Origin of the sequence: Streptococcus sp. HMSC034E03 (assembly GCF_001811505.1) — a bacterium.
Taxonomy (GTDB): Bacteria; Bacillota; Bacilli; order Lactobacillales; family Streptococcaceae; genus Streptococcus.
The window spans coordinates 32,075-89,745 of sequence record NZ_KV804996.1 but is presented as its reverse complement, the minus strand read 5'-3'; the positions used below and the strand labels follow the sequence as shown (position 1 = coordinate 89,745).

The window sequence follows — 57,671 nt, the reverse complement described above, 5'->3', positions numbered from 1 at the left end:
AGAAGAGCTTTAAGAACGTTAACGCGAGCACCGAAGTACTGGATGTTGTGACGTTGTTCTTCATTTTCTGGGTCAAGTGGAGATACACAACATGAGATACAGCTCATTTCACCATATCCATCTTTAGCCATTGTTGTAACACCTTCATATTGGATTGAAGAGTGTTTGTGGCTCATGTGCATACAGTAGCGACGGAAGTTGTATGGCAATTTGTCAGTCCAAAGAACTGTCAAGTTTGGTTCTGGAGAGTTACCGATGTTATCAAGAGTGTTCAAGAAACGGTAGTCCATCTTAGTAACACGGTGACGACCGTCGTTACCCATACCAGCCATAGAAGTTGTGATGAAGGTTGGGTCACCTGAGTACAATTGGTCATAAGCTTTTGTACGAGCAAATTTAACTGTACGAAGTTTCATAACGAAATCATCAACAAATTCTTGGATTTCTGATTCAGTAAATGTACCACGAGCAAGGTCACGTTCTGCAAAGATATCCAATACGATTGGCACACGTCCAAGAGATGTAGCCGCACCGTTGATAACACGGCAGACAGCCATAAAGGCGATGTTAACCCATTGGATTGCTTCTTTAACGTTCATCGCTGGTTTGCGAACGTCAACTCCATAAAGGTCACCCAAGCGAACAACTTGTTGCAATGCTTGGTATTGAAGGTTGATTTCTTCACGAAGACGGATTGTTTCTTCATCGATTTCTTCGATTGAGTTCCAGTCGTTTACTTTTTCTTGCATCAAGTAATCTGCACCGTAAAGAGCAAGACGTGCGTAAACACCGATGATACGTCCACGGGAGTATGCATCTGGAAGACCAGTTACAGTGTGTGCGTGACGAGCGCGACGGATATTTGAAGTGTAAGCACGGAAGATACCGTCATTAACAGTTGTTACGTATTTAGTGAAGATTTCGTGAACAGCTGGATCTGGTTCGTATCCATTTTCTTTCAAAGTAGTTTCAGCCATACGGATACCACCTTTTGGCATGAAGTTCAATTTGAAGAGTTCATCGTTTTGGATACCATAAATCAATTCGTTTTCTTTGTCGATAAATCCAGCAGGAATATCAGCAATAGAAGTTGGACGAGTGTCCATTGGGAAACGAGTTTCTTCGTAGTGTGCTTTAGTTTCTTCTACGATTTTTTTGATGTGGAGTGAACGTTCTGTTGGTCCTGCAAGGAAGCTTTCATCTCCATCATAAGGAGTGTAGTTTGCTTGTACAAAGCGTGATACACTTGCTTTTTCTTTCCAGTCAACACCTTTAAAGCCTTCCCAGGCTTTGTCAAAAATGTCCTGTGCTTCAACAACTGTCTTAACAACCATGTTAATTCCTCTTTTTTCTTTCTAGTAACAGCCATCTGTTACATTCATGTATTCAGTATAACACACAGTAAACGATTTCAACAACTAAAAACTCACTTTTTTAATACTTTCTTTTCTAATACAGTTCAAAATATATCACAAACTGTATTATATTTTTGAAAGAGATTATTTGATTTTCATTTTTTCAGAAAAAGAGTATAATAAAATTAAACAAACTAGCACTGAGAGGTTTCTCCATGTTGATTTTTCCACTAATGAATGATTTATCTCGTAAAATCATCCATATTGACATGGATGCCTTTTTTGCTGCTGTTGAAATTCGAGACAATCCCAAACTTAAAGGGAAGCCAGTTGTGATTGGCAGTGACCCTAGAAAAACTGGTGGTCGCGGTGTTGTTTCTACCTGTAGCTATGAAGCACGAGCATTTGGCATCCACTCAGCCATGAGTTCTAAAGAAGCCTATGAACGTTGCCCTCAAGCAGTTTTCATTTCTGGAAACTACGACAAATATCTGGCAGTTGGTCAGCAAATTCGTGCTATTTTCAGACGCTATACAGACATCATTGAACCCATGAGTATTGATGAAGCCTATCTTGATGTTACTGAAAACAAACTGGATATCAAGTCAGCAGTCAAAATAGCTCGCTTGATTCAAAATGATATCTGGCAAGAACTTCATTTGACCGCTTCTGCTGGTGTGTCTTATAATAAATTCTTAGCTAAAATAGCCAGCGATTACCAAAAACCTCGAGGCCTGACAGTTATTCTCCCTGATGAAGCTGAAGATTTTCTCAAACAAATGGATATCGCTAAATTCCACGGTGTAGGTAAGAAAACAGTTGAGAAATTGCATCAAATGGGGGTATTTACAGGTGCTGATCTTTTAAAAATTTCTGAAATTAGTCTCATTGATCGTTTTGGTCGACTCGGTTTTGACTTGTATCGCAAGGCTCGTGGAATTGATAATTCTCCCGTCAAATCCAATCGCATTCGTAAATCTATTGGAAAAGAAAAAACTTATAGTAAAATTCTCAATCTAGAAGAGGATATCAAAAAAGAGCTAACTCTCCTTTCGGAAAGAGTTGCCCTGAGTCTTCAAAAACATGAAAAATCTGGAAAGATTATTATTTTAAAAATCCGCTATGCTGACTTCTCTACAATGACTAAGCGGAAAAGCTTATCTCAAAAGATCCAAGATGCTGAAACTATTTCACAAATGGCTATCCAACTTTACGAATCTCTGACAGATAAAGATAAAGACGTTCGCTTATTGGGTGTCACTGTAACTGGATTTTAAAACCTTGAAGGAAGCTTCCCTCAAGGCTTTTTCTTATACAAATAATCGAACAAAGCTATAAAGTAGCAACACACTACCTAGGACAATACGGTATTTTCCAAACATTGTAAAGTCGTGTTTTTTTACATAGCTGGTCAAGAAACGAATGGCAACCATGCTGACTGCAAAAGCCACTACCATTGCTACCAAGAGCAAGAAGAATTGACCAAAACTCAGCACTTCTCCCGCTTTGATAAATTTAAAAATCTTCAAAGCACTAGCTCCAAACATAACTGGAATTCCTAGATAGAAGGTAAACTCAGTTACCACCGAACGACTAGTCCCATTCAACAAACCACCTACGATAGTTGCTCCGGAACGGCTAGTCCCTGGTAGAAGGGCCAAGACTTGGAAAAGTCCGATATAGAGGGCCGTTTTATAAGGCAACTTGTCTAGCTCTGTGACTGTTGGCTCAATTGCTTGCGCTTTGTTGCGTTTTTCAAGATAAATAAAGGCAACCCCATAAACAATCAACATAATGGCTACTGAAACCATATTATGGAAGTGAGTATCAAACCAATCATCAAACTTAAAGACTAAAAGAAGAGGAAGAGTCGCTACAAAAACTTTGGACCATAACTGCCAAGTTTTACGGACTTGCACCTTATCCTTACCAGGTTTGAAGGGATTAAGCTTGTTAAAGTAGATAACCATAACCGCTAAAATAGCTCCCAGTTGAATAACTACGTTAAACATAGACATGAAGGCTTCACTCTGGTCTTTATACTGGACAAACTCTTCTGCTAGGATCAAGTGACCTGTACTTGAAATCGGCAACCATTCCGTAATTCCTTCAACAATACCAAAAAAGATAGATTTTAAAATTTCAATAAGATACATAGATAACTCCTTTTTCTATCCTCCATTATATCATACTTTTATAAGCTGTGTTTAGTTTTCTTTAAAAGGCACCGATGCTGCCGCCACCACCGCCTCCAGAGAATCCACCACCAGAACTTCCACTACTAGAAGATACTGAGTAAGTACTTGCCGTATTTGCGACACTGGCATAATGGCTCATTTGCGCTGTTGAATGATAAAACATACTGTGCCAGCCATAGGCTACATAGAGATTGAGATCTGGGTTTTCAACTTGGATCTGATGAACCTTCATCAAATGGCTAACCTTGTCAGCATATCCAAACAAGGTTGCATACACCAATAGGCGATTCCAGACAACAATACTTTCTAATTCTACTTGATCCAGTTGTGCAATCTCACGTAACATATTTTCAAAACTGGTCCAGAGATAATAGACTTCCGCTCCTGCTTCATTTAGAACACCATCACGATTATCTAGTCGAATCTTCCAATAGTAGAAAGCAGCCAAAACTAAACCTATTAAGCCAAGTATTGGCAAGGGGAAATAAAGATAGCCATGAACGTCCAAGCTGTACAAGAACAAACCAAATCCGATGATTAGTGGGAAAATAGTAGAAACACCCATACTCACTTGCAAGACCTTTTCCCCGCTAGTCAAGGGACGATAATAAGCTGGCAGCCCCAAGAAAGCGACTCGGTCCTTCACTCCTTCTTGCATCTGTTTCAATGCTCTTTCAAAAGAATATTTGAGCTTACGGCCTTTTGTTTGAATCCGTTTTTCTTCAGTAGCTTTCGCTCCACGGTAAAGGCTCTCAGATACCTTATAATCTGCAAACAAATCGGAAACAGCAACTTCTTTTTTACCTGAAAAGGCCAGATTTAGACAGGTCCTCTCAAAGCTTGCCAAGCCATCTTCTTTTACCAGCTTCAAGCCAACTGCATCTCCTTCTGAAATAATAGAGATATTCCCACGGTCTATCACATCTAGCAAGGTAGCTTGAATAAGTTGGTCAAAGGTGAATTTACCTGCTCCTTTGGTTAGAGGACTCACTTCCTCCAAGGAAGTAGAGTAAACAGCTTCAGATAAAACCATAGGCTCTAATTCCATCGGCGGTTCATAGAGACGATGATTTTTGGCATATTTGACTGAAGGAGTGGTTTTTCTTCTATAAATAAAATAGAAGCAGATACTCAATAACAAGGAGATGGAAAGTATTGAAGGAAACACCCAAGTAACGAGTTGTTTACTCTGCTCTTTTTCTCTAACAATCGACTCTTCTATCTTATTAAACTCTTCTAAACGATTCCCTTTTAAGCCCTGATCTGTAGCGCTAGCAAAATCAGTTCGAGGCCAGTAGGCATGCAACTCAACTCCGCGCTTAGACGGAAGATTGTCGAAACGAATCGCATAGTCATGACCACTCTGTTCAATCCTTCCCTCTCTATAGAGTTGCCCTGTGTGGAAAAAGAGTTCTTCGGCCCCATTATCTCCCGTCACATGAAACTCAAATTTTTCAATAGATTCTGAACTATCTGTCAGAGGTTGCCAATTTAATTCAGCAATATCATCATATAAGAAAAGAAGATTTTTCAATTTCCAGGTAAGTTCCACTTCGACCCTGTCCCCTTCCTGACCTGGATTATAGACTTTAACAGTATAACCATTCGTTTCTTCTGTCACTTCGCTAGTAACATCTGTCAGTTCAGCACCATTTTTCGAGGCCTCAACCTTTGGATGAGGATCAATTTCAAACCCGCTAGGCATCTTGCCTGCACGACCAAGTCCCACGATTTGGCCATTAAAATCATCCTCAAACTGGTAAACTATCTTCTGCCTAAATTCCGCTGTATTGTCTGCATGAATATACAGTTCTCCTTTATAGGATGGAATGCTATAATCCACGGCAAAAACCAATTTTGGAACAATTATCAGACAAGTAAATATAAATACTATTAACCATTTTTTTTTCATAATATAGCCTCTTTTGACCTTTTTCTCATTATATCATTTTTTTACAAGTAAGGGTTTACTAAGATTGAAAAAGTTCCGCTTTTTCGATACAATAGAGAGAAGCAATTTTAGACTAGAGATAGGAGAAATCATGAAAAAATTATGCTTAACTATCCTTGCTAGCCTGGCCCTTACTTTAGGACTAGTTAGCCAGGTCCAAGCCGATGAATATTTACGCATCGGTATGGAGGCAGCCTACGCACCTTTTAACTGGACTCAAGATGACGACAGTAACGGCGCTGTCAAAATCGATGGAACCAACCAATATGCTAATGGTTACGACGTCCAAATAGCTAAAAAGATTGCTAAGGACCTAGGTAAAGAGCCCTTGGTTGTTAAAACCAAGTGGGAAGGACTTGTTCCAGCCCTTACTTCTGGTAAGATTGATATGATCATCGCAGGTATGAGCCCAACTGCTGAACGCAAACAAGAAATTGCATTTTCAAGCAGCTACTATACTAGCGAACCAGTGCTTTTGGTCAAAAAGGATTCTGCCTATGCTAACGCCAAATCATTAGATGACTTTAGCGGAGCAAAAATCACTTCTCAACAAGGTGTTTACCTTTATGATTTGATTTCACAAATCTCAGGCGCTCAGAAGGAAACTGCCATGGGAGATTTTGCTCAAATGCGTCAAGCTCTTGAAGCTGGTGTCATTGATGCCTATGTTTCTGAACGACCAGAAGCCCTAACTGCCGAATCAGCAAACGCTAAGTTCAAAATGATTCAGCCTGAACCTGGTTTTAAAACTGGAGAAGAGGATACCTCTATCGCTATCGGTCTTCGTAAAGACGACGAACGTATCAGCCAAATCAATGCCAGTATTGAAACCATTTCTAAAGATGAACAAGTTGCTCTCATGGATCGTATGATCAAAGAGCAACCAGCAGAATCTACAACTACAGAAGAAAGCAACAGTAATTTCTTTGGCCAAGTCGCTAAAATTCTAACTGAAAACTGGCAACAACTCTTGCGTGGTGCTGGTATTACCCTTCTCATTTCAATTATCGGTACCATCGTTGGTCTCGCTATCGGTCTTGCTATCGGTGTTTTCCGTACTGCACCTCTATCTGAAAACCAGTTTATCTTTGGAATCCAAAAACTAATCGGTTGGATTCTCAATATCTATATTGAAATTTTCCGTGGAACACCTATGATTGTACAATCTATGGTTATCTACTATGGAACTGCCCAAGCTTTCGGGATCAACCTAGACCGTACGCTAGCTGCTATCTTTATCGTTTCAATCAACACTGGTGCCTACATGACTGAAATTGTTCGTGGTGGTATTTTGTCTGTTGATAAGGGACAATTTGAAGCGGCAACTGCACTTGGTATGACTCATAACCAGACCATGCGTAAGATTGTTTTGCCTCAAGTTGTTCGAAATATTCTACCAGCAACTGGTAATGAGTTCGTCATCAACATCAAAGATACTTCTGTATTGAACGTTATCTCTGTAGTAGAACTTTACTTCTCAGGAAATACAGTAGCAACACAAACCTACCAGTACTTCCAAACCTTTACCATCATAGCAGTTATCTACTTTGTCCTCACCTTCACAGTAACGCGTATCCTACGCTTCATCGAAAAACGTATGGACATGGATACCTACACGACAGGTGCTAACCAAATGCAAACGGAGGATTTGAAATAATGAGTCAACCAATCCTTGAAATCAAACACCTCAAAAAATCCTACGGGCAAAACGAGGTCCTAAAAGACATCTCTCTCACTATTCATAAAGGAGAAGTGATTTCTATCATCGGTAGTTCCGGTAGTGGTAAGTCAACCTTCCTACGTTCTATCAACCTTCTCGAAACACCAACTGAAGGTGAGATCCTTTATCACGGTGAAAACGTACTTGAAAAAGGCTATAATCTCACTCACTATCGTGAAAAACTAGGTATGGTCTTCCAGTCCTTTAACCTCTTTGAAAATCTCAATGTTCTTGAAAATACGATTGTTGCACAGACAACCGTTCTCAAACGTGAACGATCAGAAGCAGAGAAAATTGCTAAAGAAAACCTTGAAAAAGTTGGAATGGGAGAGCGCTACTGGCAAGCTAAACCTAAGCAACTTTCAGGTGGTCAAAAGCAACGTGTCGCCATTGCTCGCGCACTTTCTATGAACCCTGATGCCATTCTCTTTGATGAGCCAACTTCAGCCCTTGACCCTGAAATGGTCGGTGAAGTTCTAAAAATCATGCAAGAACTAGCTCAAGAAGGCTTGACAATGATCGTTGTAACCCACGAAATGGAATTTGCTCGTGACGTATCACACCGTGTCATCTTTATGGACAAAGGTGTTATTGCAGAAGAAGGCAAACCTGAAGATTTATTTACAAATCCTAAAGAGGAACGTACAAGAGAATTTTTACAACGCTATTTAGGATAAGACAAAAGCGGTTGAAAACACCTCTTAAACTAAGAGTTGTTTTCCTATTCAATCCCCAATCACCATTGAGTCAAAGGCTCATGAACATAAGAATATAAAAAGCAAGGTCGGAATTTTTTATCCCGACCTCTTTTTATATACTTTAAAAATCACTTTTATCCCTTCTTCTGTTTCCTGAGAAAGTATTGCTTGTAGCTATATTCCTAATCTTTTATTTGATTTTCATGAGTGAGACCACTCAGCTCCCTGTCAATCTAGTTCATTCTAACAAATAGATTTGTTGAGCAGGTCATAGCATGGCTATTTCGCCGTTCCATAAATAAAAGCAGACCCTAATTAGAGTCTGCTAATATCCAAAGATTAATCTTCAAATTTTTCATGATTTTTTTCATAGAAATCAATTAATCCAAGGGCTGTTTCAAAGGAAATATTTTTAACTTTTGCACGTCCTTGAGCTAGAGCAATGATAGACATTTCACGTGCATTCGTTTCTTTAGAAATACGATAACCAGTGATTTTCTTATCACGAACCCAGCTAACAACTGATTCTACTTTTTCAAAGTTAGTCTTAGCCATGTTTTTCTCCTATTTTATTCTTTACGATATTTAATTGTATACGTTTTTAAAGCATTTGTCAATAAAAAAACATATATCCAATCAAATAAGACGTTAAGATTTGGTTTACTTGGCTTTTAAAGCCGATAATATATGGGTTCGTATATCTTCAACTCCGTTAGGATTTGCTGGTAAGAAAATTGTATTATTACCTTGTTTTTCTGCAAAATTATTCAATGTATCTAAATACTGGTTAGTTAACAAGATTGACATGATTTGCTCTTCAGTTAATTCAACATTGGCTCCTTTTAACTCTTTAATAGAATCAGCAAGTCCATCAACAATTGCTTTTCGTTGCTCTGCGATCCCCACACCATGTAGGCGATCCTTTTCTGCCTCTGCTTCGGCCGCTGTTACGATCTTAATTTTATCTGCTTCGGCCAATTCTTGTGCTGCTACTCTCTTACGTTGAGCAGCATTGATTTCATTCATCGATTGCTTGACTTCCGCATCCGGCTCTACTTTGGTAATGAGCGTTTTGACGATAATGTACCCATACGTTGACATTTCTTCCGCTACTTGTTTTTGAACTTCTAATGCAATTTCATCCTTTTTCTCAAACAATTCATCCAAAGTTAACTTAGGAACTGATGAGCGCAATGCATCTTCAATGTAAGATTTGATTTGAGCCTCAGGTCTCATTAGTTTATAGTAAGCATCTGTAACATTTTGTTCATTTACTCGGTACTGTGTTGCAACATTCATCGTCACAAATACGTTATCTTGAGTCTTGGTTTCCACAACGATTTCACTTTGCAAGAGACGCAGTTGTACACGAGCTGCAATTTTATCAATCCCAAATGGTGCTCTTAGGTGAATACCACTATTACTCAATTTTTGATACTTACCAAATCGTTCAATGATAGCCACTGATTGTTGTCGAACAACATAGATTGAGCTCATTAATATAGCTCCTACAATAAGCATTAGAATAATTAGAACAAGTATAAGTTTTAAAACCATGGGAATCTCCCCCTTTCTTCACTTACATTATAGCACTAGTAAATAGGTTAGGCAAATAATATGATAAAAATTTCATAGCATATTAAACAAGCATATTATATAGGGTCTCATTCCCATTCAAATTAATATAAGATGGGTCAAATTTTTCCATCCTATGAATCAAGCCCGCATAATCATGTTTATCAGCAAGTGCGATCCCTATTAGTACTGGACCAGTTCCCTTGCTAGCTCGTTTGATATATTCAAAACGAGTAATATCATCATGAGGTCCTAAGATATCATTTACAAACTCTCGAAGTGCTCCCGGACGTTGTGGGAAATTCACTACAAAGTAATGCTTGATACCATCATAAATCAAGGCACGTTCTTCCATCTCTGGCATACGGTTGATGTCATTATTCCCTCCAGAAATGATACAACAAATGGTCTTGCCCTTAATATAATCTGATAATACTTCCAAGGCTGCAACACTAGCAGCACCCGCAGGTTCAGCTACAATTCCTTGTTTAGAATAAAGATCAATTAAGGTCTCAGAAATCAAGCCTTCATCTACACCGATAAGAGTTTCAACATTTTTTCGTGTTGCTTCATAGGTCAACTGCCCTACTTTTTGCACTGCAATCCCATCCGCAAATTTATCAATTTCTTTAAGTTTAACTGGTCCCCCAGCTTCAAAGGCAGCCTTCATAGAACGAGCACCTTCAGCCTCGACTCCAATGACCTCAATTTGAGGATTTGTTTCTTTAATATAAGTAGAAACACCTGAAATGAGGCCTCCGCCTCCAACAGGTACCAAGACGGTATCAAAATCAATAGATTCTTTACGAGCTTCTTCTAAAATTTCATAGGCTACCGTACCCTGACCAGCTTGAACATAGGGATCATCAAAGGGATCAATAAAAGTACGATTTTCAGCCACGGTAAAGTCTTGAGCAGCCTTGGCTGAAGCATCAAAAGTATCCCCTACTAATTTGATCGTCACAAAATCTCCTCCAAAGAAACGGACCTGACCAATTTTCTGTTGAGGTGTCGTAATTGGCATAAAGATTGTTGCAGGGATCTTCATCTCATTACATGTGTAGGCAACTCCTTGAGCGTGATTTCCCGCTGAAGCACACACTACACCACGTTCACGTTCCTCTTTTGTCAATTGGGAAATAGCGTAATAAGCCCCACGAATTTTAAAAGAACGGACACGTTGAGCGTTTTCCTTCTTAAGATAAATTTTCGCTCCGTATTTTTCGGATAAATAATGATCGTAGTCAAGTGGTGTATTGGCTACTACACCACTCAAAACCTTGTGGGCTTTCACCACATCTTTTGCACTTAGCATAATCTCCTCCTAGCTGAGTTTTCAAGATAAAAAGCGAGTTAGGTTCCCCCCAACTCGCCTTCTGTTTATATTCTTAAAAATTAGTTGTAGATCTTGAATGCATCGTCGTCGTTTTTACCAACGAAAGGCATTGCTTTACGCAATTCTGCACCAACTTTTTCAATTTCAAGGTTAGCTGCTTGTTCACGGTAGGCAGTCAATTTTGGACGTCCAGCTTTGTAGTCATTGACAAAGTCATTTGCAAATTTACCATTTTGGATGTCTGCCAAGACAGCTTTCATGTTTTCTTTAACTTGCTCAGTAATCACACGTGGTCCTGAAACATAGTCACCATATTCAGCAGTGTTTGAAATTGATTGACGCATTTTCTTGAATCCACCTTCGTAAATCAAGTCAACGATCAATTTCATTTCGTGAAGAACTTCAAAGTAAGCCAATTCTGGAGCATATCCTGCTTCTGTCAAGACTTCGAAACCTGCTTCAATAAGGGCAGTCAAACCACCACAAAGTACAGCTTGTTCACCAAACAAATCTTCTTCAGTTTCTTCCTTGTATGTTGTTTCAAGAAGACCTACACGCGCTGCACCAACACCTTTACACCAGTCCATAGCGATGTTTTTGGCATTTCCTGTTGCATCTTGGTAGACAGCGTAAAGTGCTGGAACACCAAATCCTTCTTCGTAAGTACGACGTACCAAGTGTCCTGGTCCTTTAGGAGCACACATAAAGACATCAACATCTGCAGGAACTTTGATGAATTCGAAGTGAATGTTGAAACCATGTGCAAATCCAACAGCATTTCCAGCTTCCAAGTTTGGAGCAATTTCTGCTTCGTACAATTCTTGTTGGATTTCATCTGGTGCCAAGATCATGATAACATCAGCCAATTTAGTTGCTTCTGCTACTGTGTAAGTGTCAAAACCATCTTCTTTTGCTTTATCAAAAGATTTACCTGGACGTACACCAATGATCACATCGCGACCTGAATCACGCAAGTTTTGAGCGTGCGCATGTCCTTGTGAACCATAACCAATAACGGCGATTTTTTTACCGTCAAGTGCTGCTACTTTTACATCTTTTTCGTATTCCATTTGAACTGCCATAGTTTTTTCTCTCTTTTCTATTTTTATTGCCTGTTAGGCTAGTTTAACAAATTTAAGTTGGATTTTTAGTCGCGGGTAAATCCAGTTGCACCCGTACGAGCGATATTTTTAATACCGTAAGGTCGAATGACTCGAATCAAGGCTTCACTCTTCTCTGCATTCCCAGTCATCTGAATGGTAATGGATCCTGGAGCTACATCGACTACCGTTGCACGGAAAGGTTGGATAATAGCCAAAATTTCTGCACGCTTTTCAGCAGGCGCTGAAACCTTTATAAGAATTACTTCTCGTTCTAAGTGGGGCTGATCCGTGATATCACGAATGCGAATCACATCAATCTGACGATTCAGTTGTTTGATGATTTGCTCAACTTCATCATGTGATGCAACATCGATGATAATGGTAATTCGTGATACATTAGGATTTTCCGTTGCCCCCACAGAAATGCTTTCAATATTGACTTGACGTCTCGATAAGACTCCTGTGAAGCGATTGAGAACACCTGAACGGTTTTGAAGTTTGGCTGTTAACATTCTACGCATTAAACTTCACCCCCAACATCTCATGATTACTCTTACCAGCTGGTACCATCGGTAAAACATGTTCTTTCCGAGAAATGTCTACTTCAATAAACATTGGTTCATCTTCCATGATGACTTCCAAATCCTTCTCAAGAGTTTCAGGATTATCAAACTTATAATTCTTAATTCCATAGGCTTGAGCCATCAATTGGAAATCTGGAAGGCTATCAAAGACTGACTCTGATGTTCGACCATCGTAAAAGGCTTCTTGCCATTGACGAACCATCCCAAGTGAATGGTTATTAAGCATGATGACCTTGATTGGAATCTTGTAAATATTTAAGATTGCCAATTCCTGATTGGTCATCTGGAAACCTCCATCTCCGACAAAGAGAACAACTTCTTTATCTGGATTAGCAATCTTAGCACCAATAGCTGCTGGGACTCCGAATCCCATGGTTCCTAGACCACCTGATGTTACCAATTGACGCTCGTTTTGGTAAGGATAGTATTGAGCCGTCCACATCTGGTGTTGTCCAACGTCTGTTACGACAATGGCATCGCCATTGGTCAACTCACCGACGCGTTCAATAACTGCTTGAGGTTGAACCACACGTTCTTTCTTATCATAAGAACGAACACGATTCTTATCTTTGGTAACTTTTTCAATCCACTTTTCAGTATTGTTACGAACGATTGGCTCAGTTAGTAACTGCTGCAAAGCCTTTTTCGCATCACCGACAACTGGAATATCAACTGCGATAATCTTACCAATCTCTGCTGGATCGATATCGATATGCGCTACTTTTGCATTCTTAGCAAAGGTTTTAGGATTTCCAGTCAAACGGTCATCAAAGCGGCAACCAATAGAAATCATAAAATCAGCCTCAGTCATGGCAATATTTGCTGCAAAGGAACCATGCATTCCGCCCATTCCCAAAAACAGTGGATGGCTAGTTGCAATTGTTCCCTGTCCCAAAAGACTTGTCACAACTGGAATTTGATAACGCTCTGCAAATTCATTTAACTCTGCTGCAGCCTCAGCGTAACTAATCCCACCCCCAGCTAGCAAGACTGGTTTTTTAGCCTTAGACAATTGCTTCAAGATTTTCTTGATTTGCATATCATTTGGCTCAAGTGTTGGCTGATAACTTGGTAAATCTATCTCTGGAGAGTAAATGAAGTCTGTCTCAAGCGCAGAAACATCTTTTGGTAGGTCAATGACGACTGGCCCTGGACGACCTGTAGTCGCAATATGCACAGCTTCTGTAATAATTCGTGGAATATCCGCAGTTTCTCGAACCTGATAATTGTACTTAGTGATTGGCATGGTGATACCAACGATATCAGCTTCTTGAAAAGCATCCTTACCGATTCCTGCTCTTGCAACTTGTCCTGTGAAGACCAAAAGGGGAACACTATCGCTCATAGCATCTGCGATCCCTGTAATGGCATTTGTAGCTCCTGGTCCGCTTGTGACGACTGCAACACCCAGTTTTCCTGTTGACTTAGCATAACCTTCAGCTTCGTGAAGACAACCCTGCTCATGGCGACCTAAAATATGGCGGATTCCCTTAAAATTATAAATAGCATCATATAAAGGAAGTACTGCTCCACCAGGATAACCAAAAATCGTGTTGATTCCTAAGTCGCGAAGTGTTTCCAAAACAAGATCCGATCCCGTCTTAGGTGAGTCTAAAATGATTTTCTCCATCGTTCCCCTTTCTCTTCTCTTAAAAATAGCTTGTTACTATGATACCATTTTTTCAAAAATTTTCAAGAGAAAAGAGCAAATTTTCTGAATTTTCTATCTAGATACTTTACAATATCAAATAGATTAGAAAGTTTATACGTATTTATATTTTTTGAATAGAAAAAAGGTTGAGACAAAATGTCCCAACCTTTTGATTCTTTACTAATTAAAGTGAGTTAACGTCAACCTTGATACCAACACCTTGAGTAGTTGTGATTGTCAAGCTTGTTACGTAAGTTCCTTTAGCAGTAGCTGGTTTAGCTTTTTGGATTGTTTCGTTGAATGCTTTGAAGTTTTCAACCAACTTGTCAGCTTCAAATGAAACTTTACCGATGATTGCTTGTACGATACCTGCACGGTCTGCACGGTAAGTGATTTTACCACCTTTAGACTCTTCAACTGCTTTAGCAACATCCATTGTTACAGTACCAGTTTTAGGGTTTGGCATCAAGTTACGAGGTCCAAGGACACGTCCAAGACGTCCAACAAGAGCCATCATGTCAGGTGTAGCGATAACTACGTCGAAGTCCAACCAACCGTCGTTGATTTTAGCAACAAGGTCATCTTCACCAACGAAGTCTGCACCAGCAGCTTTTGCTTCTTCAGCTTTTGCACCACGTGCAAATACAAGAACGCGAGCTGTTTTACCAGTACCGTTTGGCAATACCATTGCTCCACGGATTTGTTGGTCAGCTTTTTTAACGTCAATGTTCAAGTTGTAAGCAACTTCTACAGTTGCATCAAATTTTGCAAAGTTAGTTTCTTTTGCAAGAGCTACAGCTTCTTCTACGCTGTATGCTTTTGTGCTGTCGATCTTCTCAAGAGCAGCACGAAGTTGTTTGCTTTTTTTAGCCATTTTCTATTCTCCTTGTAAGTGGTTCAATCGATTTTCATCTCCCACGTCACTTCTCGAAATGATGAAGTCTTGCGGGTTATATAGGGATGTTATTGATTAGTCAACAACAGTGAATCCCATAGAACGAGCAGTACCTTCGATCATACGCATTGCAGCCTCAATGTTTGCAGCGTTCAAATCTGGCATTTTAGTTTCTGCAATTTCTTGTACTTGTGCACGAGTAACTGTAGCAACTTTAGTTTTGTTAGGTGTACCTGATCCTTTTTCAACACCTGCAGCTTTTTTCAAAAGAACAGCAGCTGGTGGTGTTTTAGTGATGAAAGTAAATGATTTATCTTCGTAAACTGAGATAACAACTGGAATGATCATACCAGCTTGGTCAGCAGTACGAGCGTTGAACTCTTTTGTGAATCCCATGATGTTGATACCAGCTTGACCAAGAGCAGGTCCAACCGGTGGAGCTGGTGTAGCTTTACCAGCAGGGATTTGCAATTTTACAAGTTTTTCGACTTTTTTAGCCATTTTTAAATCCTCCTTTGTGGTTTTGGCGGTAATTTAGAGATTTTTACCTCCCACAAGTATGCTTTACGCATACCCATCTATTATACACTATTTTAAAAAAAATGCAAGAGAAAAATTTTATTTTTAGAGAAATTTTATTACTGAATTTGACTATCATTTCTTTCGTGAAAGAGTCCTGAACTACAAACAAACAACCGCTCTGTTTTGAGCGATTAATAAAAAATAATAAAGTTTAGTAGGAGTCCAGCTTTAAGAGCAGGCTTGTCCCTTTTTCAGTACTTCCGCTCTCCACAAATCCAAGGGACTCAAAACATCGTCTGGAGGCATGATTGAAATCATAGATTTCCTGAACTTTTAATTCTTTCCATCCCCTTTGTCGAGCTAGATCAATCAAAATCTTCAATACCTTGCGTCCAAGTCCCTGATGTTGATAAGTCGGATTGCCAATCACAATAGGAAGATTCTCCTGAGATAAGGTGACATCCCCAATCGGAAGCCACTCTCCCTTTTCTCGAAACTCAATCCAGAACAAATCCCCGTGACTCTCTAAATAGGAATACATAGCATTTAATTTTTCTGAACTATAAGGTATTCTAATACCGTCTACAAGTTCCACCAAATCCACATCTTGATACCAGGCCAAAGCTACATCCTGATGATCTGCTAAAAAATAGGGAACTAAACGTAAGGAATCATCTATCTGAATGATTTTTGTCATCATTTTCTACTCCTAATACTAGCTCCGCTGCTTGATTAAAACCATCACACCAGTTATACCATTTTGCTTCATACTCATCTTGAGGTAAGATATAATTTTTTAAATCCAGAACAGAGTATATCTTTCTTTTCTCACAAGCTTGCGCATAGAGATGATATAGTTCGTCACCTCCATCTCTATCAAACTCAGCAGAAATTGTATCCTGGCCTACCAACAAAGCCTGATAAGCCCTGTGATGGCCATCTGTAATCAAGAAGCAATTTCCAAATGCAAGAACGCTAATTGGATTGATATTGGGCTTTTCTTTCGACTGATAAAGCATCTGGATATCTTGTAACTTCTTTTCTGATAAGTATAGTTGAGTCGGATGAAGATCTTTTATGTTGACTTCCATTTTATCTCCTCAAAAAAGTTTGATTCTCACTTCTGCTTGCCTGTAAAGCGCCATTGAAAACGCAGTTTATCATAGAAAGGAAACTCCATAAACAAAACTCCTAGGCCTACACAAAGGCTAGCAATCACATCTGATGGGTAGTGAACTCCCAGATAGACCCTGGATACCAATACACTAACGAGATATAGACTTAGCAAGATTTGCACTACTTTTCTCCAGACTGTATTCTTAATCCGTTGGCTCAAAATCACAATCAAAGTTCCAACCATAATCGTTACTGCCAGAGAATGTCCACTAGGAAAAGAAAAACCTTTTTCCTCTACTAGATGTACTATTTCTGGTCTAGGTCGTTGGTAGATATTTTTAAAGGTTACGATTAAGATTCCAGCTAAAGTCAAATTCCCCAGCATGAGATAACTTTCCAGTTTCCATTGCTTACGGTAAAAAATAAAAGCTACAATGAGAACCCAAGTGATAATGACTGGGATATCAATTAAATGTGTGATTGTTCTGAAAAGAACGGTCAAGGAAGCAGGTAAGTCACCTCGAATAGCAGTCTGGATTGGTTGATCAAAGCCAATCAGCATATTAGGGTAAAACTTGACAATATAACCTAAAATTACAAAAAGCAAAAGGGCAAAAGAGCCCTTCATCAAATATGTTTGTTTATCTTTCATAGTATTTTAAAGTTGGTTTCAAAAGGACAAACAACAACCAGAAAGAGATGGCAAAGATAATACCTTCAATCAGATTAAAAGGCAAGACCATAGTCATCAGGTAGTTGCTCAATCCTAAGATTTTCTCAATATCAAAATTAGCAAACTTAGCGTACAAAGGAACAGCATAGACGTAGTTCAAAACTAGCATAGCTAGAGTCAAACCAAGCGTACCAGCTAGTGAAGCTAGGACGAAACGCATGGTTGTTCGCTCTTTTTTCCAAATCAAACCAAAAGCAAGCACAAAGACTCCCAAGGCAACAATATTCATCGGTAAACCAATATAGGTACTAACCCCTTGATTGTTCAGAAGGATTTTCAACAAGGACCGAAGAAAAAGCACTCCAAAAGCTGCTGGTAAATCCAAGACTACCAAACCCACAAGGACCGGTAAAATACTGAACTCAATCCTCAAAAAGGATGCCGCTGGCAAAAGCGGAAAGTCAAAGTACATCAACACAAATGAAAGCGCTGATAGAATTGCAATGGTCGAAAGTCGACGTGTGTTTGTCATAACAGGTTCCTCCAATTTTCTATAAAATCAGAAGAAGTTGGAAAGGATTCCTCTATCTATCCTTTATTTTTATATTCCAAAAGTTTCCCCTCACTCTGTTTAAGCAAGCGGTTGCAATTTACCTATAAAAAATCAATTAGAATAGACAAAGCCATTCTTTCGTCTTCTCCCATCCAGACTATACTGTCGGTTGTGGAATCTCACCACATCAGCTTGCGCTCGCGGACTTATTTGGCTAAGATATTTTAGATTTATCTAGACGTCGCAGTCGAAGATAATACTTAAAGTATATCGAGACAAGACAACGAAGAGAAAGCTAAAATAGCTAGTCAAATTCACCGCCGGTCGGGAATCTCACCCAGCCCTGAAGACCCCTTTATGATAACAAAAAAAGCTTGCAAGCGCAAGCATTTTATCTAAGTGTTTATTTCAATTTATCTGTTTCATAAGTATGAACCAGTTCGAGGCCCACAAAGTTTTGTTGTCGGAGAGCCTCATAGACAATCATACATACTGTATTAGATACATTCAGGCTACGAACATGTTCATCATTCATCGGAATTCTGAGAGCCTTTTCTGGATGCTCACGCATAAATTCCTCAGGCAAGCCCTTATCTTCACGTCCAAAGAGAAAATAGTGATCTCCTTCTGTCGTGAAATCTGCATCTGAATAGACTTTTTCTGCAAACTTGGAAATCAGGTAGAGCTGACCATCCATTTTTCCCATAAAATCAGCCAAGCTATCATAAAAATGAATCTCAAGCTTGTCCCAATAATCTAGACCTGCCCGCTTCATCTTACGATTATCAATAGGAAAACCCATCGGTTTGATAATATGAAGGGGCGCATTCGTTGCTGCGCAAGTACGAGCAATATTACCCGTATTTTGTGGAATCTGGGGTTCAAATAATACAATGTGATTTGTCATGCCTTGTTTCCTCTCACTAGTGCAAAAAAATAGCCACACTGCCCGGAGTCAAGCTCAGCAAACAGCGTGGTTAAGGCGTCGTTAACTTACCTCACAACAGGTTTGAAGTAAATCAGCGAAACTACTGTTTTAGTATATCACTTTCAGCTTGATTGTCAATAGAAATGACTTGATTTTTTCAATTTTTTTACAAACATATTTACATTAGCTTAAAATGCTTATGTATTCATTAGAATTACACGAAAATAGCTGATTTATATCTTAAATTTTTAACAAGTAAGATTATCAGTGGGACAATTTTCTACCCTAATAATGAAAAGAGTCGGTTGCCGAGTGCATTTTATTCTAAAAAAGAGTATGATAGATACATATTGAAAAAGTAGGTTATTTGATATGAAGATTATTCTTGTCGGAGGGGGGAAAGTTGGTTCTGCCCTTTGTCGTTCACTTGTCGCTGACAATCATGATGTTGTCTTAATTGAACAGAACGAAACGGTTCTTAATTATATGACAAGCCGTTTTGACATTATTGGAATTGCTGGTAATGGGGCTGACTTTGCCATGCTAGAAGCTGCCAATGTTCAAGACTGCGATATTTTCATCGCTATGACTCAGTATGATGAGGTCAATATGGTCTCTGCTGTCTTAGCTAAAAAGATGGGGGCTAAAGAAACCATCGTCCGTGTCCGCAATCCTGAGTATTCCAACCCTTACTTTAAAGAAAAAAATATTCTCGGATTTTCTCTTATTGTCAATCCAGAACTCCTTGCAGCTCGTGCTATCGCTAATATCATCGATTTCCCAAATGCTCTTTCTGTTGAGCGTTTTGCAGGTGGTTTGGTTAGTTTGATGGAATTCAAGGTTCGAATTGATAGTAATATTTGTCAGATGTCTATTGCTGATTTCCGTAAAAAGTTTGGTAATGTTATCGTTTGTGCCATTGAGCGCGATCATAAGCTCATGATTCCAAGTGGGGATATGGTCCTCCAAGATAAGGATCGGATCTTTGTTACAGGTAACCGTGTAGACATGATGCTTTTTCATAACTATGTCAAATCTCGTGTCGTTAAAAGTTTACTCATTATTGGAGCTGGAAAAATCGCTTACTACCTTGTTGGTATTTTGAAAGATAGCCGTATTGATACCAAGGTCATTGAGCTTAATCCAGATCGTGCAGCATTTTTCAGTCAAAAATATCCAAAACTCTATATTGTGCAAGGTGATGGAACCGCAAAAGATATCCTCCTAGAAGAAAGCGCCCAACACTACGATGCTGTCGCAACTCTAACTGGCGTTGACGAAGAAAACATTATTACATCTATGTTCTTAGATAGTGTTGGTGTTCAGAAAAACATCACCAAGGTCAATCGAACTAGCCTTTTAGAGATTATCCATGCACCTGAGTTTTCTAGTATTATCACACCAAAAACCATCGCTGTAGATACTATCATGCACTTTATCCACGGTCGTGCCAATGCCCAATATTCAGATCTTCAAGCGATGCACCACCTTGCAAATGGACATATTGAGACTCTTCAATTTCTCATCAAGGAAGCCAATAAAATGACTGGCAAACCCTTGTCTCAATTGAAACTCAAAAAAGATATTTTAATTGCTGCTATTATCCGCAACGGAAAAACAATCTTCCCAACAGGTGAAGATAGCCTTCAAGTAGGTGACAAGTTAGTTGTCATCACACTACTATCAAATATCACCAAGATTTATGATCTGTTAGAGAGGTAAGCTATGAATAGAAGTATGGTACGATTTCTTCTTGCAAAGCTACTCTTGATCGAGGCTGGTCTACTCTTAGTTCCAGTTAGCATTGCTCTTTATTATCGAGAATCGAGTCAAGTTTTTACAGCTCTTTTCTCTACCATCGGAATCCTTGTTGTTCTAGGTCTTCTTGGAATCATCAGCAAGCCTAAAAAACAGCGAATCTATGCAAAAGAAGGGGTCTTAATTGTAGCCCTCTGTTGGATCCTCTGGTCATTCTTTGGTGCCCTTCCCTTTGTCTTTTCAGGGCAAATTCCCAATATGATAGACGCCTTCTTTGAGATTAGTTCTGGCTTCACAACAACGGGAGCAACCATTTTAAATGATGTTTCTGTCTTAAGTCGTTCTCTTCTATTTTGGAGGAGTTTTACCCACCTCATCGGAGGGATGGGGGTGCTAGTTTTTGCCCTAGCTATTATGGACAATGCTAAAAATAGTCACCTAGAAGTTATGAAGGCTGAGGTTCCAGGACCAGTATTTGGTAAGGTTGTGTCTAAGCTAAAAAATACAGCCCAAATCCTTTACATCCTCTACCTGGCTATGTTTGCCCTCTTTGTAGTTATTTATTACCTTGCTGGGATGCCACTCTACGATAGTTTTGTTATCGCTATGGGGACTGCTGGTACTGGTGGCTTTACTGTTTATAATGACGGAATTGCCCACTATCACAGTTCTCTCATTACCTATCTGACAAGTGTCGGGGTTTTGATGTTTGGTGTCAATTTCAATCTCTACTACTACCTCATGCTCCGTCGTATCAAGGAATTCTTTTTTGATGAAGAACTCCGAGCATATCTCTTGATTGTAGCCATATCAACTGGCCTAATCACGCTTAACACGCTCCACCTCTATAGCGGAGTTTCTCAAAGCTTTGAGATGGCCTTCTTCCAAGTATCTAACATCATTACCACTACCGGTTTTGGATATGGAGATATCACGAACTGGCCTTTGTTCTCTCAATACATCTTGCTAATGCTGATGGCAATCGGTGGTTCTGCTGGCTCCACCGCTGGTGGTCTCAAGGTCATCCGTGGAGTCATCTTATCTAAAATTGCTAAAAATCAAGTCTTGTCTACCATATCACCTCACCGTGTTTTAACCCTCCAGGTCAATCAAACGGTCGTTGATAAGGATACCCAGCACAAGATTCTGAAGTATTTTGTGGTTTATATCATGATTCTACTCAGCTTGATTTTCATCGTCAGTTTAGATACCAATAATTTAATGGTTGTCACAAGTGCCGTTTTCAGTTGCTTTAACAATATCGGTCCAATTCTAGGGACCACCTCAAGTTTCTCAATTTTTAGTCCATTTTCAAAACTTCTACTATCCTTTGCTATGATTGCAGGACGTCTTGAAATCTATCCAATCATACTGCTCTTTATGAAGCGCACTTGGTCTAAACGTTAGAAGGATTAACTTAAGATTTAATCTCCCTTCAAAACACAGCTTGAAGGGGATTTTTTCGTTTCAAAAGACAAGACAGCTCTAAAAATCGACAATTGGGAATTTAAGGATTTTTCTCTCCTATCTTTTAGCTATAATAAGAAAAAAATATAGGGGATACTTTATGGAAAAAGTCATGAAATCAATTCGACTACTCTTGTTCTTTGTCTTAATCCAACTGGCATTTTGTAGTTGTATCTTTTGTTCTGGAACCTCTCTGGCCCTCAAACAATCCTGTTTTTATTTTCTACTGGCTTTATTGGGCTTATCTGGGTCCTGTGCCTTTATGCATTATTTATCTAGTCACAACCTGAAAAGAGATAGACTGATTGATAGGAGTCGCTTTATCTTTTTATTTTATAGTATGATGATTGTGGTCAACCTCTGCGGGGTTGGACTTGTTCTGTCAGAGAGTATCGTCACTGTTAACTTACTTCAAAAAGAAGCTGTAGAACTCATCCTTCCCTCCTTCTTTTTTCTCTTTGGAGTTGATCTCGTTACCTTTCTCCCCTTGAAAAAATGGAGAAGGTTACAAAAAAATTCCAGTAGTAAGGAAGTGAGATTTTCCGTCATCATCATTTCTATTTTAATCTTCCTACGTAACCCAATCACCATTTTATCGATTGCTTTTTATATTGGCCTTGGTGCTCTATTTCTCAGTTTTTTATTCCCAAAAAATTTGAGACAGGAGGTATCATTCTACGGTCATTTGATTCGGGATATTCTATTTGTCGTTTGTACCTTCCTCTTATGGTAACAAATAGAATCCTCTCAGCAATTGTGCTATAATTAGATAAAAATTTTAGGAGACATATCAATGAACTTTTTTAAAGATTTTCGTAAACGACTCGCTTGGTTTGGGATTTTGTTAGTAGCTATCTTTCTCTCTCAAATCCCGATGCAAACTCTAGCTCTACTAGCACTAAGTCAGATCGATCCTATCTGGTCAACACTTATCGTAGCTCTTATTTCGATTCTTGTCATCGCCATCTTTTTGTTCGGTGCCCATAAGAGCAAGTTGCTGGTATTTAAACCTAAACTCTTAGCGATTAATGATGTCCCTCGTATTGTTTTGAGTTATTTGACAATCTTTGTTGGAAATCTTGTAGGTGGCATCTGGCTACAACTCATAAAACAAACAACAACTTCTAATCAGCAAGTAATTAACAACCTTATTTCTGAAAGCTCTCTGATTAGCAGTTTCTTCCTCATCGTTTTAATCGCACCTATTTGTGAAGAAATTATTTGTCGCGGGATTATTCCTACCAAACTCTTCCAAGGCTACGAAAAGTTTGGCTATGTCATTGGTTGGTTGATTTTCCTCCTTGCGCACAGACCTTCTAATCTCCCTTCCTTCTTGATTTATGGCTGGATGTCTGCCGTCCTCACTTGGACTGCTTATCGTACACGACGTTTGGAAATGTCTATCTCGGTCCATATGCTACTTAATAGTATCAGCTTCATCTTACTGGCACTCTTCACAATTTTTATGAAGAATTTCGGTATCTAATACCCAACTATCCATTCCCTTAGACTAGAATGTTTCGTTCCAGTCTAAGGGATTTTTTTATTTCAACAAACTTTTCACCTCAAAAAATCCACCTTTTTCTACTATCTCAAAAATTTTTTTAAAAAATTTTAAAAATATTTTTATGCATAAATTTTATAGAATATAAAAATAAGTTAACTTAACATGTATATTTGTGAATATTCTTATAAAAAAATGTAAGAAATCCTTTAAAATAGCCATTTTAAAGCCTTTTAGGCCTTATCATATCCCTTGTAATGCATATTAATTTGTGATACTATTAGCTTGTAAGCGATACCAATATCATTTGGTACACACGAGAAAAAAAGGAGGATCCACATGTCTTCACATCCAATTCATGTTTTCTCAGAAATTGGGAAACTGAAAAAAGTTATGTTGCACCGTCCGGGTCAAGAATTAGAAAACTTGATGCCAGATCACCTTGAGAGGTTGCTCTTTGATGACATCCCATTTTTAGCAGATGCCCAAAGTGAACACGACGCCTTTGCTCAAGCACTCCGTGACGAAGGAATCGAAGTGCTCTATCTTGAACAGTTAGCTGCTGAATCATTAACTTCTCCAGAAATACGCGACCAGTTCATCGAAGAATATCTCAACGAAGCAAATATTCGTGGTCGACAAACTAAAAATGCCATCCGAAAACTGCTTCATGATATTGACGACAATCTTGAACTGATCAAGAAAACAATGGCAGGTGTTCAAAAAGTTGAATTGCCTGACATCCCTGAAGAAGGCAAAGGATTAACTGACTTGGTTGAATCTGACTATCCATTTGCCATCGATCCAATGCCAAACCTTTACTTCACCCGCGACCCATTTGCGACTATCGGGAATGCAGTATCACTTAATCACATGTACGCCGATACACGCAATCGCGAAACACTTTATGGTAAGTACATCTTCAAGCATCACCCAATTTATGGTGGCAAAGTAGAGCTCATCTATAACCGTGAAGAAACTACTCGGATTGAAGGTGGAGATGAACTTGTTCTTTCAAAAGATGTCCTAGCAGTTGGGATCTCTCAACGGACTGATGCCGCTTCTATCGAAAAACTTTTGGTTAATATCTTCAAAAAGAAGGTTGGCTTCAAGAAAGTTTTGGCTTTTGAATTTTCAAACAGCCGTAAGTTCATGCACTTGGATACTGTCTTCACCATGGTAGACTATGACAAATTTACAATCCACCCAGAAATCCAAGGCAATCTTCGCGTCTATTCCGTCACTTACGAAAATGAAGAACTCAAGATTGTTGAAGAAAAAGGAGATTTGGCAGAGCTCCTTGCTCAAAACCTTGGTTTAGAAAAAGTTACACTCATTCCTTGTGGTGATGGGAATATCGTTGCAGCTGCTCGTGAACAATGGAATGATGGCTCTAACACACTCGCTATCGCACCAGGTGTCGTAGTCGTTTATGAACGCAACACTGTGACCAATAAGAAACTTGAAGAACATGGACTTCGTCTCATTAAGATTCGCGGCAGGGAGTTGGTACGCGGTCGTGGTGGACCTCGTTGTATGTCAATGCCGTTTGAACGCGAAGACATTTAAATTCTTCCTATTTCTGCCTAGCATCTGCTAGCAGAATCATGCTTGTTAGAAAAGGATATATAGAATGATACATTCAGTATTTCAAGGAAGAAGTTTTCTAGCTGAAAAAGATTTTACCCGTGCAGAGCTCGAATATTTGATTGGACTTTCAGCTCACTTGAAGGATCTTAAAAAACGAAACATCGAACACCGCTATCTAGCTGGTAAAAATATTGCTCTTTTATTCGAAAAAACTTCTACCCGTACACGCGCAGCCTTCACAACTGCTGCAATCGATCTTGGTGCACATCCAGAATACCTGGGGGCCAACGATATTCAACTAGGTAAAAAAGAAACTACGGAAGATACCGCAAAAGTTTTGGGACGTATGTTTGATGGTATTGAATTCCGTGGTTTTAGTCAAGATATGGTTGAAGAATTAGCTGAATTCTCTGGTGTTCCTGTTTGGAATGGCTTGACGGATAAATGGCACCCAACTCAAATGCTTGCAGACTACTTGACAGTACTAGAAAATTTCGGACATCTTGAAGGTTTGACATTGGTTTACTGTGGTGACGGTCGTAACAATGTTGCCAATAGCCTTCTAGTAACAGGAGCAATCCTTGGTGTGAACGTTCATGTCTTTTCACCAAAAGAACTCTTCCCAGATCAAGCAGTTGTTGCACTGGCTGAGGGATATGCCAAAGAAAGTGGGGCTCACATTCTCATCACAGAAGATGCTGATCAAGCTGTAAAAGGGGCTGATGTCCTTTACACTGATGTTTGGGTATCTATGGGTGAAGAAGATAAATTCGCAGAACGCGTAGCTATGCTTAAACCTTACCAAGTCAATATGGACCTCGTTAAGAAAGCAAATAATGAAAACTTGATCTTCCTACACTGCTTACCAGCCTTTCATGATACGAACACAATCTACGGCAGACAAGTAGCTGAGAAATTTGGCGTAAAAGAAATGGAAGTAACTGATGAGGTCTTCCATAGCAAATATGCTCGTCAGTTTGATCAAGCAGAAAATCGTATGCACACCATCAAAGCCGTTATGGCTGCTACACTAGGAAATCTCTACATTCCTAAAGTGTGATACCGACTATAAGAAACAGCTTAGGGGCTGAGACTAGTGTTTTAGTCCAGTCCCTTTTTGTAGTAGTTACGAGCTCTGAGTTGGAATTCCCCAATAGTCACCATTCAAGAAAAAACCTCATAACAAGTAACTGCCTTCCAGTTATTCGCATTTCGAAATTCCAACTCAACTCGTCCCTACAAAGTCTTTCTTCTCAACTTCCAAATCCAAGCCTTTAACCAAAATTGGCTTTTGTTCATCCAAAAGAAAGGAGCGCTCATGTCTCATCGTAAAATCGTTGTCGCTCTTGGAGGAAATGCCATTCTTTCCACAGATCCATCTGCTCAAGCTCAAGAAGCTGCTCTGGCAGAAACAGCACGCCATCTCGTAAAACTCATCCAAAATGGTGATGAATTGATTATCACCCATGGCAATGGACCGCAAGTTGGTAACCTTCTCCTCCAACACCTAGCAGCCAATTCCGAAAAAAATCCTGCCTTTCCTCTCGATTCACTTGTTGCTATGACTGAGGGTAGCATCGGTTTTTGGCTCCAGAATGCTCTGGAAAATGCTTTACAGGATATTCATCTTGATAAAACTGTCGTTTCTGTTGTCACACAAGTTGTCGTGGACAAGAATGATCCTGCCTTTCTCAATCCAAGTAAACCCATTGGTCCATTCTACTCAGAAGAAGATGCCAAAGTAGAAAGTGAACGAACTGGAGCTACCTTTAAAGAGGATTCAGGTCGTGGTTGGCGTAAAGTCGTTGCTTCGCCAAAACCTATTCACATCAAAGAAATCGATAGTATCCGAGCATTGCTAAACGCAGGTCAAGTTGTCATCGCAGCAGGCGGTGGAGGTATTCCTGTAATTAAAAATGAAAACGGTTACTTCTCAGGGGTAGAAGCTGTCATCGATAAGGATTTTGCATCGCAATGCTTGGCAGAGCTAGTCGAAGCAGATCTCTTCATCATTTTAACTGGCGTAGATTATGCTTATGTCAACTATAACAAACCAAATCAAGAAAAATTGGAGCAGGTAACTGTTAGCCAAGTCCAAGAATACATCCAAGAGGGGCAATTTGCTCCTGGTAGTATGCTACCAAAAATCCAAGCTGCCATTGATTTTGTAACCAATCGTCCAGCAGGAAAAGCCGTCATCACTTCCCTCGGCAATTTGGGAGCCTTGATTGAATCTGATAGCGGAACAATCATCGTGAAAGAATAATAGTTTAGTCATACCTTTCAAGAAAGTTTAGTCAGCACTCTTGCCACATCATTCGTTTTTATACTGTGTGACATAGTTTAGGAGGAAAAACAAATGAGTGAAAATAAAAAAAGGTTTCAAATGCCCTCATCATACACTGTTTTGATCATCATCATTGCCATTATGGCATTTTTGACCTGGGTCATTCCTGCAGGTAAGTATGATACCAATGAAGCAGGTAACCTCATCGCAGGTACCTATCAAACTGTTGACTCAAATCCTCAAGGGATTTACGATGTCCTCATGGCACCAATTCGTGCCATGCTCGGTCACGAACCAACTAGCGCAGCAATCGACGTTGCATTCTTTATCCTTATGGTCGGAGGTTTCCTTGGCGTCGTAAACGCTACTGGTACACTCGATGTAGGGATTGCCTCCATCGTAAAAAAATACAAGGGCCGCGAAAAAATGTTGATTCTCATCCTCATGCCCCTCTTCGCACTTGGAGGAACTACTTATGGTATGGGGGAAGAAACCATGGCCTTCTACCCCCTTCTTATTCCTGTAATGATGGCAGTTGGTTTTGACAGTATCACTGCCGTAGGCATCATCTTACTAGGTTCTCAAGTTGGTTGTTTGGCATCTACATTGAATCCATTTGCTACTGTTATTGCCTCTGATACTGCGGGAATCTCTTCTATGGATGGGGTTATTCTCCGTGTTATCTTCTGGTTTGTAATGACAGGTATCAGCACTTACTTTGTCTATCGTTATGCAGAAAAGATTCAAAAAGATCCGACTAAATCACTCGTTTACGCTCAACGCGAAGAAGATATTAAACACTTTAATGTTTCAGAAAACGATGATGCACCATCTACCTTGAGCAAGAAACAAAAACATGTCCTCGCTTTATTTGTATTAACCTTTATCATTATGATTGCAAGTTTCATCCCTTGGGTTGATTTGCATGTTACTGTATTTGAAGACTTCAAGAATTGGTTAATCGGTCTTCCTGTAATTGGAGGAGTTATCGGTTCAGATGCTCTATCATTTGGTAGCTGGTACTTCCCAGAAGGCGCTATGCTCTTTGCCGTTATGGGGATTTTGATCGGTGTTGTCTATGGTCTCAAAGAAAGCAAGATTGTCTCAACCTTCCTAACTGGTGCTGCAGATTTGCTTTCAGTAGCCTTGATTTGTGCGGTTGCTCGTGGTATCCAAGTTATCATGAACGATGGTATGATTACTGCAACCATCCTACACTGGGGTGAAGTTGGCCTTCAAGGTCTTTCTCCTCAAATCTTCATCGTATTGACCTATATCTTCTACCTACCTATGTCCTTCCTCATTCCTTCTTCATCTGGTCTTGCTAGTGCAACTATGGGTATCATGGCTCCCCTTGGAGAGTTCGTCAATGTTAAAGCAAGCCTGATCGTCACTGCCTACCAATCTGCATCTGGTGTCCTTAACCTTGTAACTCCTACTTCAGGTATTGTTATGGGTGCTCTTGCTCTTGGTCGTGTCAGCCTTGGAACTTGGTGGAAATTTGTCGGAAAACTTGTCATCGTCATTGTCGTTGCAAGTATTCTACTTCTTATCTTAGGTACCTTTGTGCCATTCTTATAATAAAGAGGGAAATACGGATGAAATCCTATATTACAGAATCAATCAAAGAGGATTTTCTTCAAAGTTTGAAAACAATCATCTCTTATCCTTCTGTTCTCAATGAAGGTGAAAATGGCACTCCCTTTGGTCAAGCAATTCAAGATGTCCTGAAAAAAACGCTGGACTTATGTCAAGAACTTGGTTTTAAAACCTACCTTGATCCTCAAGGATATTATGGGTATGCAGAAGTTGGTGAGGGGGATCTCCTTGCCATCCTCTGCCACCTAGATGTAGTTCCTGCAGGCGATTTGACAGACTGGGAAACTCCTCCATTTGAAGCTAGTATCAGAGATGGGCGGATTTATGGTCGGGGAGCCCAGGATGATAAAGGGCCATCTCTTGCAGCCCTTTACGCAGTCAAAAGCCTGCTTGACCAAGGAATTCAATTCAAAAAACGGGTTCGGTTCATATTTGGTACTGATGAAGAAACCCTTTGGCGTTGTATGGCAAGATATAATGCCATTGAAGAACAAGCCAGCATGGGATTTGCTCCTGACTCATCATTCCCATTAACCTATGCAGAAAAAGGGCTCCTTCAGGTCAAACTTCATGGACCTGGATCAGAACAACTGGCCTTAGATGTAGGTGGAGCCTTTAATGTAGTTCCTGATAAGGCAACCTATCAAGGACCACTTATGGATCAGATCCAGGCAGGCCTAATAGCTGCTGGCTACGATTATCAACAAAATGACCAGAACCTTACTGTTCTAGGAGTATCTAAGCATGCCAAGGATGCTAGCCAAGGGATTAATGCAGTCATTCGATTAGCCACCGTGCTTGATTCCATTCAATCCCATCCTGCACTTACATTTCTTGCCAAAAAAGTTGGTCAAGATGGTCAAGGAAAAGGAATCTTTGGTGATATCAGCGACCAGCCTTCTGGACATTTATCCTTTAATGTAGCTGCCTTAACCATTACTCCCGAAAGTTCTGAAATTCGAATTGATATTCGAATCCCAGTCCTTGCAGACAAGGATGCCCTGGTTAATCAGCTGATAGAGTGCGCAAAAGCTTACCAACTTAGCTACCATGAATTTGACTACCTAGCACCACTTTACGTTGCAAGAGATAGCACACTCGTCACTACTCTCATGCAGGTTTATCAAGAAAAAACTGGTGACAATAGTCCCGCTCTATCATCTGGCGGTGCAACCTTTGCACGTACGATGCCAAACTGTGTCGCTTTTGGTGCCCTCTTCCCAGGAAGAGAGCAAACAGAACACCAAGCAAATGAATATGCTATCTTAGATGATCTCTATCATGCTATGGATATCTATGCTGAAGCTGTTTACCGATTAGCGACCTAAAAGACCTCCTAAACTCCGTCCCAAATCGGGACGGAGTTTTAAGAAAATTCTAAATAGCGAGCTACAACAAAAGCCAAGGAAGGGATTTTCTTGGCTTTTTGCAATAGTTTTAAGGCAAGTTACCAACTCAGGCACTCTTTTTTCATTAGGACACGAAAACGCGAAAACGATTATTTTTCGCCGATGAGTTAGTAAGGTGGTTAGGTCATACACTATCTAATCGTTACGACGTAAAGTTTTACGAATCGATAATATTCGTAAAACTTTACTAGTAGAGCGCCTAGCCAAGTCCCATAGAAACTTGGCGTTAGTTACTTAGATTGTTATACAATCAAGTAACTTTGGCGATCTACATCTTTTCTTCCAACTCTACGTCTGGATACTTGTCCGCAAACCAGCGGAGGGCAAAGTCGTTTTCAAAGAGGAAGACAGGTTGGTCAAAGCGGTCTTTGGCCAAGATATTTCGGCTTGATGACATCCGTTCATCTAAGTCCTCAGGCTTGATCCAACGAACGGTTTTTTTACCCATTGGGCTCATGACCACTTCCGCATTGTACTCGCCTTCCATACGGTGTTTAAAGACTTCAAACTGGAGTTGACCAACAGCACCTAGCATGTACTCGCCTGTTTGGTAATTCTTATAAAGCTGGACGGCTCCTTCTTGTACCAACTGTTCCATTCCCTTGTGGAAGGATTTTTGTTTCATAACGTTCTTAGCAGAAACTTTCATGAAAATTTCAGGTGTAAAGGTTGGCAGAGGTTCAAATTCAAATTTATTTTTTCCAACTGTCAAGGTATCCCCAACCTGATAAGTACCGGTATCGTAAACTCCAATAATATCACCTGCCACGGCATTGGTCACATTCTCACGACTTTCCGCCATAAACTGAGTGACATTAGACAGTTTAGCTCCCTTACCAGTACGAGGCAGATTAACACTCATCCCACGCTCAAATTCACCTGACACGATACGGACAAAGGCAATACGGTCACGGTGACGAGGGTCCATGTTGGCTTGGATTTTAAAGACAAATCCTGAGAAATCCTTGTCGTAAGGATCCACAATTTCGCCATCTGTTTTCTTATGCCCATGTGGTTCTGGAGCAAACTTGAGGAAGGTTTCAAGGAAGGTCTGCACACCAAAGTTTGTCAGGGCTGAACCGAAGAAGACAGGCGTCAATTCTCCAGCAAGGATTGCTTCCTCTGAAAACTCATTCCCAGCTTCATTTAAAAGCTCAATATCGTCTTTGACTTGCTCATAGAAAGGATTGCTTCCAAAAAGCTTGTCTCCATCTTCTAGGCTAGCAAAACGCTCATCCCCCTTGTAAAGTTCCAAGCGTTGATTATATAGGTCATAGAGTCCTTCAAAGGCTTTCCCCATCCCGATTGGCCAGTTCATCGGATAGCTCGCAATGCCCAAGACTTCTTCTAATTCTTGCAAGAGGTCCAGTGGCTCACGACCGTCACGGTCTAGCTTGTTCATAAAGGTAAAGACTGGAATGCCACGGTGTTTCACGACCTCAAACAATTTCTTGGTTTGAGCCTCGATACCCTTGGCAGAGTCCACGACCATAACAGCAGCATCCACCGCCATCAAGGTACGATAGGTGTCTTCTGAGAAGTCCTCGTGCCCTGGTGTGTCTAGGATATTCACGCGCTTGCCGTCGTAGTCAAATTGCATAACAGATGAAGTAACGGAAATCCCACGCTGCTTCTCGATATCCATCCAGTCAGACTTGGCAAAAGTCCCAGTTTTCTTTCCTTTTACGGTACCAGCCTCACGAATCTCGCCCCCAAAGTAGAGCAACTGCTCAGTAATGGTTGTTTTCCCCGCGTCCGGGTGAGAGATGATGGCAAAGGTACGACGTTTCTTAATTTCTTCTTGAATATTCATAAGTTCTCTTTCTTTGATTCTCTATTTTTCTTGTTTCAATAACTAAGAATGATTTCTACATTGGATTTTACCATTCCTTTCAACACTCCATTATATCGGATTTTAGCATTTTTTTCAATTTCTATTTTATGTTAGACTATACTTAGACTATACTTGAATAAAAGCTATTCCTTGTAGTCAAATATATCGAAAACCGTGACAATTCTAGCAAAAATGATATAATAAAAGAAAAAGGAGAAGCACTCATGTTCAAGGAATTTGGTGTAACTAATTTAGAAGTGACAAAAGATGATATTTACAAGAATCCAAGCAACCCTATTTTACGCATGTATGATGACGATGAATTAATTGGAACCTTTAGTATTCTAACTGGAGAAGTATTAGAAAATTTGGACTTGGCAGACTATGACATTCGTTTTGCTCAAAAGCAAATTGAGTTAAATCGCGATAACTACCTTGAAACATGGAAGGACTACGTGGGACTACTACATGCCTAAATATTCTTTCCTAATACTCTTCAAAAATCAAATTCAAACCACGTCAGCGTCGGCTTGTCGTACTCAAGTACTGCCTGTGCCTAGCTTTCTAGTTTTCTCTTTGATTTTTATTGAGTATAAAAGTATGGTATTGAAATTCGTCCTAACGAACATAACCATAAAGGTCAAAAAGCGCATATTCACTTTTATATCCACGGAGAAGAAGTGGGTTCAATGTTTCTGAACGGTGAACTGAGAGATGGTAAAGCAAAAGCAAAAGACCTAAAAATGATAAGGCAATATGTCTTAGAAAATGCAGTTGAACTTCAGGCTTTATGGAATGAATATCAAAAGAGTGCATATTAAAATCAAAGAATCTTAGTTTGCTAATGTACAATAAACAAAAACTATCTAGCAATTTTTAAAATAAATGTTACAATGAATATAGAAAAAGATGTTACAACAACACCCCACAGAGCCGTTTAAGACGGTGGCTGTAATTACATAACTAAAAAATAGCTCGTTAACTTGCCAAAGTTAGGACGGCTATTTTTTTGTCTATTTAAAAAACTATTTCTTGACTTACCAGATGTCTTTTTCAGCTTTACCTCCCTTATTTATAGGAAAATATGGTAAAATAGAACAGACTAAAAATCATCATTTCACGAAAGGATGCAAGATGAAAATTACGCAAGAAGAGGTAACACACGTTGCCAATCTTTCAAAATTAAGATTCTCTGAAGAAGAAACTGCTGCCTTTGCAACTACCTTGTCCAAGATTGTAGACATGGTTGAATTGCTGGGCGAAGTTGACACAACTGGTGTTGCACCTACTACAACCATGGCTGACCGCAAGACTATACTCCGCCCTGATGTGGCCGAAGAAGGAACAGACCGTGATCGCTTGTTTAAAAACGTACCTGAAAAAGACAACTACTATATCAAGGTACCAGCTATCCTAGACGATGGAGGAGATGCCTAATGACTTTCAACAATAAAACCATTGAAGACTTGCACAATCTCCTTGTCTCTAAGGAAATTTCTGCAACTGAATTGACCCAAGCTACGCTTGAAGATATCAAGTCTCGCGAAACAGCTATTAACGCTTTTGTTACCATCGCTGAGGAGCAAGCCCTTGCTCAAGCTAAAGCTATTGATGAAGCTGGAATCGATGCTGATAATGTCCTTTCAGGAATTCCACTTGCAGTTAAAGATAATATCTCTACAGACGGTATTCTCACAACTGCTGCCTCAAAAATGCTCTACAACTACGAGCCAATCTTTGATGCGACTGCTGTTACCAATGCAAAGGCTAAAGGCATGATTGTCGTAGGGAAAACCAATATGGACGAGTTTGCCATGGGTGGTTCAGGTGAGACTTCTCACTACGGAGCAACTAAAAACGCTTGGGACCACAGCAAGGTGCCTGGTGGTTCATCAAGTGGTTCTGCCGCAGCTGTAGCTTCTGGACAAGTCCGCTTGTCACTTGGTTCTGATACGGGTGGTTCTATCCGCCAACCTGCTGCCTTCAACGGGATCGTTGGTCTCAAACCAACCTACGGAACAGTTTCACGTTTCGGTCTCATTGCCTTTGGTAGCTCTCTAGACCAAATCGGACCTTTCGCGCCGACCGTTAAGGAAAATGCCCTCTTGCTCAACGCTATTGCTAGCGAAGATGCTAAAGACTCTACTTCTGCTCCTGTCCACATTGCCGACTTTACTTCAAAAATCGGTCAAGACATCAAGGGTATGAAAATCGCTTTGCCTAAGGAATACCTTGGTGAAGGGATTGCCCCAGAGGTTAAGGAAACTATTCTAAATGCTGCTAAGCACTTTGAAAAACTTGGCGCTATCGTTGAAGAAGTCAGCCTCCCTCACTCTAAATATGGTGTGGCAGTATACTACATTATCGCTTCATCTGAAGCTTCATCAAACTTGCAACGCTTTGACGGTATTCGTTATGGCTACCGTGCAGAGGATGCGACAAACCTTGATGAAATCTATGTAAATAGCCGTAGCCAAGGATTCGGTGAAGAGGTTAAACGCCGTATCATGCTAGGTACTTTCAGCCTTTCATCAGGTTACTACGATGCCTACTACAAGAAAGCTGGTCAGGTTCGTACCCTTATCATTCAAGATTTCGAAAAAGTCTTCGCGGATTACGACTTGATTTTGGGTCCAACTGCTCCAAGCGTTGCCTATGACTTAGATTCTCTCAACCACGACCCAGTTGCCATGTACTTGGCTGACCTTTTGACCATCCCAGTCAACTTGGCTGGTCTCCCAGGAATTTCGATTCCTGCTGGATTCTCTCAAGGTCTACCTGTCGGTCTACAATTGATTGGTCCTAAGTATTCTGAGGAAACCATTTACCAAGCTGCTGCTGCTTTTGAAGCAACAACAGACTACCATAAACAACAACCCGTGATTTTTGGAGGTGACAATTAATGAACTTTGAAACAGTCATTGGACTTGAAGTCCACGTAGAGCTCAACACCAATTCAAAAATCTTCTCACCTACTTCTGCCCACTTTGGAAATGACCAAAATGCCAACACTAACGTGATTGACTGGTCTTTCCCAGGAGTTCTGCCAGTTCTCAATAAAGGTGTTGTTGATGCCGGTATCAAGGCTGCTCTTGCCCTCAATATGGACATCCACAAAAAGATGCACTTTGACCGCAAGAACTACTTCTATCCTGACAATCCTAAAGCCTACCAAATTTCTCAGTTTGATGAGCCAATCGGTTATAACGGCTGGATTGAAGTCGAGTTAGAAGACGGTACAACTAAGAAAATCGGTATCGAACGCGCTCACCTAGAAGAAGATGCTGGTAAAAACACCCACGGTACAGATGGCTACTCTTATGTTGACCTCAACCGACAAGGGGTTCCATTGATTGAGATTGTCTCTGAAGCAGACATGCGTTCTCCAGAAGAAGCCTATGCTTATCTAACCGCCCTCAAGGAAGTTATCCAATACGCTGGCATTTCTGACGTTAAGATGGAAGAAGGTTCCATGCGTGTGGATGCCAACATCTCCCTTCGTCCTTACGGTCAAGAGAAATTCGGTACCAAAACAGAGTTGAAGAACCTCAACTCCTTCTCAAATGTTCGCAAGGGTCTTGAATACGAAGTCCAACGTCAAGCTGAAATCCTTCGTTCAGGTGGTCAAATCCGCCAAGAAACCCGCCGTTACGATGAAGCTAACAAAGCAACCATCCTCATGCGTGTCAAGGAAGGTGCTGCAGACTACCGCTACTTCCCAGAACCCGACCTACCACTCTTTGAAATCTCAGACGAGTGGATTGAGGAAATGCGTACAGAGTTACCAGAGTTTCCAAAAGAACGCCGTGCTCGCTATGTGGCTGACCTTGGTTTGTCAGACTACGATGCTAGCCAGTTGACTGCAAACAAAGTCACTTCTGACTTCTTTGAAAAAGCTGTTGCCCTCGGTGGCGATGCTAAACAAGTCTCTAACTGGCTCCAAGGTGAAGTCGCTCAATTCTTGAACGCCGAAGGTAAGACACTGGAACAAATCGAATTGACACCAGAAAACTTGGTAGAAATGATTGCCATCATCGAAGACGGCACTATCTCTTCTAAGATTGCTAAGAAAGTCTTTGTCCACCTAGCTAAAAATGGTGGTGGCGCTCGTGAATACGTGGAAAAAGCAGGTATGGTCCAAATCTCAGATCCAGCTGTCTTGATTCCAATTATCCACCAAGTCTTTGCAGATAACGAAGCCGCCGTTGCTGACTTCAAGTCAGGCAAACGTAACGCAGACAAGGCCTTTACAGGATTCCTCATGAAAGCAACCAAAGGCCAAGCCAACCCACAAGTTGCCCTTAAACTTCTTGCCCAAGAATTGGCGAAGTTGAAAGAAGATTAATATGTAAAAGAAACCAGCCCTGAGGTTGGTTTTTCTTGACAAATATAAAGAAAGCGTTTACAATATTACATGTAAAGTTTCCTAAAAGGAAAACTAAAAATCGCAACAATAAGGAGTTATTCATATGGCTACAATGAAAGCAGCTCGCTGGCATGCAGCAAAAGATGTTCGTATTCAAGAAGTAGAAGTCCCTGAGGTACTTCCGCACCAAGTAAAAGTTGCTGTTAAATTCACAGGAATTTGTGGTACTGACCTCCACGAATTTTTAGATGGCCCTATCTTCATCCCAACAGAAGAACATGTCTATTCTGGTCAAAAAGCACCAGTAACACTGGGACATGAATTTTCTGGTGAAATTGTAGAAGTCGGAAGCGATGTTACTCGTGTTAAAATTGGTGATCGTGTTGCTGTAGAACCGATTCTAGCTAAGAATAACTTAGTTGGTAATTATAATTTGGATCCAAACCTTAATTTTGTTGGTTTAGCTGCAGACGGTGGATTTGCCAAATATTGTGTTTTAGACGGTGACTTAGTACATGTCATTCCAGATAGCTTAAGCTATGAGCAAGCTGCTCTCACTGAGCCAGCTGCTGTTGCAGTTTATGCAGTTCGTCAATCAGCACTAAAAACTGGTGATACTGCTGCTGTCTTTGGCTTAGGTCCGATTGGTCTCTTAATTGTAGAAGCCCTTCGTGCAGCGGGTGCTTCTAAGATTTATGCTGTTGAACTATCACCTGAACGTCAAGCAAAAGCTGAAGAGTTAGGAGCTATCGTTGTCCGTTCGGAAGAGGGTGAAACAGCTGTTGAAGCTATTCATCGTTTAACAAACGGTGGTGTAGATGTTTCTTATGAAGTAACGGGTGTGCCAGTAGTTTTAGGGCAAGCTCTAGCCGCAGTACATAAGGCAGGTGAGTGTATGGTTGTCTCTATCTGGGAACGAGAAGCAAATATTAATCCGAATGAATTTGCAATCCAAGAAAAGACACTAAAAGGAATCATTGCTTATCGTCATATCTTCCCTAAAGTATTAGAATTGATGGAACAAGGCTACTTCTCTGCTGAAAAATTAGTTACTAAGAAAATTAAATTGGAAAATATCGTCGAAGAAGGCTTTATCGAATTAACTCAAGATAAGTCACAAATTAAAATTTTGGTAGAACCATAATAAAAATCAATCTTTTTAAGACAATACTAACAGGTCGGAGTAAGCTTACTTCGGCCTTTTGAAATCTAATACTCTTCGAAAATCTCTTCAAACCACGTCAGCGTCACATTACTGTATATATGGTTACTGACTTCGTCAGTTCTATCCACAACCTCAAAACAGTGTTTTGAGCAGCCTGCGGCTTGCTTCCTAGTTTGCTCTTTGATTTCCATTGAGTATGAGAAGAAATATAGTGGATACTATTTAACATTAACCACTCCACCTGACTAGGCAATATTCTTTTTCTCCCCCACCATCTCCCATTAACTATTTTGGCTTTATTTCCAGAAGATTTTATGGTAAAATGAAGAGTAATAATATTTATAAAAGAGGTAAAAACATGATTGAAGCAAGTAAACTAAAGGCTGGTATGACCTTTGAAACAGCAGAAGGAAAATTGATCCGCGTTTTGGAAGCTAGCCACCACAAACCAGGTAAAGGAAACACTATCATGCGTATGAAATTGCGTGATGTCCGTACTGGTTCAACATTTGAAACAAGCTACCGCCCAGAAGAAAAATTTGAGCAAGCTATTATCGAAACAGTTCCAGCTCAATACTTGTACAAAATGGACGACACAGCTTACTTCATGAATACAGAAACTTATGACCAATACGAAATTCCTGTTGTAAATGTTGAAAACGAATTGCTTTACATCCTTGAAAACTCAGATGTAAAAATCCAATTCTACGGAACTGAAGTAATCGGTGTGACTGTACCAACTACTGTTGAATTGACAGTTGCTGAAACACAACCATCTATCAAAGGTGCTACTGTTACAGGTTCTGGTAAACCAGCAACAATGGAAACTGGTCTTGTCGTGAACGTTCCAGACTTCATCGAAGCAGGACAAAAATTGATTATCAACACTGCAGAAGGAACTTACGTTTCTCGCGCCTAATCTCTAGAAACTAGAAAGAGGTCATTCTATGGGAATTGAAGAACAACTTGGCGAAATCGTCATCGCCCCACGTGTACTTGAAAAAATTATTGCTATCGCAACTGCGAAAGTTGAAGGCGTACACTCTTTTTCAAACAAATCAGTATCTGACACCCTTTCAAAACTTTCTCTTGGTCGTGGCGTATATCTAAAAGAAGCAAACGATGAGCTCACAGCTGATATCTACCTCTACCTAGAGTACGGTGTCAAAGTTCCTAAGGTTGCTATGGCTATCCAGAAAGCTGTTAAGGATGCTGTCCGCAATATGGCTGATGTTGAAATCACTGCCGTCAACATTCACGTTGCTGGTATCGTTCCAGATAAAACACCAAAACCAGAATTGAAAGACTTATTCGACGAGGACTTCCTCAATGACTAGTCCATTATTAGAATCTAGACGTGAACTACGTAAGTGTGCTTTCCAAGCCTTGATGAGTCTTGAATTTGGTTCAGATCTAGAAACTGCTTGTCGCTTCGCCTACACACATGATCGCGAAGATACAGACGTACAACTTCCTAACTTCCTTGTAGAGCTCGTTTCTGGTGTCCAAGCTAAAAAGGATGATCTGGATAAACAAATCACTCAACATTTGAAAACTGGTTGGACCATCGATCGTCTGACTTTAGTGGAAAAAACTCTTCTACGCCTAGGAGTTTTTGAAATTACTTCATTTGACACTCCTCAACTCGTAGCTGTTAACGAAGCCATTGAGCTTGCTAAAAGCTTTTCAGATCAAAAGTCAGCCCGTTTCATCAATGGACTCCTCAGTCAATTTGTGACAGAAGAAGATTAAATAATATAGAAAAAGTGTTTGACTCAGATCAAACACTTTTCTTATTACTACTATCTTAAAAAACGATAATAGATAAAATTATAAACAAAAATCCAGATGGGCTTTGCATAAGTGAGAAAGTTGAAAAAACTATGGCATAGGATTGTAATTTTCAGGTTCTTTGTCCAACGGTAGACAAGGGCATAGAAGAAACCGCCTAAACTATAAATGATGAAACTGATAGGATCTCGGTGAGTTAGGATCAAATGACTAAGTCCAAAGATAAGAGCAGATAGGATAACATCCAGATAGTACTTGGACTGGGGGAAAAAGTTATTCATAAAGTACCCCCTATGAATCAGTTCCTCCAATATAGGTCCGACGACTACTGTTAAACTAAAACTGAGAACAGTTGATAGAAAAGTTGGTTGCCCATTGGAATATAGAATCGAAAGAAGGTCTTGAAAGATATACTTGTTATCAATTAAGTAATGAAACTGTAACTGAAAAGCATCCACCAATTGACGATCAAAATAAGTAGCCACTAGAGCGACTAGAAGATAAAAATTTGTCGACCATTTCCAAGACTCATTTTCAACGATATAGAGCATCTTTTTCTTTTTCAACCAGTAGATAAATGACAGTAAAAGAGCTATTACTTCTACTGTTAAAAAGATAGAATAGCCATCTATCCCCCATCCTAAAAACTTAGTCAGATGCATAATCCCTAACTCTGGTAGATAAACCGATAAAAATACCAGTAAGATGAAGACTCCCAAATGCCCTAGTTTTTTCATACTCACTCCTAAAAAATTACCTTGATGGAGGGAAAGAATAACAACCCCCTATTCAGTTTATCAGTTATATACTGACCAAGCACAACATAAAATCTATAAAAACTTAGTCTATTCTCTGCAGCACTTATAGATTATCATTCCTTATTATATAATATACATCTTTTTTTAATGACTCTCAGTTCTATTTCCTCAACTGTCAATTCTTAATCCTGACATGTCTTTTTTATAGCAGCCAAAAAGAGGCTGGGACAAAAGTCCTGGCCTCTCAATTGTCTTTGGATTGTCGAGCAAGACGCAGTGGTTGAGTGGGCTCTACTACGCTGATTTCATCAGCTTTTACAGCCCTACTCAACTGTGCGGAGGTGGGACGACGAAATCGAATTCTAACGAATTACCGATTTCTGTCCCACTCTCTTTCTTTTTAGTATTTTCTAAAGCGTTGATAACGTTCTTCAATGAGTTGATCTAGCGGAAGTTTACCAAGTACATCGAGTTCTGCTTGGAGTTGTTCCTTCACTTGCTTGATTAAATCTTTGCTTGAAAGACCAACTTCAGAAATGACCTTATCTACAACTTGCATATCCAACAACTCATACGAAGTGATTTTCATCAACTCAGCTGCTTCCATGGCACGCGTGCCATCTTTCCATAAGATAGAAGCAAATCCTTCAGGACTCAGTACGGCATAGATGGAATTTTCAAGCATCCAAACACGGTCAGCTACTGCTAGAGCTAGAGCTCCACCAGAGCCACCTTCTCCGATAATAATCGCAATGATGGGCACTTTTAGGTCGCTCATTTCAAAGAGATTTCTAGCAATTGCTTCACCTTGACCCCGTTCTTCTGCTCCTACACCAGGATAGGCTCCCGCAGTATTGATAAAGGTAACAACTGGACGACCAAACTTTTCTGCTTGCTTCATCAAACGAAGGGCCTTGCGATAGCCTTCTGGATGGGGTTGTCCAAAGTTACGGTTAAGATTATCTTGTAAACTTTTACCTTTTTGGATTCCAACTACAGTTACTGCTTGGTCTCCCAACCATCCGATACCACCAACCACAGCACCATCATCTCTGAAAGAGCGATCCCCATGTAGCTCCACAAAGTCATCAAAAATTCCTGTTGCGAAGTCCAAGGCAGTTAAGCGGGTTTGTTCACGTGCTTCTCTGACGATTTTCGCTATATTCATCAACAATCCCCCTTATGCAACCTTACTAATCGAGCAATCATATCTGGCAATTCTCGCCGTTTTACAATTGCATCTACAAAGCCATGCTCTAGAAGAAACTCTGCCTTCTGGAAATCCTCTGGTAAGTCTTCCCTTACCGTATTTTCAATTACACGGCGTCCAGCAAAACCAACAAGACTTTGAGGTTCCGCTAAGATGATATCCCCTTCCATAGCGAAGGAAGCTGTTACTCCTCCAGTTGTTGGATCCGTAAGGATTGTCAGATAAAAGAGACCTGCATTAGAATGGCGTTTAACTGCAGCAGAGATTTTAGCCATCTGCATCAAACTCATGATTCCTTCTTGCATACGGGCACCACCAGAAGCCGTAAACAAGACGACTGGCAATTTCTCATCTGTGGCAAATTCGAATAAGCGAGTAGTTTTTTCACCAACAACTGTCCCCATTGATGCCATGATAAAGTTTGAATCCATGATGCCAAGGGCAACCTTCTCTCCCTTAATCAAAGCTGTTCCTGTTACAACAGCCTCATCAAGACCTGTCTTTTCACGCATCAAAGTCAATTTTTTACGATAGCCTGGAAAATTCAAAGGATCCTGAGTCTCAATTCCTTTAAACATTTCCAAAAACGTACCCATATCAATGGTTAAAGCTAAACGCTCTTGAGCTGAAATACGGAAGGTATAGCCACAGTGAGGGCATATCCGCTCGCTCCCCAAGTCCTTTTGGTAAATCGTGTATTTGCAACCTGGACATTGGGAGAAGAGCTCATCTGGAACCTCTGGCTTGATCTGAGGTTGATTTACAGTCGAACGATTGGGATTGATTCGAATATATTTATCTTTTTTACTAAATAGAGCCATACATCCCCCTTTTCAGTCTTATACTATTTTTATACTCAATGAAAATCAAAGAGCAAACTAGGAAGCTAGCCGCAGGTTGCTCAAAACACTGTTTTGAGGTTGTGGATAGAACTGACGAAGTCAGTTACCTATATCTACGGCAAGGCGAAGCTGACGCGGTTTGAAGAGATTTTCGAAGAGTATTACATTATTCTTTTTCTTGATAGTGTGGTAAGAAAGTTTCCATCAAGAATGAAGTATCGTAGTCCCCTGCTATCACTCGACGATCTGAAATCAAATCGAGTTGGAAATCAGCATTGGTGACAACCCCTTCAATTTCGAGTTCATATAGAGCTCTTTGCATTTTCATAAGAGCATCAAAACGATTTTCACCATGAACAATAATCTTAGCAATCATACTATCATAGTAGGGTGGAATAGTGTAACCTGGATAAACTGCAGAATCTACACGCAAGCCAACACCACCACTTGGGAGATAAAGATTGGTAATCTTACCAGGACTTGGTGCAAAATTAAAGGCTGGGTTTTCCGCATTGATACGGCACTCAATAGCATGTCCTTTTAGAACAATGTCTTCTTGTTTCAGAGTCAAAGGTTGACCTGCCGCAATACGAATCTGTTCCTTCACAATATCCACACCAGAAACAAATTCTGTAACAGGATGCTCTACTTGAATACGAGAATTCATCTCCATAAAGTAGAATTTACCACTTGCTTCATCCAATAGAAACTCAATAGTACCAGCATTCTCGTAACCAACAGACTCCGCTGCACGAACAGCTACAGCACCAATTTCATTACGCAGTGTCTTCCCAATAGCAATCGAAGGACTTTCTTCTAAAACCTTTTGGTTGTTACGTTGGAGAGAACAATCTCGCTCACCAAGGTGAATAACATGACCCATCTGGTCAGCAAGAATCTGTACTTCAATATGTCGAGCAGGATAAATCACACGCTCTAGGTACATAGCCCCATTACCAAAGTTGGCTTTAGCTTCACTAGAGGCTGTTTCAAAGGCTAAAACAAGATCTTCTGCCTTTTCAACCTTACGAATCCCTTTACCACCACCTCCAGCTGATGCCTTAAGCATGACTGGATAACCAATCTTTTCGGCAATAGCAAGAGCCTCTTCAGCATTATAGACTTCTCCATCTGACCCTGGAATGACGGGCACATTGGCCTTAATCATTTGAGCACGGGCGTTAATTTTATCACCCATGACATCCATGACACGAGCTGACGGGCCGATAAATTTAATACCGACTTCTTCACACATGGTTGCAAATTTAGAATTTTCACTTAAAAATCCAAATCCAGGGTGAATAGCCTCAGCTTCAGTCAAGACCGCAGCTGATAGGATGGCATTGATGTTCAGATAAGATTCTGTAGCCTTGCAAGGACCGATACAGATAGCCTCATCAGCCAAAAGAGTGTGGAGAGCTTCCTTGTCAGCAGTCGAATAAACAGCAACTGTGGCAATTCCTAGCTCTCGTGCCGCACGAATAATACGAACAGCAATTTCACCACGATTGGCAATTAAAATCTTACGAAACATGGAAAACCTCCCTAGTTTCCAATAGCAAAGGTCAGAGTACCGCTTGCTACAAGCTTACCATCTACTTCTGCCTTCGCTTCTACTACGGCGATTGTGCCACGACGTTTGACAAAAGTTGCTGTCATGACAAGCTGATCACCAGGAACAACTTGTTTCTTAAACTTAACCTTATCCATACCAGCATAGAAGACAAGTTTCCCTTTGTTTTCAGGTTTAGACAATTCCAAAACACCTGCTGTCTGAGCCAAGGCTTCCATAATGAGGACTCCAGGCATAACTGGGTATTGAGGAAAATGACCATTGAAGAAAGGTTCGTTAATCGTCACATTTTTAATGGCAACAATTGTATCTTCACTGACTTCCAAAACACGATCCACTAAGAGCATGGGATAACGGTGTGGCAAAGCTTCTTTAATTTCTTGAATATCAATCATTTGATACGTACCAAACCTTTCCCGAACTCAACCATTTCTTCATTTTCAACAAGAATTTCTGTTACGACACCATCTTTAGGTGCTGGAATTTCGTTCATGACCTTCATAGCTTCGATGATGACCAAGGTTTGGCCTTTTTTAACAGTATCACCGACTGAAACAAAATTAGGTTTGTCTGGTCCGGCAGCCAAGTAAGCAACTCCGACAAGTGGACTTTCTACAAGGTCCCCTTCAGCTACAGATTCAGTAGTATTTGATTCTGGAACAGTTTCTACAGCTGGTGCTGTAGTTGGAGCTTGTGGTGCAAGTGTAGATTCAGTTACTGAAACCACAGCTTGAGGTGCTTGACTTGCTTCTGCAACAAGTTTCGCTTCATTCTTACTGAAGACCAACTCATCCGTTCCATTTTTATAAGAAAATTCTTTCAAGCTTGACTGGTCAAATTGCGCCATCAAGTCTTTGATTTCATTTAAATTCATCTTTACTTATTCTCCCAACGTTTGAAAACAAGGACTGCATTATGCCCACCAAATCCAAAGGTATTTGAGATAGCATATGGAATTTCACGTTCCAAGCCTTGTCCATAAATAACGTTTGCTTCGATATAGTCTGATAATTCTTTCGTTCCGGCTGTCATTGGAACATAGCTCTGACGAATAGCTTCAATAGTAGCAATGGCTTCAACAGCCCCTGCTGCTCCCAGCAAATGACCTGTGAAGGATTTGGTTGAAGAAACTGGAACATCCTTACCTAGAACAGATACAATGGCACCACTTTCTCCTTTTTCATTGGCAGGAGTCGAGGTTCCATGAGCATTGACATAGGCTACTTGGTCTGGAGAAATCTCAGCTTCTTCCAAGGCTAATTTGATGGCTTTAATAGCTCCTTGACCTTCTGGATGTGGTGAAGTCATATGGTAGGCATCACAAGTATTTCCGTAACCAACAACTTCAGCTAGGATAGTTGCACCGCGTTTTTCAGCATGCTCTAAACTTTCAAGAACCAACATACCTGATCCTTCACCCATGACAAATCCATTACGGTCTTTGTCAAATGGAATAGAGGCACGACTTGGATCCTCTGTTGTTGAAAGAGCTGTCAAGGCTTGGAAACCTGCAATGGCAAATGGAGTGATAGAAGCCTCAGAACCACCAACTAGCATAACATCTTGGTAACCAAACTTGATGGAACGAAAGGCATCCCCAATTGCATCATTTGAAGAAGCACAAGCAGTATTGATAGATTTACAAACACCGTTTGCTCCAAAACGCATAGCAACATTTCCTGATGCCATATTTGGTAAAGCTTTTGGAAGTGTCAATGGCTTTACACGTTTTGGTCCCTTATCATGAAGTCGAAGCACTTGATCTTCGATTTCCTTGATTCCACCGATACCTGAAGCAACGATGACACCAAAGCGGTCTCTATCAAGAGTCTCTACATCAAGATTAGCATTGTTCACTGCTTCTTGTGCTGCATATAGTGCATATAAAGAATAAGCATCAAAACGGTTGGTATCTTTTTTTACAAAATATTTGTCAAAAGGAAAATCCTGGATTTCTGCCGCATTATGCACCGCAAATTCACTATGATCAAACTTGGTGATTTCACCAATTCCGATTTTTCCAGTTGTCAAACTATTCCAAAATTCTTCTGGTGTATTTCCGATTGGAGATGTCACTCCATAACCTGTCACTACTACTCGATTCAGTTTCATTCTTCTACCTCTATTTTAACTCTTATTGCATGGTTAGTCCACCATCAATTGCAATTACTTGTCCTGTTAGATAATCTTGACTAGCAAGAAAGGCTGTCACATCAGCTACCTGCTCTGCTTGTCCAAACTGTTTCATCGGAATTTGTGCCAACATGGCATCTTTGACCTTATCAGATAGAACTGCTGTCATATCTGATTCAATCATTCCTGGAGCAATAGCATTTACTCTCACATTACGATTAGCAACCTCACGCGCTACAGACTTAGTAAAACCAATCAAACCAGCCTTAGAAGCAGCGTAGTTGGCTTGACCGATATTTCCCATCAGACCAACAACACTAGACATATTGATGATAGCACCTTCGCGAGCTTTTATCATCGGTTTCAAGACTGATTGTGTCATATTGAAAGCCCCTGTCAAATTGACTTTCAAGACCTTCTCAAAATCCTCTTCTGTCATCTTGAGCATGAGAGTGTCTTGAGTAATCCCAGCATTATTAACGAGGACATCAACTGACCCCAGCTCTTCAATGGCTTGGTCTACCATACGTTTTGCGTCCGCAAAATCAGAAACGTCACCAGAAATAGCAAGGATCTTCACCCCGTATGGTTTAAATTCGGCAAGAAGCTCCTCGGAGATTTCACCACGACTATTCAAGACAACATTGGCTCCCAAGCTGGCAAATTTATGGGCAATGGCAAGACCAATTCCTCGACTTGAGCCTGTAATAAAGACATTTTTCTGTTCTAGTTTCATTTTTCTCCTTTCAGAACTTCTACCATTTTGGTCTAATTTTCTAAGAGTGCTTGTAAGCTTGCTTGATCTTCCACATTAGAAAGTTGAGCTGTTTTATCAATCTTTTTGACGAATCCTGACAAAACTTTACCAGGTCCAATCTCGATAAAACGAGTGACACCCGCTTCTTGCATGACTGCAATACTTTCATAAAAACGGACAGGTTCCTTAACTTGACGAGTCAAGAGTTCTGCAATACGTTCTTTTTCCATGACCTTCGCTTCTGTATTACCAACAAGTGGACAAGCAAAGTCAGAAAATTCAACTTCTGTCAGGGCTTGAGCTAATTTTTGACTAGCAGATTCCAATAAAGCTGTATGGAAAGGCCCAGAAACATTGAGCGGAATCAAGCGTTTTGCTCCTGCTTCTTGCAAAAGTTCAACTGCACGATCTACTGCAGCTACCTCCCCACCAATAACAATTTGACTCGGCGTATTGTAGTTGGCTGGAGTTACAACACCAAGTTGAGAAGCTTCTTGACAAGCTTTTTCGATAACTTCAACTGGTGTATTTAGCACAGCTACCATTTTCCCTGATCCTACTGGTGCTGCTTCTTCCATATAAGACCCACGTTTAGCAACTAGAGCCACTGCAGCTTCAAAATCCAAGGCACCACTAGCTACCAGGGCAGAGTATTCTCCAAGAGACAAACCTGCCACCATATCAGGCTGGTAACCTTTTTCCTTTAGTAGTCGGTAAATAGCAACGGATGTAGCTAAAATAGCTGGTTGCGTGTAACGAGTCTGATGTAGCTTCGTTTCATCGTTATCAATCAAGTCACGAAGGTCATAACCTAAGACTTGGCTAGCTTGATCGATTGTTTCCTTGACGATAGCATATTGGTCGTATAGCTCACGTCCCATTCCAAGGTACTGGGCTCCTTGACCTGCAAATAGAAAGGCTGTTTTAGTCATTTCTTGTAACTCCTGCCCAACGAGCAGCTTCTGCTTGAATCTTTTCAGCTGCACCATAGTAAATATCTTTTAAGATTTCTTCAACAGTTTCTTCTTTCGAAACCAGACCTGCAATCTGGCCGGCCATCACTGAACCGCCATCCACATCCCCATGGACAACAGCTTTAGCTAAGGCTCCTGCACCCATTTGCTCAAAAATTTCTAAATCTGGATTTTCTTGTTTAAAGGCATCTTTTTCAGCTTGCTCGAAATCACGAGTCAATTTGTTTTTAATGGCACGAACTGCGTGTCCAAAATGTTGTGCCGAAATCGTTGTATCAATATCACGAGCTTTTAAAATTTTAGCTTTATAGTTTGGATGGGCATTTGATTCTTTAGCAACTACAAAACGAGTCCCTACTTGCACAGCCTCTGCACCAAGCATAAAGCCAGCAGCAGCTCCTTCACCGTCTGCAATACCGCCAGCAGCGATAACAGGAATGGAAACAGCAGCTGCAACTTGACGAACCAAGGTCATAGTTGTTAATTTCCCGATATGCCCCCCAGCCTCCATACCTTCTGCAATGACGGCATCCGCACCGATTTTTTCCATGCGTTTAGCTAAAGCAACACTTGGGACAACTGGAATAACTGTAATCCCTGCTTCATGGAAGCGTTCCATGTATTTTCCAGGGTTTCCTGCGCCTGTTGTAACTACCTTAACACCTTCCTCGATAACAAGGTCTACAATATCTTCCACAAAGGGAGACAAAAGCATAATGTTGACACCAAAAGGCTTGTCTGTTAAAGATTTAATCTTATTAATATTAGCCTTAACCACTTCTTTAGGAGCATTTCCTCCACCGATGATACCCAGACCACCTGCCTTTGAAACAGCACCCGCCAGGTCACCATCAGCTACCCAGGCCATTCCTCCCTGAAAGATAGGATATTTAATATTCAATAATTCTGTAATACGTGTTTTCATAGCTCCTCCATGAGTCTTGCTTAGGTAATAGTTCGACCACATTATACTTTGACTGTCAAACTATTACCTGAACAAGAGGGAGCGGGTTTCCCTACTCCTTCTCCATTTATTTAATACTCAATGAAAATCAAAGAGCAAACTAGGAAGCTAGCCGCAGGCTGTACTTGAGTACGGCAAGGCGAAGCTGACGTGGTTTGAATTTGATTTTTGAAGAGTATAAATTATTTTGTTTGCTCTTCAACGTAAGCAACCAAGTCGCCAACTGTTTTCAAGTCATCCTCTGCTTCGATTTGGATATCAAAAGCATCTTCGATTTCAGAGATTACTTGGAACAAGTCCAATGAATCTGCATCCAAATCATCAAAAGTAGATTCAAGCGTTACTTCTGATGCGTCTTTTCCAAGTTCTTCAACGATAATTTCTTGTACTTTTTCAAATACTGCCATGATAGACTCCTTTAAAATAAATAGTTTTTATAACAATGTGTTCACCACATAATTACCTAAATTGTAACAACAAGTGTGCCCCATGTCAAACCTCCACCGAAGCCTGATAAGAGTATTTTTTGGCTACCATCCAAATGGATTAGCCCTTCTTCTACACACTCTGAAAGCAAAATCGGAATACTTGCCGCACTAGTATTTCCATACTTGGTCATATTTGCGGGAAGCTTATCACGATCTACACCGATTTTTCTAGCCATCTTATCCAAGATACGGTTATTGGCCTGATGAAGCAGGAGATAGTCTAGTTCTTCTGCAGATACAGGACTCATCTCTATGGTCTCTTTGATAGACTTAGCAACATCTCGAATTGCAAAGTCAAAAACTGCTCGGCCATCCATTTTCAAGAAAGCATCTGGATTTTCTTGAACTGAAAATGGTGACGTCAAGCCTGTCTGCCCATAGGTCAAGCACTCACTACGTGAACCATCGCTATTGAGACTCTCCGCTAGGAAATGTTGCTTATCGCTTGCTTCTAACAAGACGCCACCAGCTCCATCTCCAAATAGGACAGCTGTTGAACGATCTGTCCAGTCCAAGGTTTTGGACATAGTTTCACTACCGATAACTAGACCCTTACGATAAGCTCCTGAAGAGATAAACTTCTCTGCAGTTGAAAGGGCAAAGGTGAAACCACTACAAGCGGCGGTTAGATCAAATGCAAAGGCCTTACGAGCACCTATACGAGCCTGTACACGTGTTGCAGTAGATGGCATCATCGAGTCAGGGGTCATCGTAGCTAAGATGATGAAATCCAACTCTTCAGCAGAAATCCCTGACTTCTCTAAAAGCTGTTTGGCAACTTCAGTAGCCAAATCTCCTGTTGATTCTGTCTTAGAAATGCGACGTTCCTTAATTCCAGTTCGACTTGAAATCCATTCATCACTCGTATCCATAACCTGAGCCAAATCTTCATTTGTGACAATCTGCTCTGGAACATAATGAGCAACCTGGCTTATTTTCGCAAAAGCCATTATTTCAAATCCTCCAAAAATTGATAAAGATTGGTCAAACCTTTACTCATGACATCCATTTCCTCTGGGCTCATGCCTTCGATGATCCTTTCGACCATGGCCTTGTGAAAACGTCTATGGAGCCGATGTACCAAGCGACCTTTCTTTGTCAAATGCAGATGTACTACACGACGATCCTGATCTGATCGCAAGCGCTCGATATAACCTTTTCGTTCCAAGTTGTTCAAGCTAGTTGTCACGGTTCCTAGAGTTACCATCAACTCTTTGGACACTTGACTTGGAGTCACATCTGGAAACTTGCCAATCACATCGATCGTGTGCATTTCCTTGATGGAGATATCCTTGAAACGACTACCTCTCAAACTCACTTCCTCAATCACAAGGACGTTATTAAAAATAGATGTTAAATAGTCATTGATCCGTTGGTAGTCCAATTTTCTTCCCTCCCTCATCAAAAAAGTTTAACTATCAAAACATTTGACAAAAAAAGTATATCAAACTTCAAAGAATTGCGCAAGTATTTTATTATTTCCCCAAAAATTTTGGACGTCTTTTTTCAGAATGTGCACGAACACCTTCTTTGAAATCCTCCGTATAAGATAGAGATTTTTGCAATTCCAATTCTAGCTGTGCGTACTCGTGCCACTGCTTAAATTCGCTCTCCCAGACTAACTTCTTAACAGCAGCATAAGAGTTAGAAGAGCCTCGTCTCAACTTCTTCAATAGTTGCTCTCTTGTCTTTTCCAGTTGATCACTAGCACACAGACGATAGACAGCTCCAGCTTCAAGTGCTTTTTCTGCTGTGAAAGCTTCGCCAGTCATAGCTAATTGCGTTGCCCGAGTTGCACCAAGTGATCGTGTAAGCAAGAATAAACCTCCCGCGTCTGGAGCCAAGCCCACACCTACAAAGGCCTGGATGAATTTAGCCTTGTCAGAAGCAATACAGAAATCAACTGCCAAAGCCATATTAGCCGCCGCCCCAGCAACTGCTCCATCTACTTCCATGATGACAGGCTTAGAAATTTGCTTAATTTTATAAGAAATGGCATTGACTAATTCTGCAATCTGAGCCAAGGAGGCAATATCATCCTCATCGACAGCACGTTTCATTTCTACTAGATCGCCCCCAACAGAGAAGACTTTGCCGGCAGCATTAATGAGAATAAACGAAACCGAAGCATCTTTTTCAGCTAATTCTAATGCTTCTAGAATTTCTTGACACATAGGAATATGAAAACCATTGGCTACCTCTGGACGATTCAGAGTAAGCATCGCTAGATCGTCCTGAACTTGATAGAGGATATGATCCATAACCACTCCTTTCAATTTACAACGAAGATTAAATTATTTTGTTTTCAAATTATATCTTTTTCCAGCTTATTAGACAAGAGAAAAATCGACCGAAAGTGTATCGGCCGATTTTAAAAACTTAGTTTGGTATCTAAAAATACAGGAAAACCAGTACTTGTATCATCCATGAAATCATAAATCACTTCAAGCATTCGTCCTCCTTCTCTCTGATAAAGCTGTTCTTGGTTTGATCCCTTATGGTAGAATTCTCCTGAAACCATGTAAAAAACACGATTTGGATCTTCTAGGTAGGCAAAAAGATTTCCTGCAAAAGGAGCTTCCTTATTTCCGTCCTTGTTGACCAGACTTGTAGCTAAGAGTTTCGTGATTCCTCTAAATTGTCCACTTTCATCTGTTCGACAATAAAACTTGACTCTAGCTTCATAGTTAGGATTGACGATAATCTTTTCAGAGAGAATTCGATAGGTCCTTTCCTTACTATCTGACAAGCCGATAGATAAGATAATTTTAGCCCTCTCAACTGAAATCTGACGCTCCTGAGCATACTCCATTGCTAATTCTTCTCCCGTCAAACGACCACTGGGAAGAGGTTGAGAACTTGCTCCGATATTTGTAGGAATCATCACGAAGGTAATGACTAGTAAGATTAAACAAACTACTCTTTTAATCATCTTCCCCCAACTCCTTTCATTAGAAGAGTCTTTCCTCCTACACCTTTATTATAAGCTTTTATGATGAGACTTTCAAACAATTGTATAGAATATTTTCCAGATTGAAAAAAGCCTCTCTTTCTGCTATAATCGTATATTACCTTTTGCAACTTTCTTTTTACCAATTTACAGACCCTAAACCCTTGATTTTATTGAGTTTTTAAAGAGTTACTAAAATAAACATATAGGCATAGATTGCCATTCATTCCCCCTAAAGTTCCTAAAAAATGGAACAAAAAATAGACTTTTTCAAGTCTATCAAAATAATTTAATGAGTTCAGCAGGCAAGAACTAGCGTAGTCATCAGCTACGCTTTTTTAGTTGTTTTTGCTTATCTGATAGGTTTATTATACCAAAAAAGGGAGTGTGTGACCTCATGGTCTAACACTCCCTAATCGGCTAGACTATGCAAGCCTCCAGCTGTGAATATATTATGCCATGTTTATCACGCGCATTGGTTGTTTTAGCTAGCGAAAAGGTGAGATAGCTAAAAGCGCGTGGTTATCAATTTTGTTGACCTTAACAAGTCATTTTCAAGCGAATATCACGCGCAAAACTACTATATTTTACTGCTTCTTGGTGCTATAGCTCTTCCTTTTCTATTTCCTCTCTGCTTATTCTAGCTAAAAGATTATAATAAGGGTGTCCCGCTGGAATAACAGGGGGATTTTTAGTAAATTCTTCTTGTGTTAAGGTTGTTTCTTTGTCTAATATTGTACCGTCTGCTAGTTTGGTACCTTTAGGGACAATATGTGATATTGTTGGGTTCCATTTTTCTTTAACTTTTGCCATGTTAAATGCTCCTTTATGGTAAAAACAGAACCGTCCCACCTCCTACTGCAGAATGAACTGTTTCAAGGGGAGATGGAAAAGCTCTGTTTATAAGTCAATTATATCATAGTTAATTATTAAGCATGGATTTTTTTATCAGCAATAGCGTCTGTTAGGGTCTGTGAGAAGTTCAACCCTAGGTCACGCCCTAATGTATCCGCCCAACGTGGAATGGTTAGGGTTTTTTTAACAGGCTCTTGACTGCCTAGATATTCTGCAACGTCAACCATAACCATAGAGATAAAAGATTTGCTAGGATCATAGACTAGATCTATGTTCTCATCATCCTGGAAAGGGTTGTTAGAAGCCAAAGATAAAGCGTTAATAGGAGTAGGGGTAGGAATTTCTCTCCCATTCTCGATATAATCAGCTAGGTTAATACCGAGCCAATCGCTGGCCATTGCCATAGCGTCTGCCATATCTTCCCCTTGAGTTGCTGAATGTTCAAAATCTGGGAAAGTTACAAAGTAAGGGGCGTTAGCTCCGTCTGTATCGTCATAATAAAATAAAGCTGGATAAGTGACAAGCATAGTTTACCTCCAAAATCAAAGACAAGCGGGGGACTGCCTTTATTACAGTCCTGCTTGCTTTCTTATCCCTCTTTCAGTGTACTTATTCAGTTCACCATGAGGGACTGTGATAGGTCTTTCCCCTTCCTTCTCCATTTTAACGTGGGAGCCTTTACCGCCTTTGGTTTTTATCCAACCATGAGCCATAAGGAGTTTGACCATCTCTTTTTGTGTCATAGGCATAGCGCTTTTACCTCCTGACAGTATTATTATAACACGTATAACACGTGTTGTAAAGAGATTTTCCTCATTATTCTGTCGCGTTACAAAAGCCCCCAGATTCGTTTCTAAGGGCTTTTAGTTTATCCGTGGTATTTTTAGTTATCTAGCACGAAATAAAGCGAAATACGGGCGAATATGAAGCCTATGGTTCCCTATACGCACTAGTCTCTGTGGTAAGGAGGTTAAATCAATCCCCGTTTACAATACCTGTTAAGTGTTCTATAGCTTTTTGCCTTATAATGTATGCTGTAGTCTTTGATTTATCTATTTCTTCAGCAACCTCCCAAGCGTCGAGATCATTCAAGTAAAACAGCCTGAGAACAGAACGCTCAAGAGGATTGGCCAGCTTATCGATTAGCCCAGATATTTCCATTCTCTCTTCAGTAAGTCGCTCAATTCTCTGTAAAGTGTCCTCTTTTAGCTTCAGAACACTTATAAGATTGTTCTCTGTCTTGTTCTCTCTGCTTGCCTGCACCCTGCTATGGCTTAGTGTTGGCTTTTTGATAATACCACTTTCTAAAGCTGCAAACTCTAAATACAAGCCCTCTATTTCTTTATTGATCCACTTAACGCCCTCTAGTTTTTCTTTTACTTGCTCTGGTGTCATGCCTTGACCTCCTGTATGGTATAATTTTATTGTGTTAATTATAGCTGAGGCGGAGCGCCTTGGCTTTTTTTTGCTATTTCTCTATGTTCGCTCTAGCTTCAAATGCTTTCCCGTGAGAAAAAATGTACAATGACGGGTGAAGCTCATAGAAGCGCGTGGGGAGGGAGATAGCCCCCGTATCTCCTTGTGGTTTGATAAGCAATTAAGGGATGTTTTTATCTCCCTTATTTCCTTGTCATTCTGCAAGCAATTAAGGCAAGTTATTTCTTTGCTTATCTGCTTATCATTTGGTAGGAAAATAAGGGGAGTTATTTTAGTTCTTATTTCCCTGTCATTTTGTAAGGAGAAAATCCAAATTAAGGAAGCTAATAAGTCTCCTTATCTCCTTACAGTTTTTCAGGGAGCAAAATCAAAATAAGCGATGTTATTTCCTGTCTTATTTCCTTACCGTTTGACAAGGAGAAAAACGAAAATAAAGAGCTTTTAAATTCGTCTTAACTCCCTATCATTTTGTAAGCAATTAAGAAGGCTTATTGTCGTCCTTATCTGCTTGTCATTCTGTAAGGAGTAGATCCGAAATAAGAGGGCTAAAAACTTCGCTTATCTGCTTGTCATTTCTCAGGGAGTTAAGGAGGGTTATTATTGCTCTTATCTGCTTGATAAATGATAGGGGGATATACCCCACTTTCTCAGGCTTCGCTCTAGCTTCAAGCTATGTAATCTTCTCTGTTCGTTCTCTGTTCAAGAGCTATTTTCTCGGCGTTCGCTCGGAGTTCAACACACATAACCCTGCCATTTGTCAGGCATATTTTTTGCCACTACCTAACCAAAACCTCACCATTCCTCTGATTCGCTAAACATACTTTCAGGAAAGCCACAAACTGAAATTAAATACTGACAAGCGTTATAATCTACCCAAAGCGCTCCATCTTCTGAGTAGTGGAAATACTTATCTGGTAGCGTTCCAAGGGATGCACCCATTTTATAAATAGATACCCCACCCTTTTGGCTTGGTAACAGTCCAGTATATCCTCTGCGTAGTCCATGATTCAAAGCGTTGCTATTGCCATATTTTGGTTTTCTGTTGCCCCTGTTGCCTTTTGCTACTTGGTTGCCCGGCAAAAATCTCCCTCGGCTATCACGTTTCATATTGCACCTTTCTACGGTGTTCGTTTGGTAGAATTGTTCCATTACTACAAATTATCTAAAGCCTCCTAAACTACTTAGTTAATGGGTAGCTTTAGAGGTGAAAAAATCAAGCTAACTTCCTGACAGTACTACATTCCCTAATACCTATAAACATTTCAAAAAAGGAATTTTTTGCGCGGAAGAGGGTGGCGTTCTTGTGCTTTAGCAAAATATACCCCCGTCTAAAAATAAAGGGGGTATCTCTGCCTTATTTCTCCCATCGCTATACTTTTGTTATCTTGTAATTATTAAGCTAAACAATGTTTATATCATTCTTTTTTTACATTAATCTTTATTTAGTATTTGTTTTGATTAACACATATTCTCAAGATAACTCAAGATATTCATCCAAAACACTACTTCAGATTGCTCAATCCATTCAGCCAAAAGCTATCTCCTTTCTTGGTGTAGTTAACAAACTTTTGATAATGCTTATAATACTTGTCACGTTTCATATACTTTGGTCTTTCAGGAAAACTATCAAACATATATCCGCCACGTTTGGGACTCCAACCTGGTTCTACTTTTCTAGCTTCCCTAAGCGCAAGTTCCCAATAGTATTGGCAATCTGTCTTACTTCGGTTCAGTGTTGTCTTGTGTATTTTCTGGCATGATCCACAACCATATAGCAAAAGTCTCTTATAGAGTTTTCTGCATCGTTTACCACAAATAGGACAGAGAAAAAGTAGCGATTCCCTCCCTTAGTTCCTGGTATTCTTGCTAAATCAAAACGATCACGTTCAAAGGTGATATACAGATTATCTAGGTCTATTTCTAGTTTTCTACCGTCCAACTCAGCTATACCGTGACTGATATTCTTGTTTTTCATTGGCTTTATAAATGTCTCTATGGTTATTGATTTTATAACTTCCATTCGTTCAAAAATCCCCCTATATAGAAAAACCCAAATTGATTGGGTTAGGTAGCAATGAAACCACAAAAAGAGGCTGGTGCCTCTCTTGATAGTTCTAGCTTTCTGCCTCTGCCACATAATCAGCAAGGCCTCTATATTATTCGCCTTCTACGTCCAAGTTTTGGAGCAGGTTAATACTTTCATTACCCAGCATTTCCAAAGTACCAAAAGCGGTCATAGAGTCCATAGGGATAGGCTTATCAGAAAGCAAGCGATCAGCATAGTCTAATAGTTCTAGCTCGTAGTCTGTAACCTTATTGAGCAAACTCTCAAAGTCCTCTGACTCTTTGAGTTGAAGCACGCGCTCCCGTTTGTAGCGTTCTTCAAATGCTTCATCTCCCTCTGGTTGTTTGTGGTAGTCTTTAAAGCTGTCACAAATACGCTTGAAAGTCTTGTTTAGCTTGTGATCTTCCACATACTCAGCGACAAGCGTGCCTTTATCCTTGTAGGTCAATGAGATTACAGGCTGGCAATATGTCCCAGTCATGTATCCCAGTAGCGCGTGACCTGCTACTTGAGCGGTCGCCTGATCACAAAAATAGTAAGTGAAAGTGAATGTTTTTGCTTTATCAGAAAATATTTTTAGTGTCATGTTGTTTTTCCTCTTTCTGTTTTAAGGGTGTCACTAGTAGTTACACCGTTTCAAGGGGGTCGGTACTATCTACCCCATTTTGTTATCTGTATAATACCAATACGTTAGCCACTGAATTAAAAGGTTCACTAAATTGTGTAGCAGAAAATTTCACGTCCAGCACTTCAATAGTCGCCATGAAGTCGTTGACCTCTTTTCAAAATCCTCTTTGTTCCAATATCGTTCAGTATACTTAAAAAGTTGTAATATCATGTTGTTTTTCTTTCAATCTTTTAATTGAGTATCGCTTATCTTTGATCGTGAATGACTTGAAAAAGTTACCCTCTAGGCCAGTTCTGACATGGTTGGCCACTCGTTCACTATACAAGCTAGCAATCTCTGAACTACTTAGATTTGTAGTAATAATGGTTTTATCTCGATTACTGAGAATATCAAAAATAAACTCTTCTTC

General features: G+C 40.2%; 58 protein-coding genes, 2 pseudogenes and 1 riboswitch (1 of these 61 cut by a window edge). Of the genes and pseudogenes, 20 read left to right on the top strand and 40 right to left on the bottom strand.

Annotation, left to right across the window (positions count from 1 at the left end; translation table 11 throughout):
- A protein-coding gene (gene pflB / locus HMPREF2805_RS07880; protein ID WP_049527379.1) for a formate C-acetyltransferase crosses the window boundary here: on the bottom strand, positions 1-1,334 show its 5' portion. Its footprint begins 982 nt before the window's first position; the window shows 1,334 of its 2,316 coding nt (coding positions 1-1,334); its start codon is at positions 1,332-1,334; the stop codon falls past the left edge of the window.
- Positions 1,335-1,570: 236 nt separating this feature from the next.
- Between pflB and dinB the strand changes: the two genes are divergently transcribed.
- Positions 1,571-2,632 carry a DNA polymerase IV gene (gene dinB / locus HMPREF2805_RS07875; protein ID WP_075232063.1) on the top strand — a complete coding sequence of 354 codons (1,062 nt, stop codon included), beginning with the start codon at positions 1,571-1,573 and terminating at the stop codon, positions 2,630-2,632.
- A 33-nt stretch (positions 2,633-2,665) separates the two neighbouring features.
- On the opposite strand, the gene HMPREF2805_RS07870 is transcribed toward dinB, so the two are convergent.
- Positions 2,666-3,511: an undecaprenyl-diphosphate phosphatase gene (locus HMPREF2805_RS07870; protein WP_075232062.1), complete on the bottom strand. Its 846-nt coding sequence runs from the start codon at positions 3,509-3,511 to the stop codon at positions 2,666-2,668.
- Positions 3,512-3,572: 61 nt separating this feature from the next.
- Entirely contained in the window at positions 3,573-5,465 is a 1,893-nt protein-coding gene (locus HMPREF2805_RS07865) for a DUF2207 domain-containing protein (RefSeq protein ID WP_075232061.1), read from the bottom strand.
- Positions 5,466-5,595: 130 nt separating this feature from the next.
- Between HMPREF2805_RS07865 and HMPREF2805_RS07860 the strand changes: the two genes are divergently transcribed.
- Together HMPREF2805_RS07860 and HMPREF2805_RS07855 are read left to right on the top strand one after the other, a co-directional pair.
- Positions 5,596-7,161 (top strand): ABC transporter substrate-binding protein/permease, encoded by a 1,566-nt coding sequence (locus tag HMPREF2805_RS07860; RefSeq protein WP_075232060.1) that lies wholly within the window; start codon positions 5,596-5,598, stop codon positions 7,159-7,161.
- Positions 7,161-7,901 carry an amino acid ABC transporter ATP-binding protein gene (locus tag HMPREF2805_RS07855; protein ID WP_000081949.1) on the top strand — a complete coding sequence of 247 codons (741 nt, stop codon included), beginning with the start codon at positions 7,161-7,163 and terminating at the stop codon, positions 7,899-7,901. The genes HMPREF2805_RS07860 and HMPREF2805_RS07855 overlap by 1 nt, the downstream gene beginning before the upstream one ends.
- Positions 7,902-8,261: 360 nt before the next feature.
- Here HMPREF2805_RS07855 and HMPREF2805_RS07850 read toward each other — a convergent pair whose 3' ends face one another.
- The 13 genes from HMPREF2805_RS07850 to HMPREF2805_RS07790 form a co-directional block, all read right to left on the bottom strand.
- On the bottom strand, positions 8,262-8,477 hold the full coding sequence (locus HMPREF2805_RS07850) for a capsule biosynthesis transcriptional regulator (protein WP_001140700.1): 216 nt from the start codon (positions 8,475-8,477) through the stop codon (positions 8,262-8,264).
- 105 nt (positions 8,478-8,582) lie between these two features.
- Complete coding sequence (locus HMPREF2805_RS07845) at positions 8,583-9,479, bottom strand: SPFH domain-containing protein (protein WP_075232059.1); 897 nt, start codon at positions 9,477-9,479, stop codon at positions 8,583-8,585.
- An 82-nt stretch (positions 9,480-9,561) separates the two neighbouring features.
- The gene (ilvA, locus tag HMPREF2805_RS07840; protein WP_075232058.1) at positions 9,562-10,812 is read right to left on the bottom strand and encodes a threonine ammonia-lyase IlvA; all 1,251 of its coding nucleotides are present in this window, start codon (positions 10,810-10,812) and stop codon (positions 9,562-9,564) included.
- Between the two features lie 80 nt (positions 10,813-10,892).
- The gene (gene ilvC, locus HMPREF2805_RS07835; protein ID WP_000290683.1) at positions 10,893-11,915 is read right to left on the bottom strand and encodes a ketol-acid reductoisomerase; all 1,023 of its coding nucleotides are present in this window, start codon (positions 11,913-11,915) and stop codon (positions 10,893-10,895) included.
- Between the two features lie 65 nt (positions 11,916-11,980).
- Positions 11,981-12,457: an acetolactate synthase small subunit gene (gene ilvN / locus HMPREF2805_RS07830; RefSeq protein WP_075232057.1), complete on the bottom strand. Its 477-nt coding sequence runs from the start codon at positions 12,455-12,457 to the stop codon at positions 11,981-11,983.
- Positions 12,450-14,150, bottom strand: coding sequence for an acetolactate synthase large subunit (locus HMPREF2805_RS07825; RefSeq protein WP_075232056.1), 1,701 nt, complete (start codon positions 14,148-14,150; stop codon positions 12,450-12,452). The genes ilvN and HMPREF2805_RS07825 overlap by 8 nt, the downstream gene beginning before the upstream one ends.
- Positions 14,151-14,355: 205 nt before the next feature.
- Complete coding sequence (gene rplA / locus HMPREF2805_RS07820; RefSeq protein WP_001085672.1) at positions 14,356-15,045, bottom strand: 50S ribosomal protein L1; 690 nt, start codon at positions 15,043-15,045, stop codon at positions 14,356-14,358.
- Between the two features lie 96 nt (positions 15,046-15,141).
- The gene (gene rplK, locus HMPREF2805_RS07815; RefSeq protein WP_075232055.1) at positions 15,142-15,567 is read right to left on the bottom strand and encodes a 50S ribosomal protein L11; all 426 of its coding nucleotides are present in this window, start codon (positions 15,565-15,567) and stop codon (positions 15,142-15,144) included.
- Positions 15,568-15,799: 232 nt separating this feature from the next.
- Positions 15,800-16,285 (bottom strand): GNAT family N-acetyltransferase, encoded by a 486-nt coding sequence (locus HMPREF2805_RS07810; RefSeq protein WP_075232084.1) that lies wholly within the window; start codon positions 16,283-16,285, stop codon positions 15,800-15,802.
- On the bottom strand, positions 16,260-16,679 hold the full coding sequence (locus HMPREF2805_RS07805) for a chromosome partitioning protein ParB (RefSeq protein WP_075232054.1): 420 nt from the start codon (positions 16,677-16,679) through the stop codon (positions 16,260-16,262). Before HMPREF2805_RS07805 ends, HMPREF2805_RS07810 begins: the two co-directional genes overlap by 26 nt.
- 26 nt (positions 16,680-16,705) lie before the next feature.
- Positions 16,706-17,356, bottom strand: coding sequence for a phosphatase PAP2 family protein (locus tag HMPREF2805_RS07800; RefSeq protein WP_075232053.1), 651 nt, complete (start codon positions 17,354-17,356; stop codon positions 16,706-16,708).
- Complete coding sequence (locus HMPREF2805_RS07795) at positions 17,346-17,909, bottom strand: ECF transporter S component (protein ID WP_000185852.1); 564 nt, start codon at positions 17,907-17,909, stop codon at positions 17,346-17,348. The genes HMPREF2805_RS07800 and HMPREF2805_RS07795 overlap by 11 nt, the downstream gene beginning before the upstream one ends.
- A gap of 157 nt (positions 17,910-18,066) precedes the next feature.
- Positions 18,067-18,285, bottom strand: a riboswitch (FMN riboswitch).
- Positions 18,286-18,333: 48 nt separating this feature from the next.
- Positions 18,334-18,837, bottom strand: coding sequence for a tRNA (cytidine(34)-2'-O)-methyltransferase (locus HMPREF2805_RS07790; RefSeq protein WP_075232052.1), 504 nt, complete (start codon positions 18,835-18,837; stop codon positions 18,334-18,336).
- A gap of 393 nt (positions 18,838-19,230) precedes the next feature.
- Between HMPREF2805_RS07790 and trkA the strand changes: the two genes are divergently transcribed.
- From trkA to HMPREF2805_RS07745, 8 genes are all read left to right on the top strand, one after another.
- Positions 19,231-20,580 carry a Trk system potassium transporter TrkA gene (trkA, locus tag HMPREF2805_RS07785; protein ID WP_000691699.1) on the top strand — a complete coding sequence of 450 codons (1,350 nt, stop codon included), beginning with the start codon at positions 19,231-19,233 and terminating at the stop codon, positions 20,578-20,580.
- A 3-nt stretch (positions 20,581-20,583) separates the two neighbouring features.
- Positions 20,584-22,023: a TrkH family potassium uptake protein gene (locus tag HMPREF2805_RS07780; RefSeq protein WP_075232051.1), complete on the top strand. Its 1,440-nt coding sequence runs from the start codon at positions 20,584-20,586 to the stop codon at positions 22,021-22,023.
- 853 nt (positions 22,024-22,876) lie between these two features.
- Positions 22,877-23,569 carry a CPBP family intramembrane glutamic endopeptidase gene (locus tag HMPREF2805_RS07770; protein ID WP_075232049.1) on the top strand — a complete coding sequence of 231 codons (693 nt, stop codon included), beginning with the start codon at positions 22,877-22,879 and terminating at the stop codon, positions 23,567-23,569.
- 357 nt (positions 23,570-23,926) lie between these two features.
- On the top strand, positions 23,927-25,156 hold the full coding sequence (gene arcA, locus HMPREF2805_RS07765) for an arginine deiminase (RefSeq protein WP_075232048.1): 1,230 nt from the start codon (positions 23,927-23,929) through the stop codon (positions 25,154-25,156).
- A 67-nt stretch (positions 25,157-25,223) separates the two neighbouring features.
- A complete protein-coding gene (argF, locus tag HMPREF2805_RS07760; protein WP_186822564.1) occupies positions 25,224-26,237 on the top strand; it encodes an ornithine carbamoyltransferase in 1,014 nt (337 codons plus the stop codon).
- Positions 26,238-26,495: 258 nt separating this feature from the next.
- Complete coding sequence (arcC, locus tag HMPREF2805_RS07755) at positions 26,496-27,443, top strand: carbamate kinase (protein WP_075232046.1); 948 nt, start codon at positions 26,496-26,498, stop codon at positions 27,441-27,443.
- A 93-nt stretch (positions 27,444-27,536) separates the two neighbouring features.
- A complete protein-coding gene (locus HMPREF2805_RS07750; RefSeq protein ID WP_075232045.1) occupies positions 27,537-29,045 on the top strand; it encodes a YfcC family protein in 1,509 nt (502 codons plus the stop codon).
- Between the two features lie 17 nt (positions 29,046-29,062).
- Positions 29,063-30,391, top strand: coding sequence for a dipeptidase (locus HMPREF2805_RS07745; protein ID WP_075232044.1), 1,329 nt, complete (start codon positions 29,063-29,065; stop codon positions 30,389-30,391).
- 349 nt (positions 30,392-30,740) lie between these two features.
- Here HMPREF2805_RS07745 and HMPREF2805_RS07740 read toward each other — a convergent pair whose 3' ends face one another.
- Positions 30,741-32,285, bottom strand: coding sequence for a peptide chain release factor 3 (locus tag HMPREF2805_RS07740; protein WP_075232043.1), 1,545 nt, complete (start codon positions 32,283-32,285; stop codon positions 30,741-30,743).
- Positions 32,286-32,530: 245 nt separating this feature from the next.
- Between HMPREF2805_RS07740 and HMPREF2805_RS07735 the strand changes: the two genes are divergently transcribed.
- From HMPREF2805_RS07735 to nusB, 9 genes are all read left to right on the top strand, one after another.
- Positions 32,531-32,782 carry a hypothetical protein gene (locus HMPREF2805_RS07735; protein WP_000471833.1) on the top strand — a complete coding sequence of 84 codons (252 nt, stop codon included), beginning with the start codon at positions 32,531-32,533 and terminating at the stop codon, positions 32,780-32,782.
- Positions 32,783-32,911: 129 nt separating this feature from the next.
- Positions 32,912-33,127, top strand: a complete 216-nt coding sequence (locus tag HMPREF2805_RS07725; protein ID WP_075232041.1) for a DUF4160 domain-containing protein — start codon at positions 32,912-32,914, stop codon at positions 33,125-33,127.
- A gap of 313 nt (positions 33,128-33,440) precedes the next feature.
- The gene (gatC, locus tag HMPREF2805_RS07720) at positions 33,441-33,743 is read left to right on the top strand and encodes an Asp-tRNA(Asn)/Glu-tRNA(Gln) amidotransferase subunit GatC (protein WP_075232040.1); all 303 of its coding nucleotides are present in this window, start codon (positions 33,441-33,443) and stop codon (positions 33,741-33,743) included.
- Positions 33,743-35,209: an Asp-tRNA(Asn)/Glu-tRNA(Gln) amidotransferase subunit GatA gene (gene gatA, locus HMPREF2805_RS07715; protein WP_075232039.1), complete on the top strand. Its 1,467-nt coding sequence runs from the start codon at positions 33,743-33,745 to the stop codon at positions 35,207-35,209. The genes gatC and gatA overlap by 1 nt, the downstream gene beginning before the upstream one ends.
- Positions 35,209-36,651: an Asp-tRNA(Asn)/Glu-tRNA(Gln) amidotransferase subunit GatB gene (gene gatB / locus HMPREF2805_RS07710; RefSeq protein ID WP_061088367.1), complete on the top strand. Its 1,443-nt coding sequence runs from the start codon at positions 35,209-35,211 to the stop codon at positions 36,649-36,651. Before gatA ends, gatB begins: the two co-directional genes overlap by 1 nt.
- A gap of 124 nt (positions 36,652-36,775) precedes the next feature.
- Positions 36,776-37,816, top strand: coding sequence for a 2,3-butanediol dehydrogenase (locus tag HMPREF2805_RS07705; protein WP_075232038.1), 1,041 nt, complete (start codon positions 36,776-36,778; stop codon positions 37,814-37,816).
- Between the two features lie 379 nt (positions 37,817-38,195).
- Entirely contained in the window at positions 38,196-38,756 is a 561-nt protein-coding gene (gene efp / locus HMPREF2805_RS07700; protein ID WP_000568646.1) for an elongation factor P, read from the top strand.
- A 28-nt stretch (positions 38,757-38,784) separates the two neighbouring features.
- The gene (locus HMPREF2805_RS07695; RefSeq protein WP_049548992.1) at positions 38,785-39,174 is read left to right on the top strand and encodes an Asp23/Gls24 family envelope stress response protein; all 390 of its coding nucleotides are present in this window, start codon (positions 38,785-38,787) and stop codon (positions 39,172-39,174) included.
- Positions 39,167-39,589: a transcription antitermination factor NusB gene (nusB, locus tag HMPREF2805_RS07690; protein WP_049548991.1), complete on the top strand. Its 423-nt coding sequence runs from the start codon at positions 39,167-39,169 to the stop codon at positions 39,587-39,589. The genes HMPREF2805_RS07695 and nusB overlap by 8 nt, the downstream gene beginning before the upstream one ends.
- Positions 39,590-39,639: 50 nt before the next feature.
- On the opposite strand, the gene HMPREF2805_RS07685 is transcribed toward nusB, so the two are convergent.
- From HMPREF2805_RS07685 to HMPREF2805_RS11395, 23 genes and pseudogenes are all read right to left on the bottom strand, one after another.
- Positions 39,640-40,365, bottom strand: a complete 726-nt coding sequence (locus HMPREF2805_RS07685; RefSeq protein ID WP_075232037.1) for a CPBP family intramembrane glutamic endopeptidase — start codon at positions 40,363-40,365, stop codon at positions 39,640-39,642.
- Positions 40,366-40,786: 421 nt separating this feature from the next.
- Entirely contained in the window at positions 40,787-41,554 is a 768-nt protein-coding gene (locus HMPREF2805_RS07680; protein WP_075232036.1) for an acetyl-CoA carboxylase carboxyl transferase subunit alpha, read from the bottom strand.
- Entirely contained in the window at positions 41,554-42,417 is an 864-nt protein-coding gene (gene accD / locus HMPREF2805_RS07675) for an acetyl-CoA carboxylase, carboxyltransferase subunit beta (RefSeq protein ID WP_075232035.1), read from the bottom strand. The genes HMPREF2805_RS07680 and accD overlap by 1 nt, the downstream gene beginning before the upstream one ends.
- Positions 42,418-42,604: 187 nt before the next feature.
- Positions 42,605-43,972, bottom strand: a complete 1,368-nt coding sequence (gene accC / locus HMPREF2805_RS07670) for an acetyl-CoA carboxylase biotin carboxylase subunit (RefSeq protein WP_075232034.1) — start codon at positions 43,970-43,972, stop codon at positions 42,605-42,607.
- An 11-nt stretch (positions 43,973-43,983) separates the two neighbouring features.
- Positions 43,984-44,406, bottom strand: a complete 423-nt coding sequence (fabZ, locus tag HMPREF2805_RS07665; protein WP_075232033.1) for a 3-hydroxyacyl-ACP dehydratase FabZ — start codon at positions 44,404-44,406, stop codon at positions 43,984-43,986.
- On the bottom strand, positions 44,403-44,885 hold the full coding sequence (gene accB, locus HMPREF2805_RS07660) for an acetyl-CoA carboxylase biotin carboxyl carrier protein (protein ID WP_075232032.1): 483 nt from the start codon (positions 44,883-44,885) through the stop codon (positions 44,403-44,405). Before accB ends, fabZ begins: the two co-directional genes overlap by 4 nt.
- Before the next feature lie 2 nt (positions 44,886-44,887).
- A complete protein-coding gene (fabF, locus tag HMPREF2805_RS07655; protein ID WP_075232031.1) occupies positions 44,888-46,123 on the bottom strand; it encodes a beta-ketoacyl-ACP synthase II in 1,236 nt (411 codons plus the stop codon).
- Positions 46,124-46,145: 22 nt separating this feature from the next.
- Positions 46,146-46,880: a 3-oxoacyl-[acyl-carrier-protein] reductase gene (fabG, locus tag HMPREF2805_RS07650; RefSeq protein ID WP_075232030.1), complete on the bottom strand. Its 735-nt coding sequence runs from the start codon at positions 46,878-46,880 to the stop codon at positions 46,146-46,148.
- 32 nt (positions 46,881-46,912) lie between these two features.
- Entirely contained in the window at positions 46,913-47,833 is a 921-nt protein-coding gene (fabD, locus tag HMPREF2805_RS07645) for an ACP S-malonyltransferase (RefSeq protein ID WP_075232029.1), read from the bottom strand.
- A complete protein-coding gene (fabK, locus tag HMPREF2805_RS07640) occupies positions 47,826-48,800 on the bottom strand; it encodes an enoyl-[acyl-carrier-protein] reductase FabK (protein WP_075232028.1) in 975 nt (324 codons plus the stop codon). Before fabK ends, fabD begins: the two co-directional genes overlap by 8 nt.
- A gap of 221 nt (positions 48,801-49,021) precedes the next feature.
- Positions 49,022-49,246, bottom strand: coding sequence for an acyl carrier protein (locus HMPREF2805_RS07635; protein ID WP_000257838.1), 225 nt, complete (start codon positions 49,244-49,246; stop codon positions 49,022-49,024).
- Between the two features lie 56 nt (positions 49,247-49,302).
- Positions 49,303-50,277, bottom strand: coding sequence for a beta-ketoacyl-ACP synthase III (locus HMPREF2805_RS07630; RefSeq protein ID WP_075232027.1), 975 nt, complete (start codon positions 50,275-50,277; stop codon positions 49,303-49,305).
- Positions 50,277-50,711, bottom strand: coding sequence for a fatty acid biosynthesis transcriptional regulator FabT (locus HMPREF2805_RS07625; protein ID WP_075232026.1), 435 nt, complete (start codon positions 50,709-50,711; stop codon positions 50,277-50,279). The genes HMPREF2805_RS07630 and HMPREF2805_RS07625 overlap by 1 nt, the downstream gene beginning before the upstream one ends.
- A 91-nt stretch (positions 50,712-50,802) precedes the next feature.
- The gene (locus HMPREF2805_RS07620; RefSeq protein ID WP_075232025.1) at positions 50,803-51,588 is read right to left on the bottom strand and encodes an enoyl-CoA hydratase; all 786 of its coding nucleotides are present in this window, start codon (positions 51,586-51,588) and stop codon (positions 50,803-50,805) included.
- 110 nt (positions 51,589-51,698) lie between these two features.
- Positions 51,699-52,259, bottom strand: coding sequence for a hypothetical protein (locus HMPREF2805_RS07615; RefSeq protein ID WP_075232024.1), 561 nt, complete (start codon positions 52,257-52,259; stop codon positions 51,699-51,701).
- Between the two features lie 621 nt (positions 52,260-52,880).
- Entirely contained in the window at positions 52,881-53,090 is a 210-nt protein-coding gene (locus tag HMPREF2805_RS07610) for a BOW99_gp33 family protein (RefSeq protein ID WP_075232023.1), read from the bottom strand.
- Positions 53,091-53,206: 116 nt separating this feature from the next.
- Entirely contained in the window at positions 53,207-53,659 is a 453-nt protein-coding gene (locus HMPREF2805_RS07605) for a type II toxin-antitoxin system HicB family antitoxin (RefSeq protein WP_075232022.1), read from the bottom strand.
- 42 nt (positions 53,660-53,701) lie between these two features.
- Positions 53,702-53,881, bottom strand: a complete 180-nt coding sequence (locus tag HMPREF2805_RS07600) for a type II toxin-antitoxin system HicA family toxin (protein ID WP_075232021.1) — start codon at positions 53,879-53,881, stop codon at positions 53,702-53,704.
- Between the two features lie 226 nt (positions 53,882-54,107).
- Positions 54,108-54,527 (bottom strand): DUF1492 domain-containing protein, encoded by a 420-nt coding sequence (locus tag HMPREF2805_RS07595; RefSeq protein WP_075232020.1) that lies wholly within the window; start codon positions 54,525-54,527, stop codon positions 54,108-54,110.
- A gap of 834 nt (positions 54,528-55,361) precedes the next feature.
- Positions 55,362-55,580: a hypothetical protein gene (locus tag HMPREF2805_RS07590; RefSeq protein WP_261676357.1), complete on the bottom strand. Its 219-nt coding sequence runs from the start codon at positions 55,578-55,580 to the stop codon at positions 55,362-55,364.
- A 491-nt stretch (positions 55,581-56,071) separates the two neighbouring features.
- Positions 56,072-56,580: pseudogene (locus HMPREF2805_RS07585) on the bottom strand (hypothetical protein).
- A gap of 145 nt (positions 56,581-56,725) precedes the next feature.
- Positions 56,726-57,220, bottom strand: coding sequence for a hypothetical protein (locus tag HMPREF2805_RS07580; protein ID WP_075232019.1), 495 nt, complete (start codon positions 57,218-57,220; stop codon positions 56,726-56,728).
- Positions 57,221-57,452: 232 nt separating this feature from the next.
- Positions 57,453-57,671, bottom strand: a pseudogene (locus HMPREF2805_RS11395) (ATP-binding protein); the annotation flags it as partial.

What these genes read in the sequence shown, in the direction of transcription:
- dinB (WP_075232063.1), top strand. Translation starts at nt 1,571, where the DNA reads ATGTTGATTTTTCCACTAATGAATGATTTATCTCGTAAAATCATCCAT.
- HMPREF2805_RS07870 (WP_075232062.1), bottom strand. Translation starts at nt 3,511, where the DNA reads ATGTATCTTATTGAAATTTTAAAATCTATCTTTTTTGGTATTGTTGAA.
- HMPREF2805_RS07865 (WP_075232061.1), bottom strand. Translation starts at nt 5,465, where the DNA reads ATGAAAAAAAAATGGTTAATAGTATTTATATTTACTTGTCTGATAATT.
- HMPREF2805_RS07860 (WP_075232060.1), top strand. Translation starts at nt 5,596, where the DNA reads ATGAAAAAATTATGCTTAACTATCCTTGCTAGCCTGGCCCTTACTTTA.
- HMPREF2805_RS07855 (WP_000081949.1), top strand. Translation starts at nt 7,161, where the DNA reads ATGAGTCAACCAATCCTTGAAATCAAACACCTCAAAAAATCCTACGGG.
- HMPREF2805_RS07850 (WP_001140700.1), bottom strand. Translation starts at nt 8,477, where the DNA reads ATGGCTAAGACTAACTTTGAAAAAGTAGAATCAGTTGTTAGCTGGGTT.
- HMPREF2805_RS07845 (WP_075232059.1), bottom strand. Translation starts at nt 9,479, where the DNA reads ATGGTTTTAAAACTTATACTTGTTCTAATTATTCTAATGCTTATTGTA.
- ilvA (WP_075232058.1), bottom strand. Translation starts at nt 10,812, where the DNA reads ATGCTAAGTGCAAAAGATGTGGTGAAAGCCCACAAGGTTTTGAGTGGT.
- ilvC (WP_000290683.1), bottom strand. Translation starts at nt 11,915, where the DNA reads ATGGCAGTTCAAATGGAATACGAAAAAGATGTAAAAGTAGCAGCACTT.
- ilvN (WP_075232057.1), bottom strand. Translation starts at nt 12,457, where the DNA reads ATGCGTAGAATGTTAACAGCCAAACTTCAAAACCGTTCAGGTGTTCTC.
- HMPREF2805_RS07825 (WP_075232056.1), bottom strand. Translation starts at nt 14,150, where the DNA reads ATGGAGAAAATCATTTTAGACTCACCTAAGACGGGATCGGATCTTGTT.
- rplA (WP_001085672.1), bottom strand. Translation starts at nt 15,045, where the DNA reads ATGGCTAAAAAAAGCAAACAACTTCGTGCTGCTCTTGAGAAGATCGAC.
- rplK (WP_075232055.1), bottom strand. Translation starts at nt 15,567, where the DNA reads ATGGCTAAAAAAGTCGAAAAACTTGTAAAATTGCAAATCCCTGCTGGT.
- HMPREF2805_RS07810 (WP_075232084.1), bottom strand. Translation starts at nt 16,285, where the DNA reads ATGACAAAAATCATTCAGATAGATGATTCCTTACGTTTAGTTCCCTAT.
- HMPREF2805_RS07805 (WP_075232054.1), bottom strand. Translation starts at nt 16,679, where the DNA reads ATGGAAGTCAACATAAAAGATCTTCATCCGACTCAACTATACTTATCA.
- HMPREF2805_RS07800 (WP_075232053.1), bottom strand. Translation starts at nt 17,356, where the DNA reads ATGAAAGATAAACAAACATATTTGATGAAGGGCTCTTTTGCCCTTTTG.
- HMPREF2805_RS07795 (WP_000185852.1), bottom strand. Translation starts at nt 17,909, where the DNA reads ATGACAAACACACGTCGACTTTCGACCATTGCAATTCTATCAGCGCTT.
- HMPREF2805_RS07790 (WP_075232052.1), bottom strand. Translation starts at nt 18,837, where the DNA reads ATGACAAATCACATTGTATTATTTGAACCCCAGATTCCACAAAATACG.
- trkA (WP_000691699.1), top strand. Translation starts at nt 19,231, where the DNA reads ATGAAGATTATTCTTGTCGGAGGGGGGAAAGTTGGTTCTGCCCTTTGT.
- HMPREF2805_RS07780 (WP_075232051.1), top strand. Translation starts at nt 20,584, where the DNA reads ATGAATAGAAGTATGGTACGATTTCTTCTTGCAAAGCTACTCTTGATC.
- HMPREF2805_RS07770 (WP_075232049.1), top strand. Translation starts at nt 22,877, where the DNA reads ATGAACTTTTTTAAAGATTTTCGTAAACGACTCGCTTGGTTTGGGATT.
- arcA (WP_075232048.1), top strand. Translation starts at nt 23,927, where the DNA reads ATGTCTTCACATCCAATTCATGTTTTCTCAGAAATTGGGAAACTGAAA.
- arcC (WP_075232046.1), top strand. Translation starts at nt 26,496, where the DNA reads ATGTCTCATCGTAAAATCGTTGTCGCTCTTGGAGGAAATGCCATTCTT.
- HMPREF2805_RS07750 (WP_075232045.1), top strand. Translation starts at nt 27,537, where the DNA reads ATGAGTGAAAATAAAAAAAGGTTTCAAATGCCCTCATCATACACTGTT.
- HMPREF2805_RS07745 (WP_075232044.1), top strand. Translation starts at nt 29,063, where the DNA reads ATGAAATCCTATATTACAGAATCAATCAAAGAGGATTTTCTTCAAAGT.
- HMPREF2805_RS07740 (WP_075232043.1), bottom strand. Translation starts at nt 32,285, where the DNA reads ATGAATATTCAAGAAGAAATTAAGAAACGTCGTACCTTTGCCATCATC.
- HMPREF2805_RS07735 (WP_000471833.1), top strand. Translation starts at nt 32,531, where the DNA reads ATGTTCAAGGAATTTGGTGTAACTAATTTAGAAGTGACAAAAGATGAT.
- gatC (WP_075232040.1), top strand. Translation starts at nt 33,441, where the DNA reads ATGAAAATTACGCAAGAAGAGGTAACACACGTTGCCAATCTTTCAAAA.
- gatA (WP_075232039.1), top strand. Translation starts at nt 33,743, where the DNA reads ATGACTTTCAACAATAAAACCATTGAAGACTTGCACAATCTCCTTGTC.
- gatB (WP_061088367.1), top strand. Translation starts at nt 35,209, where the DNA reads ATGAACTTTGAAACAGTCATTGGACTTGAAGTCCACGTAGAGCTCAAC.
- HMPREF2805_RS07705 (WP_075232038.1), top strand. Translation starts at nt 36,776, where the DNA reads ATGGCTACAATGAAAGCAGCTCGCTGGCATGCAGCAAAAGATGTTCGT.
- efp (WP_000568646.1), top strand. Translation starts at nt 38,196, where the DNA reads ATGATTGAAGCAAGTAAACTAAAGGCTGGTATGACCTTTGAAACAGCA.
- HMPREF2805_RS07695 (WP_049548992.1), top strand. Translation starts at nt 38,785, where the DNA reads ATGGGAATTGAAGAACAACTTGGCGAAATCGTCATCGCCCCACGTGTA.
- nusB (WP_049548991.1), top strand. Translation starts at nt 39,167, where the DNA reads ATGACTAGTCCATTATTAGAATCTAGACGTGAACTACGTAAGTGTGCT.
- HMPREF2805_RS07685 (WP_075232037.1), bottom strand. Translation starts at nt 40,365, where the DNA reads ATGAAAAAACTAGGGCATTTGGGAGTCTTCATCTTACTGGTATTTTTA.
- HMPREF2805_RS07680 (WP_075232036.1), bottom strand. Translation starts at nt 41,554, where the DNA reads ATGAATATAGCGAAAATCGTCAGAGAAGCACGTGAACAAACCCGCTTA.
- accD (WP_075232035.1), bottom strand. Translation starts at nt 42,417, where the DNA reads ATGGCTCTATTTAGTAAAAAAGATAAATATATTCGAATCAATCCCAAT.
- accC (WP_075232034.1), bottom strand. Translation starts at nt 43,972, where the DNA reads ATGTTTCGTAAGATTTTAATTGCCAATCGTGGTGAAATTGCTGTTCGT.
- fabZ (WP_075232033.1), bottom strand. Translation starts at nt 44,406, where the DNA reads ATGATTGATATTCAAGAAATTAAAGAAGCTTTGCCACACCGTTATCCC.
- accB (WP_075232032.1), bottom strand. Translation starts at nt 44,885, where the DNA reads ATGAATTTAAATGAAATCAAAGACTTGATGGCGCAATTTGACCAGTCA.
- fabF (WP_075232031.1), bottom strand. Translation starts at nt 46,123, where the DNA reads ATGAAACTGAATCGAGTAGTAGTGACAGGTTATGGAGTGACATCTCCA.
- fabG (WP_075232030.1), bottom strand. Translation starts at nt 46,880, where the DNA reads ATGAAACTAGAACAGAAAAATGTCTTTATTACAGGCTCAAGTCGAGGA.
- fabD (WP_075232029.1), bottom strand. Translation starts at nt 47,833, where the DNA reads ATGACTAAAACAGCCTTTCTATTTGCAGGTCAAGGAGCCCAGTACCTT.
- fabK (WP_075232028.1), bottom strand. Translation starts at nt 48,800, where the DNA reads ATGAAAACACGTATTACAGAATTATTGAATATTAAATATCCTATCTTT.
- HMPREF2805_RS07635 (WP_000257838.1), bottom strand. Translation starts at nt 49,246, where the DNA reads ATGGCAGTATTTGAAAAAGTACAAGAAATTATCGTTGAAGAACTTGGA.
- HMPREF2805_RS07630 (WP_075232027.1), bottom strand. Translation starts at nt 50,277, where the DNA reads ATGGCTTTTGCGAAAATAAGCCAGGTTGCTCATTATGTTCCAGAGCAG.
- HMPREF2805_RS07620 (WP_075232025.1), bottom strand. Translation starts at nt 51,588, where the DNA reads ATGGATCATATCCTCTATCAAGTTCAGGACGATCTAGCGATGCTTACT.
- HMPREF2805_RS07615 (WP_075232024.1), bottom strand. Translation starts at nt 52,259, where the DNA reads ATGATTAAAAGAGTAGTTTGTTTAATCTTACTAGTCATTACCTTCGTG.
- HMPREF2805_RS07610 (WP_075232023.1), bottom strand. Translation starts at nt 53,090, where the DNA reads ATGGCAAAAGTTAAAGAAAAATGGAACCCAACAATATCACATATTGTC.
- HMPREF2805_RS07605 (WP_075232022.1), bottom strand. Translation starts at nt 53,659, where the DNA reads ATGCTTGTCACTTATCCAGCTTTATTTTATTATGACGATACAGACGGA.
- HMPREF2805_RS07600 (WP_075232021.1), bottom strand. Translation starts at nt 53,881, where the DNA reads ATGCCTATGACACAAAAAGAGATGGTCAAACTCCTTATGGCTCATGGT.
- HMPREF2805_RS07595 (WP_075232020.1), bottom strand. Translation starts at nt 54,527, where the DNA reads ATGACACCAGAGCAAGTAAAAGAAAAACTAGAGGGCGTTAAGTGGATC.
- HMPREF2805_RS07580 (WP_075232019.1), bottom strand. Translation starts at nt 57,220, where the DNA reads ATGACACTAAAAATATTTTCTGATAAAGCAAAAACATTCACTTTCACT.